The following is a 56070-nucleotide window of genomic DNA, read 5'->3' on the forward strand; positions in this document are numbered from 1 at the left end:
GATCGCATCAGCCCGGCGAGCAGCGGCCCGGTTCATCTCCCGGTCCGCCTCCTTGATCGCGTCATACACCTCGGCCAGGGACGGCTCCACCAGGCCGAGGTGGCGGGCGTTGAGGTAGCTGTCGGGAGGGGTGTCGGGTGGGACGTCAGGAGGGATGTCGGGCGGGATGTCCGGAGGGGTGTCGGGAGGGGTGTCGGGCGGGGCCCCGGAAGGGGTCCCTGGCGGTGGTTTCGCCGTGCTGTCCAGGTAAGATTCTGAGGGTTCTTCAGCTGTCATGGGGGCACTCTACGGACCACCACCGACAGTCCACCGGCATCCGCACGCCCACAAATCACCTGTGGACAACCCGGTCAAACAGAGTTTCTGTGGAGAACTTCCTGGCCTGCATCCGGCGCCCCGGGGCGGGCACCCGCGGGCTGACGCCGCGGGTCGACCGCTACCGGGTCACTTTTTCGAGCTGGGGTGTTCGTCGCCGATGTGGCCCGGCGCCGTGGCGTCCAGAACCCGCTGGACGAACGCGCCGAACTCATCCATGTAGTGCCGGAGGAAGTCCCTCGTGCCCGCGTCGGTGATCTCGCCGTCACCGGTGAAAACCGTCGGATCGAACTTGATGTACGCCTCCGGAGAGTTCAACTGGGGTGCATCGAGAAAGCTCAGGACGCTGCGCATGTTCGACTGCATGACGGCAGTGCCGATGTTGCCCGTGGAGGCGCCGATGATTCCTGTGGGCTTCCGCGCGAAGGAGTTGGTCCCCCAGGGCCGCGAACCCCAGTCGATGGCGTTCTTCAGGGCACCCGGAATCGACCGGTTGTATTCCGGCGACACGATCAGGATGCCGTCGGAGCCTTCGATCGCGGCCTTGAGCGCTCGCCCCTGCGGCGGATAGTCGGCGTCGAAGTCCTGGCTGTAGAGCGGAAGGTCCCGGATGGGGATCTCCGTGAAGTGCAGGTTCTCCGGGGCGAGCCGGATCAGGGCCCGGGAGAGCGTGCGATTGATGGATCCTGAGGACAAGCTTCCGACGAAATAGCCGATCTGGTGAGACGTCATTTCCGTATTCTTTCCGGAGTGCCCGAACGGCCACGTCAAACGACTGTCCCCGGCATCTCCTGTGTGATGAGCCGACTCTCTCGTTCTAGCACACAGTCGGATCACTGATACACGGCACGGATCAGCGGGTCATGCTCCGGGGCGGCACCGCGAAGCTGTCTCCGCCGTATTTCTTGTTGGCGACGCTCATGACGTCCGGCCACATCCGGTGCCGGGCGGTCGCGGCCTGGCCGCTGTCGAAGTAGGTCGTCCGCTGGTCCTTACCGTCGCCGGACACGTTGACGACCCCGACGACGGTGGCGACCTTCGTGCTCGCCCCGCTCATCCAGGTGTCCTTGTTGTCGTCGGTGGTGCCGGTCTTGCCGATCATCGGCACCCGCGGAGTGGTGGCGCGATAGGAGGCCGCCGCCGTGCCGCTCGTCAGGACCCGCTGCATCGCGTAGCTCATCGCCGCTGCGACGTCCGTGCTGACCGACTGCGTGCAGTTCGACGCCGGCGCGGGAATCTCCGCGCCGTCCGGACCGATGATCTTGTCGATCACGATCGGCGTGCAGGTCACGCCGTTGTTGGCGATCCCGGCATACGCGGCCGCCATGGTGAGCGGCGCGATCTCGTTGGTTCCGAGAACGGATGCCGCACCCTGCTCGAGCGCATTTCCGTCGGCGCGATGCACGCCGAAGGCTTCGGCCGTCTTGCGAATGGCGCAGAGGTCGAGTTCCTTGGCCATGCCGATGAAGCCCGTGTTGATGGATTGGATGGTCGACTGCAGCGCGGAGCTGTACGAACCGTCCTCGGACGAGGAGTCGTTCTTCGGGTTGAACGCCGTTCCGTAGTTCTGCGGGCCGTTGCAGCTGTCCTCGAAGGTGCCCCAGTTCGACCGGGGCCGGGAACTCACGGAGTCGGCGAGGGAATGCCCCGCGTTGAGCCACTCGGCGAGGGTGAAGACCTTGTACGTCGACCCGGTCTGGAAGCCGTTGGAGCCGCCCTGGTCGAGGTCGGTGTTGTAGTTGATGCCGCTGTAGTTGGCTCCGGTCGCCTGCACGTCCGGGTCCTGGCTGTAGTCCTTGTTCTGGGTCATGTCGAGCACGCGCCCGGTTCCGACCTGCACACTCGTGATGACCCCGCCGAGGTCCCACCCGGGGAAGGTGTCCGGCACGTTCTCCTTCATCGTGACCTCTGCCGCGTCCTGCAGGTCCAGGTCGAGCGTCGTGTGGACCTGGTAGCCGCCGAGCCGGAAATTGGCCAGCCGGGTCTCCGCGTCCTTCCCGAAGGCGGGATCGGTGCGGAGCGTGTGCACGACGAGGTCGCAGAAGTATGCGCTGCCGCCCGCGGTCTGGCACCCCGTGCTCGGTTCGGTGATGGTCGGTTCGATCGGCGTGTCGATCGCGGCGTCGTGGTCCGCTTGACTGATCTTGCCGTGCTCGAGCATGGCGTCGAGGATGTAGTCGCGCCGGACTTTGTTGTCGGCGTAGCCGTTGGCCGCTCCGTTGGTGGGACTGTCCGGCTTGTCGAGCTGGAATTTGACCGGGTTGTTCACGATCGCGATGAGGCTTGCGGCCTGCGGCAACGTGACATCGGCCGCCGACGTGTTGAAGTAGTAGCTCGCGGCGGCCTCGATGCCGTAGACGGAGCCGCCGAAGCCCGTAATGTTCAGGTACTGGCGCAGGATCTCGTCCTTTGAGTACTTCTTCTCGAGGCCGATCGCGAGGCTCATCTCCTTGAGCTTCCGGTCGGGGCTCGCCTCCGTTGCCGTGTTGTAGCAGTCCGCGCGTTCCGTCTCGCCGGTGAGCGCTTCGCACTTCTGCACGAGCACGTTCTTCACGTACTGCTGGGTGATCGAGGAGCCGCCCCTGGTGGTGCCGGTGAACACGGTCGCGACGATGCCGGTCACGGTGCCCCAGATGTCTACGCCCCCGTGATCGTAGAACCCGGGGTCTTCACCGGATGTCGCGGCGTCCTTCACGAACGGGCTGATCGCGTCGAACGCCACCTCGACCCGGTTCTGGTCGTAGAACGACGCGAGCAGGCGGGACGAGCCGTCGCTCGTGGTCGCGTAGAGGTTGCTCTTCTGCGACAGCCGGCCGATTTCGAGGTCGTCCGGCAGGTTCACGACGATGACGGTCACCACGGTTGCGATCACGGCGACGATGACACCCATCGCGATCAGGACGATGGAACGACGACGCAGTCGACGGCCCTTTTTCCTGCTGGACGGTGAAGTTGTCATGGTACGACTATGGCTTCCGTTTCTGAACGAGTGGTACGAAGAAGGCGGATGCCGGTGGACCCGCGGGTCGACCGGCATCCGCCTTCGAGTGGTTGCTAGGCGTCGACGACGACCGAGGTGATCACCGGGATGCGGCGGTACTTGCGCTGCATCCAGCGGGTGACGCTCTGGGTGAAGAGCTCTTCGAGCTCCGGCCCGTCGACGATCTTGACCTTGTTGGCGGCGCGCAGGGCGTCGTCGATGGACTTCGTCGCGCCCTGGATCCAGGCGTTGTCCTGCACGAAGCCGCGGGCGATGAACTCGACCGGTTCGACGAGCGCTCCGGTGCGGGTGTCGAGGATGCCGAGGATCGTGACGGCCCCGTCGTTGGAGAGCTGCACGCGGTCGGCGAGGGCTTCCTCCGAGGCGACACCGCCGACGGTCATGCCGTCGACGAGGACGATCTCGGCCGGCACGCGGCCGACGATCTTGGCGACGCCGTCGACGAGGTCGACGACAACGCCGTCCTCGACGACGAGCACCTGGGCTTCGGGAACGCCGGTGCGGATGGCCAGGTCGGCGTTCGCCTTGAGGTGGCGCCATTCACCGTGGATCGGCATGACGTTCTTCGGCTTGACGAGGTTGTAGCAGTAGACGAGTTCTCCGGCGCTCGCGTGGCCGGAGACGTGCACCTTGGCGTTGCCCTTGTGCACGACGTTGGCACCCCAGCGGGTGAGGCCGTTGATGACCCGGTAGATCGAGTTCTCGTTGCCGGGGATGAGCGAGCTCGCGAGCAGGACGGTGTCGCCCTCGCCGATCTTGATCGTGTGTTCGCGGTTCGCCATGCGGGAGAGGGCGGCCATCGGCTCGCCCTGCGACCCGGTGCAGATCAGCGTGACCTGGCTGTCCTTCATCCGTTCGAGCGCCTTGACGTCGACGACGAGGCCCTTGGGCACGTGCAGGAAGCCGAGCTTCTCCGCGATGGCCATGTTGCGCACCATCGAGCGGCCGACGAAGGCGACCTTGCGGTTGTGCCTGGCCGACGCGTCGATGACCTGCTGGATGCGGTGCACGTGGCTCGCGAAGCTCGACACGATGATGCGGCGCGGCGCGGTGCGGAACACGGAGTCGATGGCCGGGCGGATGTCTTCCTCGGTCATCGTGAAGCCGGGAACCTCGGCGTTGGTCGAGTCCGTCATGAAGAGGTCGACGCCCTCTTCACCGAGACGGGCGAAGCCGGGGAGGTCGGTGAGGCGGTTGTCGAGCGGGAACTGGTCCATCTTGAAGTCGCCGGTCGCGAGCACGAGGCCGGCCTCGGTGCGGATGGCGACGGCGAGTCCGTCGGGGATCGAGTGGTTGACCGCGAGGAATTCGAGGTCGAACGGGCCGAAGCTGCGACGCTGGCCTTCCTTGACCTGCTGGAGCTTGGGGGTGATCCGGTGTTCTTCGAGCTTGGCGCTCACGAAGGCGAGGGTCAGCTCGCTGCCGACGACGGGGATGTCCGCACGCTCACGCAGGAGGTACGGCACGCCGCCGATGTGGTCCTCGTGGCCGTGGGTCAGGACGACGGCGACGACGTCCTGAATCCGCCCACGGATGTAGGAGAAGTCGGGCAGGATCACGTTGACGCCGGGCTGGGTCTCCTCGGGGAACAGCACCCCGCAGTCGACGATGAGCAGCTTGCCCTTGTGTTCGAAGACGGTCATGTTGCGACCGATCTCGCCGAGGCCGCCGAGGGGGACGATGCGCAGTCCCCGCTTGACGAGGGACGGCGGGCTGTTCAGGTCGAGTTCGTGCTTAGTCAATTAAATAAACTCATTTCTTGGCGAAACCGCGCACAGGGCAGCCGGTCTCATAGCCGGCGCCGGGTCTATCCGGCAGCCGTGGTGACGGGGTAATGCAAATCAGAAGGTGATGCGCGCGTCAGGTCGCGAGGCCGTGAGCCTCATTCGCCTTAGGCGAAGCCGTGGAAAGCCATCCGGGTAGTGGAACGGCAGAGCGTGAAAGCGCAGCTGTGGATGGCCGTTGAATCGCGCTGTCAACGCACAATTCTACCGCATGCGCGCCGCCCGCTCCCCCTGCGCCCCCGAGGCCTGTCCCAGGCCGTCCTCAGCCGTCTCGGAGACTTCACCAATAGCCTGCGATTATGCCCTCATCTTCCCCCCTGTACGATGCCCCGCTCACCCTCATCGACGGCACGGAGACGACCTTCGCCGACTACCGCGGCAAGACCGTTCTCGTGGTCAATGTCGCGTCCAAGTGCGGCTTCACGCCCCAGTACGCCGGCCTCGAGGCCCTCTACGACCGGTTCAAGGACGACGGCCTCGTCGTCCTCGGCCTGCCGTGCAACCAGTTCATGGGCCAGGAGCCCGGGGAGTCCGCCGACATCGAAGCGTTCTGCCAGCTCAACTACGGTGTCACCTTCCCGATGACCGAGAAGGTGGATGTCCGGGGCAAGCACCAGCATCCGCTCTACGCGCAGCTCACCAAGTTCAAGAGCGGCCTGCTGCCCGGCCTGGTCAAGTGGAACTTCGAGAAGTTCCTCGTGAACTCGAAGGGCGAGATCGTGGACCGCTTCGCCTCGACCGTCGAACCCGAGTCAGCAGAGCTCGTCGGCGCGATCGAGAAGACGCTCGCCTCCGCCGCCGCCTGACCCCGGGTTCAGCAGCTCCCGGGTTCAGCAGCTCCCCAGTTCAGTAACTCCCGGGTTCAATAACTCGAGGTGCAGACGCAGAGCTCGTTGCCCTCGACGTCGGCGAGCACCCACCACTCGGGGGCGTGCTCGTCGGTGAGCAGCGTGCCACCGGCCTCGACGATGGCGCGCACCCGCTCCTCGGCATCGTCGACGGGCACGTAGACGTCGAGATGGATACGATTCCGGTCTGTCCTGGCGATGTCCATGTGCTGGAACCAGACCCGGGGACCGTGTCCCTTCGGGTCGACGAGGTCGATGTCGCCGTCAGCAGGCGACTCGACGTACCCGAGGCCGACCCGCCAGAACGGACGGATCACGTCGGCGTCCGTGCAGTCGATGGCGACGTCGTACCGGGCGGGCGTCACCGCCACGCCGTCCGCACCGAGCTCGTTCGCGAGCATCTGGATCTGCAGGGCGAGCCGGAGGTCGCGTTCCGTCACGCCGCCGAGGTCGTGCGAGCGGAGCCTGAACGACACAGTCCCGTAGCCGAGCTCGACGTCGGGGTGGTGCCCCGCGGCATCCGCTGCCTCGGCGACACGGTCGAGGAAGCGCACTGCCGAGGCGAAATCACTCGTGCGGTAACTCGCGTGCAGCGCTCCATCGAGGTGCACGAACGGGCCGCCCGCGAGCACGGGCCCGGTCTGCGCGGGACTCTGGATCGAACCGGTGGCACTCATGCACCTCACTCTGCTCCGGCCCCCGCCGCCGGTCAAGGGAATGAGCGCTGCGAAAGCCGTCGGGAAACTCGGTGGGACGCCGGGAGCCCCTCCCGACGCGTTCTTCACCGATGCACCATCGAGGGGCGAAATACTCATCACTGTGCCCTATTCTGCGCGCCTCTCGCATGCTAATCTCATGCGTTATGCACAGTCTGGACAGGGTCGACCTTCAACTCCTCCGCGCCCTCTGCGTGGAGCCGCGCAGCACCTTCGTCGCTCTCGCCCAGCGGCTGGGCTTGTCCAGGAATACCGTGCAGGCGCGGATGGCGCGCCTCGAGGAGTCCAACGCCTTCCTGGCCTTCGATCGCCGGATCAACCCGATCGCCCTCGGCCACCCGCTGACGGCGTTCATCCAGGTGCACCTCCAGCAGAAGAGACTCAGTCAGATCGTGGCGGAACTCACCCAGATCCCCGAGATCGTGCAGGCGCACGGCATGAGCGGGTCGACGGACCTGCTCGTCCTCGTGGTGTGCACGGATGCCGACGACCTGTTCCGCATCGACGGCACGATCCTCGCCTGCGAGGGCGTCGACCGCACGGAGACCTCGCTCGCCATGGGCGAGCTGATCCCCTACCGGATCACCCCGTTGCTCGACCGGGTCACCCGGGAGCGCGGCCCGTCGAACCGCGCCGCCGGAGAGATCGACGACGAGGCCTGAGCCTCCGGCACCCCGTCACGCCGACCGCGCCGCACCTGCCGCACATTCCGCACTGTCCACAATCTATTTGATAAATTCATCATATAGGTATATAAAGAAGTAATGATGTTTAGTGGTGTTGACCCCCGGTGAGCGTCACCAGACTGACCTCCCTCATCCGTCGCAGCGGGCGGATCGCCGAGCCGGCCCCGCCGGCCCCCGCCCTCTTCCCCGGCGCCGGAATCTTCGGTGGCAGCATCCAGGTGCGGTTCATCAACGCCGGCGGCTGCAACGACTGCGCCCAGGAAGTGTCGAGCGCCTTCGGCCCCGTCTACGACGTCGAACGCTACGGTGTGCGGCTCGTCGCCTCGCCCCGGCATGCGGACGTGCTGTTGATCTGCGGCTCGGTGACCCGGAACATGATCGAGCCCCTCCGGCGCACCGTCGTCGCGACCCCCACCCCCCGCTTCGTCATCGCCGTCGGCGACTGCGCGATCACCGGCGGCGTCTTCGCGGCCGGCTACGGCGTCGCCGGCCCCGTCTCCGACTTCGTACCCGTCGACCTCGCTGTCCCCGGCACTCCGCCGGAACCGGCCGACATCGTCGCGGCCCTCCGCCGGATGACCGGCCGATGAACGCCGTCCAGTCCGGCCTCGTCGTCCAGGCCCTGCTCGCCCTCGCCGCCGTCGCGACGGGGCTGCTCCTCCCCATCGCCTGGCGCTCGCGCGTGACCGGTGCGCTCTGCGCCCTGCTCGGTGTCGCGGGCATCGTCACGGGGGCTGCGGCGCTCGGTGGGACGACCGGCGCCCTGACGATCCCGCTCGCCCTCCCGATCGACCCCCTCGTGCTCTCCCCCGACCGGCTCGGCGGCCTCTTCATGATCGTCGTCTCCGCGGTCGGCGCCCTCGTCTCCCTCTTCGGGATCGGCTCGGCGCGCGGCGCAGAGGCCTCCCGCACCTCCTGGGCGGCCATGGCCGTCTTCCTCTGCGGCATGCAGCTCGTCCCTGCCGCGACCGACGTCGTGTCCTTCCTGCTGCTCTGGGAGATCATGACCCTCGGCTCCACCGTGCTCCTCCTCGCCGACCATGCAACCCGGAGCACCGTCTTCTCCGCCGCCATCTGGTACTCGGCGATGTCCCAGCTGAGCTTCTTCTTCGTGCTCGCCGGCTTCGGCGTGCTCGTCGCGGCCACCGGCGGCACCGGCTTCCAGACGCTCGCCACCGTGCCGGCCGATTCCTGGCCGGCGAATCTCGCATTCGTGCTCCTCCTCCTCGGCTTCGGCGGCAAGGCGGAGCTCGTCCCGCTGCACGTCTGGGTGCCCCGGGTGCTGCCGGAGGCGCCGAGCCACGTCGCCGCGGCGATGAGCGGTGCGATGGTCAAGATCGGCGTCTACGGGGCGCTCCTCGTCTGCGTGCGCCTGCTGCCGTCCGGCCCGCCGTGGTGGGGCGTGCTCATCCTCGTGCTCGGCGGCGTCTCCGCCGTGTACGGAATCCTGCAGGCCTCCGTCGCGAGCGACCTCAAGGTGTTGCTGGCCTACTCGACCACCGAGAACATGGGGCTCGTCTTCCTCGGCCTCGGGGCATCCGTGCTGCTGCGCAGCTACCACGCGACGGCCGCCGCCGACGCCGCGCTCGTCGCGGCCCTGCTGCTCATGGTGAGCCACGCCGCGTTCAAGACCACCCTCTTCCTCGGCGCCGGCGCCGTCCACCACGCCACCGGAGAGCTCAACCTCGATCGGCTCGGCGGCCTGGGCAAGCGGATGCCGTGGACGGCCGGCACGTTCGGCCTCGCCAGCCTCGGCGCGGCGTCGCTCCCGATCACGAGCGGCTTCGTCGCCGAGTGGATGCTGCTGCAATCGCTGATCCACGGCGCCCGGCTCGACGGGGAGGTCGTCTCCGTCGCCGCGTCGATCGCGATGCCGCTCGCCGTCGCCGTGCTCGCCCTCACCGCCGGCCTCGCCCTGCTCACCTTCGTCAAGGCATACGGCATCGCGTTCCTCGCGCGGCCGCGCTCCCGGAAGGCGAGCATCGCCCGCGAGGTGCCCTGGGTGATGCGCGTCCCGCTCGTGCTCGGCGCCCTCGCCGTCGTCGGCCTCGGGCTCGTTCCCGGACCGCTCGCCGCGGGAGTCGCCGCGGCCGTCGGCCCCGGCATCGTTCCCGACGTGCACACCGTCGGCCTCGCCGGCGTGAGCTTCGCGGGCATCGACGCCGTGCTCGACCCGAGCACCCTCGTCATCCTCGCCGGACTCGTGCTCGTGCCGATCCTCGTGATCGTCGCCCTCGGCGCGCGGCGCCACCCCACCCGGGTCGACCCGCTGCCGTGGGCCGGCGGCGGCTCGAGGCTCCGGCCCCGGATGCAGTACACCGCGACCTCCTACGCCGAACCGCTCGTGCGGGTCTTCGACGACGTGCTGCGCCCGTCGCGGGACGTCGAGGTCACCCACGTCGGCGAGTCCCGGTACCTCGTCGAGAAGGTGCACGTCGAACAGACCGTCTCCGACGTGATCGAGACCCGGCTCTACCGCCCGGTCCTGAACGCCGCCCAGCGCTTCGGCCTCGTGGCCCGCCGCGCCCAGGACGGCAGCATCCATCGCTACCTCGGTTATTCGTTCGCCGCCCTGCTCATCGTGCTGATCGCGGTGTCGCTGTGATGCGCGTGGGCACGGCCGTCGAGCTGACCTGGGCGGGCATCGGCGCCCCCATCCTGATGGCCGTGCTGCAACTCGCGCTCTTCGTCTTCCTGGCCCCGCTGCTCATCGGCGTGATCCGCCAGGTGCGCGCCCGGCTCGAAGGCCGCGCGGGCGCCGGGATCTGGCAGCCCTGGCGGGACGTGCGGAAGCTCCTCGCCAAGGAGCCCGTGCACGCCGCCGACTCAAGCTGGATGCTCACGGTCGGCCCGATCGTGCTCCTCGTCTCGAGCCTGCTGCTCTGCGTGCTGCTCCCCCTCGTCGGCACCCTCGCGCTCCCGCTCATCCCGAGCGACCTCTTCGTCATCGTGTCGGTGATGCTGATCGGCGTCGTGGCGCTCGCCCTCGTCGGCCTCGACGGCGGCACCGCGTTCGGCGGGATGGGCTCGAGCAGGCACATGACGGTCGCGGCCCTCGTCGAGCCGACCCTGCTGCTCTCGATCTACGCGCTCTCGATCCCGGCGGGCAGCTCGACACTGTCCCTGATCGTGCAGACCCGGCTGCAGACCCCCGCCGTGATCATCTCCCCGGTGAGCCTGCTCGCGATGGTCGCCCTCGCGATCGCGATCATGGCCGAGACGAGCCGGCTGCCCATCGACAACCCGTCCACCCACCTCGAGCTCACCATGCTGCACGAGGCCATGGTGCTCGAAAGTTCCGGGCGCGACCTGGCCTGGCTCGAGCTCGGGTCCTGGCTCAAGCTCGCCGCCCTGCTCGGCCTACTCGGCAACCTCATCGTGCCGTGGGGCGTGCTCACCGACTTCACCGTGCCCGGCCTGCTCCTCGGCGCCGTCGCCGTCGCGGCCAAGGTGCTCGCCCTGGGCACCGCGCTGAGCGTCGGCGAGGTCTTCCTCGCCAAGGCGCGCCTGTTCAGCGTTCCCGAGCTGCTCGCGGGGTCGTTCGCCCTCGCCCTGCTCGCCGTCACCGCTTCCTACCTGGTCGCTTAGGAGCATCCGTGTTCGAAACCACCTTCCCGCAACTGATCGGCCTCTGCACCGGAACCCTGCTGCTCACGAGCGCGCTGATGGTCTGGCGGCATTCGATGCTCGCCTCGATCCGCCTGCTCGCCGTGCAGGGCTTCGCCCTCGCCGCGCTCGTCGCCGTGATCGGCGTGCAGAAGGGCGAGGTCGAGGTCATCCTCGTCGCCGTGCTCGTCCTGCTCGTCAAGGGCCTCGGGCTGCCATGGGTGCTCGCCCACGAGTCGAAGGCGACGACCCGAACGGATGAGGCCCCGCGGCTCAACCCGACGGCCTCCCTCCTCACGGTCGCCCTGCTCACGATCCTCGCCTACGTGGTCTCGAGCCGGGTGCTCGCCAGGGACACCAGCATCTCCGCCCACGCCGCCCCGATCGGGCTCGCCATGGTGCTGATCGGCTTCCTCCTGCTCGTCACCCGCCGGCAGGCGCGCTCGCAGCTGATCGGCTTCCTCGTGCTCGACAACGGCATCGCGACCGTCGCCTTCCTCACCAGCGGGGGCGTCCCGCTCGTGCTCGAGCTCGGCATCTCCCTCGACGTGCTCCTCGTCGTGATGATCCTGTACGTCTTCGCAGGGCGGATGCACAACAAGTTCGGCAATACGGACATCGACCAGCTGAGAAAGTTGCACGACTGATGTCACAGTCCCTGTCCTTCGCCCTCTGGACCCCGCTCGCCCTCCCGGTGCTGTTCGCGCTCCTGAGCCTCACGGTGCCGTCTCCGCGGGTGCGCAGGCTCGGCCCGATCGCCTCGAGCCTGGCCGTGCTCGGCTCCGGCGTGATCCTCGACGTCGCCGTGCTGAACGACCAGGTGCCGACGTTCGGCGGCCTGCTCCGCGCCGACGCCCTCTCGGCGTACCTGCTCACGGTCGTCGGGGCCATCGGCCTCGTCGCGACCTGGGGCGGACTCGGCGGAAGTGGACATTCCCAGACTCCCGCGCGGTGGGCCGGATCCTACGACGGCCTCATCTCGGTGTTCCTCGCCGCCATGTCGCTCGCCGTCGTCGCGGACAATATCGGCCTGATGTGGGCATCGATCGAGGCGACGACGATCACGACCGCGTTCCTGGTCGGCGCGCACCGCACCGGCAAGTCGCTCGAGGCCTCCTGGAAGTACGTGATCCTCGGCTCCGTCGGCGTCGCGATCGCGCTGCTCGGCATCCTGCTGATCTACGCCGCCTCCCGGGCCACCGGCGAGGCGACGCTGTCCTGGCTCGTGCTCAGCCAGCCCGGCCTGCCGCTCGACCCCGCCCTCGTCCGCGCGGGCGGCGCCCTCGCGGTGCTCGGCTTCGCCACCAAGGCCGGCCTCGCACCCATGCACAGCTGGCTGCCGGACGCCCACAGCCAGGCCCCCGCGCCGGTCTCCGGCCTGATGAGCGGCGTGCTGCTCGCGGTGGCCCTCTACGCGATCCTGCGGGTGCAGGCCATCACCGACGCCGTGATCGGCCCGGACTTCCTCCGGGCGATGCTCAGCGTGGCCGGCCTGCTGTCGCTGTTCGTCGCCGCCGCCCTGCTGATCCGCCAGCGCGACTTCAAGCGGATGCTCGCATACTCGAGCATCGAGCACATGGGCCTGATGGCAATCGGTGCCGCAGTCGGCGCAGCCGCCCTTCCGGCGGTGCTGCTCTACATGCTCGGCCACGGCCTCGTGAAGGCGACCCTGTTCGTCGTCTCCGGCCGGATCCTCGAGGTCGAGGGCACGCCGACGATCGCGAACGTGCGGGCGCTCCTCGTGCGCCGCCCGGGCCTCGCGATCCCGTGGCTCGTCGCGATGGCAGCCCTCGTCGGATTCCCCCCGTTCAGCATCTTCTTCTCCGAGGTCGGCATCATCCTCGCCGGGTGGTCCGCCGGCATGGGCGTCGTCGTCGGCATCGCCCTCGTCCTCCTGCTGGTGATCTTCGCGAGCCTCACCCGGCTCACCGTCGCACTCACCATCGGGTCCCCGCACGACGCGCTCGACCACACGCCGCCGACCCTGCCGGAACACGCGACCGGGGAGGCGACTGCCCGGACCGGGCACCCGACCGCACCGGGCGACGAGTCGGAGGCGGACCGCGCGGCCACGAATCTGTCCCGGCTCGAGGTGGAGGCCGGAATCGACGGCGCCGGCGCACCGGAGCCGTTCCCGATGACCTCCAACATCCGCGTCGCCGCCCCGTTCCCCGACACCGTCGCCGTCCCGGTCGTCGACGTCGTGATCGCGCCGGACCGGTCGACCCACGGCCCGCTGCTCCCCCTCGTGCTCGCCCTCGCCACGTGCGCCGTCGTTCCCTTCATCGCGAATCCGGTCGGCGTGCTGCTCATGCGTGCCGCCGCCGTATTGGGAGGAGCCCACTGATGACGAACCCGACCCCCGCCACCCCGACCCGCCCCGAGGTCCGCGTGCTCGTCCGCGACCGGCTGCGGCAGGAGGCATCCGCCCTGCTCGACAGCGGCAACCGACTCGCGATGATCGCCTGCCACGACGACGGCGACGCCCTGCGCGTCGTCTACTCGTTCGCGGGCGTCTTCCCCCGCCGGCAGGTCGACCTCGTCGTTCCGGTGCCGTACGACGACGCCTGGGTGCCGAGCATCGCCGACCTGTCCTACCCGGCCGGCAACTTCGAGCGCGGGATGCGCGACCTGTACGGCGTGCGCCCGGCCGACCACCCGCAGCCGTACCGGCTCGTGCGGCACGGGCACTGGCCGCGTGGCTGGTACCCGATGCGCCGCGGCGCCCGGGTCACCCCCCGGTTCGAGCCGGACGTCGAATCCTTCCCCTTCGTCGAGGTCGAAGGACCCGGCGTCTACGAGATCGCCGTCGGACCGATCCACGCCGGGATCATCGACCCCGGGCACTTCCGCTTCTCCGTCGTCGGCGAGACGATCGTGCGCATGGAGGCCCGCCAGTGGTACATGCACCGCGGCGTCGAGCGGCTCTTCGAGGGCCGGAAGCCGGCCGACGGTCTCGAGCTCGCCGAACAGGTCACCGGGGACACCGTCGTGGGGCACTCCCTCGCGTACTGCATGGCCGTCGAGGCCGCTGCCGGCATCGAGGTCCGCGAGACCGACCGGATGCTGCGTGCGCTCCTGCTCGAACTCGAGCGGATCTACAACCACGTCTCCGACCTCGGGTCCCTCGCAAACGACGTCGGCTTCGGAATCGTGCACTCGCACACCCAGCGGCTGCGTGAGACGCTGCTGCGCCTGAACAGGACCGTCACCGGCCAGCGCTTCCTGCGCGGCGGCGTGCGGATCGGCGGCGCCCGGGTGCTCGGCCTGCCCGACCCCGAGGTCCTCCGCGGCGTGGCCGCAGACATGCAGGAGATCATCGCGATCACCCTCGGTCACGCGATCGTGCGCGACCGGTTCACCGGCACCGCACCGCTCTCCGGCGCCCAGGCCCGAGCCATCGGCACCCTCGGGTACGTCGCGAGGGCCTCCGGGATCGACGCGGACGCCCGCAGGGACCACCCGTTCGTCGACCTCGGCCCGGCGTTCCACGTCGTCACCGAGACCGGCGGGGACGTACTCGCCCGGTACCGGGTGCGCGCGCGCGAATTCGCGGTCTCGATCGCCGTCGTCCTGGACCTCATCGATCGGCTCGGCGACCACATCGGCAGCGGCACCGCCGTCGACCCGCTCGAGCCGGGGACCGGGCTGGCCTTCGTCGAAGGCTGGCGCGGCACCATCTGCTACCGCGTCGAACTCGGCGACGGCGGCGCGCTCAGCCGCGTGAAGATCGTCGATCCCTCGTTCTTCAACTGGCCGGCACTCCCCGTCGCCCTCGCGGACACGATCGTGCCGGACTTCCCACTCGTCAACAAGAGCTTCAACCAGTCCTACGCCGGCAACGACCTCTGATCCCCGCCCGTGACGCGCGCCCGGACCCGCTGAGGTGAACGGCGTCGCGTGAGGTATCGGGCGGGCGGATGCCGCTAGCGCTCGTCCTGCTCGGGTGGGCGGATGCCGCTAGCGCTCGTCCTGCTCGATCGTGCGGAGGAGCGCGTGGGAGTCTTCGAGTGTCGCGACCAGCATCCGCTTCGCGACGGCGAGCAGTTCGGCGACGCCGTCGTCACGGACCGCATAGAAGATGGTGTTGCCCTCACGGCGGGTGACGACTACCCCGGCCCTGCGGAGCACCCCGAGCTGTTGGGAGAGGTTGGAGAGCTCTGAGCCGAGCACCTCGGCGAGGCCGCCGACCGAGCGTTCGCCGCCGACGAGCTGTTCGAGCACTTGCACGCGCAGCGGATGCCCCAGCGACTTGAACAATTCGGCTTTCAGCTGGGCCATGGGCAATCCGGTCATCGGCACCGTCTGATTATATCGTCAATTGATAATGTTCTCAAATAGGTGCCTCCCCTGTTCCGAATTCAGGAGTTGAGCGGCGCAGCGCCGGTATTTCGGCGACATCGGCCGCTTTTCCGGCGCAACTCCTGAATTCGGAACACGCCGGGCACGGAAAAGGCCCGCCCTGCCGAAGCAGAACGGGCCTTCCGTCTAACCGACGAACCTGGCGAGAGGTTGTCGGCAGAACTCTAAGACTACGCCTCGGTGGACACCGATGCGACCTCGACGACGGATTCGGCGGACGCCGACTCGTCTTCGAGGACCGGGGCGAGCGACAGCTTGCCACGGTCGTCGATCTTGGTGATCTCGACGAGGACCTTCTGGCCGACTCCGAGCACGTCTTCGACGTTCTCGACGCGCTTGCCACCGGCGAGCTTGCGGACCTCGCTGATGTGCAGCAGGCCGTCCTTGCCGGGAAGAAGCGAGACGAAGGCGCCGAACGCGGCGATCTTCACGACGGTGCCGAGGAACTGCTCGCCGACCTCCGGGTTGGTCGGGTTCGCGATCGCGTTGACCTGGGCACGTGCGGCCTCGGCCGAGGGACCATCGACGGCGCCGATGTACACGGTGCCGTCTTCCTCGATCGAGATGTCCGCGCCGGTCTCGTCCTGGATCGCGTTGATCGTCTTGCCCTTCGGGCCGATCAGCTCGCCGATCTTGTCGACGGGGATCTGGACGCTGATCACGCGGGGCGCGGTCGGTGCCATCTCGTCGGGCTTGTCGATGGCGGCGTTCAGCACGGCGAGGATGGTCGTACGAGCATCCTTGGCCTGCGTGAGCGCACCGGCGAGCACCGAGGCGGGGATGCCGTCGAGCTTGGTGTCGAGCTGGATCGCGGTGACGAACTCGCTCGTGCCGGCGACCTTGAAGTCCATGTCGCCGAGGGCGTCTTCGGCACCGAGGATGTCGGTCAGGGCCGCGTAGCGGGTCTTCCCGTCCACGGTGTCGGAGATGAGGCCCATCGCGATGCCCGCGACCGGGGCGCGCAGCGGCACACCGGCGTTGAGCAGGGACAGGGTGGATGCGCAGACGGAACCCATCGAGGTCGAGCCGTTGGAGCTGAGCGCCTCGGAGACCTGACGGATGGCGTACGGGAACTCCTCGCGCGACGGCAGCACGGGGACCAGGGCACGCTCAGCGAGCGCTCCGTGGCCGATCTCGCGACGCTTCGGCGTGCCGACCCGGCCGGTTTCACCGGTGGAGTACGGCGGGAAGTTGTAGTTGTGCATGTAGCGCTTCTTGGTGACCGGGCTCAGGGAGTCGATCGTCTGCTCGAGCTTGAGCATGTTCAGCGTGGTGACGCCCAGGATCTGGGTCTCACCGCGCTGGAAGATCGCCGAACCGTGCACGCGGGGAATGATCGCGACCTCGGCGTCGAGCGGGCGGATGTCCGCAAGCCCACGGCCGTCGATGCGGATGCCCTCGTTGAGCACACGGGAGCGCACGACGAGCTTGGTGACCGACTTGTACGCGGCGGAGACCTGGTTGGCGGCGCTCGCGTCGAGCTCGCCGGCTTCGATCTTCGCGGCGATGGCCGTCTTGACGCTCGCCTTGAGGGCGTCGTCGGCGTTCTGACGGTCGACCTTGTCGGCGATCTGGTAGACATTCTTGAGCTCGTCATAGGCGAGCGCGGCAACGGCGTCGTAGGTGGCCGGCACGTACGGCGGGAACACCGGGTAGTTGCCGGTCGGCTTCGCGGCCGCGGCTGCGACCTTCTGCTGGGCCACGATGAGCTGCTTGATGAAGGGCTTCGAGGCTTCGATACCCTCGGCGATGACCTCTTCGTTCGGCTTGATGGCGCCGCCCTGGATCAAGGTCCAGGCGTTGTCGGTGGCTTCGGCCTCGATCATCATGATCGCGACGTCTTCGCTGCCATCGGCATCCGTCACCACGCGGCCGGCGACGACCATGCTGAACACGGCCTCTTCAACCTGCGAGTGCTTCGGGAACGCGACCCACTGGCCGGAGCCGTTCTGGTCGGGGATGAGGGCGACGCGGACGCCACCGATCGGGCCGGAGAACGGCAGGCCGGCGATCTGGGTCGACATCGACGCGGCGTTGATCGCCAGCACGTCGTAGTACTCGTCCGGCGCGATGGCGAGGACGGTGACGACGACCTGGATCTCGTTGCGGAGTCCGTCGACGAACGACGGGCGCAGCGGCCGGTCGATCAGGCGGCAGGTGAGGATCGCCTCGGTCGACGGGCGACCTTCGCGACGGAAGAAGCTGCCCGGGATGCGGCCGGCAGCGTACATACGCTCCTCGACATCGATGGTCAGCGGGAAGAAGTCGAAGTTTTCCTTGGGCTGCTTGCTCGCGCTCGTGGCGGACAGCAGCATCGTCTCTTCGTCGATGTATGCGGCGGCAGAACCCTGCGCCTGCTGGGCGAGACGGCCGGTCTCGAAGCGGATCGTGCGAGTGCCGTACTTGCCGTTGTCAATAACGGTTTCGGCGAACGTGATTTCTGGACCCTCCATATGGGGGTTCTCTCCTTTTGTGTTTGCTTCTCGCCATTCCGGCGATGAAGACTTGCGCACCCGTATGGCGCGCAAGGCGTGCGGACAATCCATAGATTGGCCTCGCCAAGTCTAACAGAGCACTCCTCTGCTGGATCTGCGCTTAAACGGCGGCGTCGAAGACCGGGCCGTCGACACAGACGAGGGGGCCCTCGACCGCAGGGTCCGTCCGGACCGGCGCCGCGCATCCGTGGCAGTAGCCGAGCCCGCACGCCATGTGCGCCTCGAGGGACGCCTGCACGGGCACGCCCCACTCGGCGCCGAGTTCGGCGGCGAGCCGGGTGAGCACGCCGGCGCCGCAGACGAAGACGACGTCGGGCGGACCGGCGGCGAACTCGCTGCGCAGCAGGGCCCCGAGCGCGGGAAGGTCGGCGGAACCCTCCTCGTCGGTGACCGGAATGAAGCGCGCACCGAGTTCGGCGCATTCTGCGGCGCCGATGAGGCTCCCCCGGGTGCGTCCGCTCGCGACGAGCGTGGCACGGATGCCGCGGGCCTCCGCGTCCTCGACCGAACCCATCACCGCGCACACGCCGACGCCGCGGCCGATCATCAGGGCCCTGCGGGTTCCGGCGGGGAACTCGAAGCCACGGCCGAGCGGCCCGGTCACGAGGAGGCGCTGGCCGGGAGTGACCGCGGCGAGCGCGGTGGTGCCCCGGCCGGCGACACCGTAGATGACCTCGATCGTGCCTCGAAGCGGGTTCCGGCGGTGGATCGCCATCGGGCGCGGCAGCAGGATCCGCTCTCCGCCGTGCGGCGGGACCGTGATCATCAGGAACTGCCCGGCGAGCGCGGTCGCCGCGATCGTGCCGCAGGACAGGGTGAGCCGGCGGTAGCGCTCACGCACGACCTCGTGGCTGACGACGGTCGCCTCGTCCCAGACCGGCTCGGGGCGGGGCCCGGCCTCCGGGGGGCGCACGGACAGCAGGCCGTCGAGCGCGGCGGCATCCGCTGCGGCGAAGGCGGCCTGCCTGGCGAGGGCCGCCCGGGTCTCCGCTGCGGTCGGCGGGGTCTTCATCGGGCTCATTGGGCTCTCCAGAGGTCGATGAGATCGCGGATGCCGGCGACCCGGTCGTCCGTGCAGCGCTGCTGCAGGGTGCGCACGATCTCGACCATTGCGAACGGGCGGGCGAAGCTCGCGGTGCCGACCTGCACGGCGGAGGCGCCGACCGAGAAGTAGTCGAGGGCGTCGTCGGCGGTCTCGATGCCGCCGCAAGCGATCACGGGGATGTCGACGGAGCGCGCGGCGAGCCAGACCAGCCTGAGCACGATCGGCCGGATCGAGGGGCCGGACAGGCCGCCGATGACGTTGCCGATCGCGGGGGCGCGGGTGTACGCCTCGAGCGGCAGCGCGGGGATCGAGTTGGCGACGCAGACGGCGTCCGCGCCGGCGGCCTGGGCGGACTGGGCGCACTCGGCGATCGAGGAGGCGAGCACCGGGAGCTTGACGATGATCGGCTTGTCGGTCTCGAGCCGTACCGCGGCCACGGCGCTCTCGATGGCGTCGGGGTCCGAGCCGATGTCGGTGCCGTCGCGGTCGAGGTTGGGGCAGGAGACGTTGAGTTCGTAGGCGTCGCCGGCCGCGCCGAGGTCGCGCACGACGGGGGCGTACCCGTTCGGGCGGTGCGCGCCGACGCTGATGATCACGGGCGGGCCGAGCGCCCTGTAGTGCGGATGCAGCTCGGCGAGGTAGCCGGCGGCACCGCGGCTCGGGATGCCGACGCTGTTGACCATGCCGGCCCGGATCTCGGTGAGCCGGTGTGCCGGGTTGCCGCCGCGCGGCACACCGAAGACGGTCTTGGTCACGACGGCCCCGAGCTCGTCGACGGGGATGAGCCGGCCGAGGGCGGGTCCGAAACACCCGGAGGCGGGCATGACAGGGTTCAGGAGGCGCAGGCCGCCGATGCTGACGCCGAGGTCGACGGTGGCGCCGGGGGCCGGGCGGGCGGCGAAGAAGGTGCGGCGGGCATCCGTCGTCGGCCGCGGGGTCTCGCTCAACTGGCCTGCCTTCGGGTCGACGGGAGGGAATATCGTCCCGTTCCGCGGTCCAATTATCGCGCGCGGCCCAACTGATGTTCAAATCACCCGCGGCGGCCACCCCGCCGCCACCGACCCTCCCGGTCTAGGCTCGACCCCAACGCCGGTCACCCGGCACGAGGAGAGGATCCAGTCGTGACGAGTTCCACACCCGTGACCGATTCCGCGCAGGACGCGACGGGAGGGGCCCCGTGGTGGACCTCGGCCGTCGTGTACCAGGTCTATCCGCGCAGCTTCGCGGATGCCGACGGTGACGGAATCGGCGACCTCGCCGGTATCCGCGGCAAGCTCGACTATCTGGCAGAGCTCGGGGTGGATGCGCTCTGGCTGTCCCCGGTGTATCCGTCACCCCAGCATGACAACGGCTACGACATCAAAGACTACGAGGACATCGACCCCGTCTTCGGCGACCTCGCCCAGTTCGACCTGCTCCTTGCCGAGGCCCACGAGCGGGGGATCAGGATCGTGATGGACCTCGTGGTCAACCACACGAGCGACGAACACCCGTGGTTCCTCGAGTCGAAGAGCAGCCTGACCAACCCGAAGCGGGACTGGTACTGGTGGCGGAAGCCGAACGCCTCGAACGGCCCGCTGAACGGGCTGCCGAACGCCTGGGGCAGCTTCTTCAGCGGCCCGGCCTGGACCCTCGACGAGACGACCGGCGAGTACTACCTGCACCTGTTCGCGGTGCAGCAGCCCGACCTCAACTGGGAGAACCCCGAGGTTCGGCAGGCCGTCTACGCCATGATGAACCGGTGGCTCGACCGCGGCGTCGACGGCTTCCGGATGGACGTGATCAACTTCATCGCCAAGCGGGTCGATCTCGTCGACGGGCCGTCCCCATCGCTCGACGACTCCTGCCCGATGGGACCGCAGATCCACGACTACCTGCAGGAGATGCACGCGGCCGTGTTCGCCGGACGCCCCGGCGAACACCTCACCGTCGGCGAGATGCCCGGGGTGACCACGACGGATGCCGTGCTGTTCACGGACCCGGCCAGGCACGAGGTCGACATGATCTTCCAGTTCGAGCATGTCTCCCTCGACCAGGGCGCGAACAAGTTCGACGCCCTCCCCCTCAACCTGCCCGCGCTCAAGCAGAACCTCGCACACTGGCAGCGGGACCTCGCGGACACCGGCTGGAACAGCCTCTACCTCAACAACCACGACCAGCCCCGCCTGGTCTCCCGCTTCGGCAACGACGCCGCGTACCGCTACGAATCCGCGACGCTCTGGGCGCTCGTGCTGCACCTGCAGCGCGGCACCCCGTACATCTACCAGGGTGAGGAGATCGGGATGACGAACGTGCGGTTCGACTCGATCGCCGACTACCGCGACATCGAATCGCTCAACCACTACCGGGAGGCCGTCGAGGAGTTCGACCGCTCACCGGCATCCGTTCTCGCGGGGGTACACGCGATGGGGCGCGACAACGCCCGCACCCCGATGCAGTGGGACGCGTCGCCGAACGCGGGCTTCAGCACGGGAACGCCGTGGCTCGCGGTCAACCCGAACCACACCGAGATCAACGTCGCCGCCGACCGTGCGGGCGAGCGGAGCGTGTTCCGGTTCTACCAGGAGCTGATCCAGCTCCGGCACGAGAACCCCGTTGTCGCCCTCGGCGACTTCGGCCTGCTCGAGCCCGACCACGAGCAGCTCTACGCCTTCACCCGCTCGCTGGCCGGTGAGACCCTCCTCGTCGTGGCCAACGCAGCGGATGCCACGCTCGCCGCGCCGCTGCCCGCGGCGGTCGCCGCCGTCCTCACCAACGCCGAGCGAGTCCTCGGCAACTACCCGCCCCAGTCCCCCGTCGCGTCCCTCCGCCCCTGGGAGGCCACCCTCTACCGTCTCCCCTAGGCATCTCCGCCCTGCCCCAGCCCGCGAGAGTACGAATATGGCCCCTTCGGCCGCACGGAGAGGGCCGAATTCGTACTCTCGCGGGAGGGAGTGGCGGAGGAAGGGCTCGTCACTGGAGGGGGTCAGTCGCGGAGGGAGCGCTCCTCGCCGGCGGCCTCGGTGCGGACGGTCTCGTCGAAGACGCGCTTGGCCTCGAGGCCGACCACGGAGTGGCGGCGCCCGTAGGCGAAGTACACGGCAAGGCCGATCAGGAGCCAGACCGCGAACCGCACCCAGGTCAGGGTGGTGAGGTTCAGCATCAGCCAGAAGCACAGCACGGCGGAGAGGATCGGCAGGTACGGGGAGAGCGGCACCTTGAAGGCGCGCTTGAGGTCCGGGCGCTTCTTCCGCAGCACGACCACGGCGATGCTCACGAGCACGAACGCCGAGAGGGTGCCGATGTTGATCATCTCTTCGAGGACGCCCACGTTGGTGAGGCCGGCGATCAGCGCGACCGCCGTTCCCGCGATGATCTGCACCCGCGCCGGAGTGCCTCGCTTCGCCGAGGTGACGCTGAGGCCGCGGGGCAGCAGGCCGTCCCGGCTCATCGCGAAGAGCACCCGGGAGAGCCCGAGCAGCAGCACCATGATCACGGTCGTCAGACCGATCAGGATGCCGACCGAGATGACCTCGGCGGCCCAGCCGGCGCCGACGGCGACGAAGGCCGTTGCGAGGGAGGCGTTCGGGTCCTGCGCGAGAACGGTGTACGGCACCATCCCGGTGAGCACGAGGCTGACGCCGAGGTAGAGCACGGTCACGATCGCGAGCCCGGCGAAGATTCCGCGCGGCAGGGTCTTCTGCGGGTTCTTGACCTCTTCGGCGCTCGTGGCGACGACGTCGAAGCCGATGAAGGCGAAGAAGACCAGGGAGGCGCCCGCGAGCAGGCCGAAGAGGCCGTACTGGGCCGGCTGCGCACCGGTCATGAAGGAGAAGAGGGACTGCATCCAGACGTCGCCGTCTCCGCCGGTCGTGGGAATCGCGGCGGGGATGAACGGCGAGTAGTTCGCCGGGTTGATGAAGAAGGCTCCCGCGACGATGACGAAGAGCACGATCGCGACCTTGAGGATCGTGAAGACGCTCGCGACCCGGGCGGAGAGTTTCGTGCCGAGCACGAGGAGGGTCGTGAAGATCGCGACGATGACGAAGGCGCCCCAGCTCACGTCGAGCCCGAGGATGTTGATGGTCGCCGGGACGTTCCAGTGCAGCAGGTCGAAGACGCTCGAGAGGTAGATGCCCCAGTACTTGGCGATCACGGCGGCGGCGGTAAGCATCTCGAGGATCAGGTCCCAGCCGATGATCCAGGCGAGGAGCTCGCCGAGGGTCGCGTAGGTGAAGGTGTACGCCGAACCGGCGACCGGGACGGCCGACGCGAACTCCGCGTAACACATGATCGCGAGGGCGCAGGTGAGGGCGGCGAGCAGGAACGCGAGCGTCACCGACGGGCCGGCGTAGCTGCCGGCCGCCTTCGCCCCGACCGAGAAGATCCCGGCGCCGACGGCCACGGCGACACCCATGACCATGAGGTCCCAGGTGCCGAGGGTGCGCTTGAGGTTGTGGCCCTTTTCGAGGGAATCGGCCATCGAGGCCTCAATGCTTTTGGTGCGCCAAATGCTCATAACAGGGGGATATCCATTCGTTGGGTGCCCGCCCAGCCTACGGCTCCCCCTGTCCGGGTCTCACGGAACGGTGACGACGACCTTCCCGCGGGCCTGTCCGGCGTGCTGGTAGCGGATGCCGTCCGCCGCCTCCCCGAGGGAGAACGTCCGGTCGATCGCGGGCCGGATCGTGCCGGCCTCGAGCAGTTTTCCGAGGGTCTCGAGGTCGTCTGCGCCCTCTGCGGAGACGACCCCGCGCAGGGTCTGCCTGACGACGGCGGACAGCAGGAGGGCACGGAGCTGGCGGTCGATCCCGCCGAGCACGGCGCCGCCGCCCTCGCCGCCGACGATGACGAGGGTGCCGGTCGGGGTGAGCGCCCGGCGGAGCCGGGACAGGGTGGAGTTTCCGGCGATGTCGAGGATCAGGTCCCAGGTGTTCCGGCCGTCGGCAAAGTCCTCGCGGGTGTAGTCGATCACTTCCGCGGCGCCGAGTGACCGGACGAGGTCGACCTTGCCGGTGCTGCACACCCCGGTCACCGTCGCGCCGAACGCCGTGGCGAGCTGGACGGCGAAGGTGCCGACGCCGCCGCCCGCGCCGATCACGAGGACGCGCTGGCCGGCCTCGAGCTTCCCGGCGTCGCGGAGGGCGTGCAGGGCGGCGCAGGCCGAGACGGGCACGGCGGCGGCCTCCACGAACCCGACGTTCGCGGGCTTCGGGACGAGTCGGTCGGCCGGGACCCGGGTGTACTCGGCGAACGATCCGGTGAGGGACGTGCCGAACACCTCGTCGCCGACCCGGAACTTCGTCACGCTGGCCCCGACGGCGGCGACCGTTCCGGCGACATCCCGTCCGCGCACGCGGAGCCGCGGGGCCCGAAGTCCGAAGCCGAACAGCCGGAGCAGGTAGGGACGCCCGGCCATCAGGTGCCAGACGCCGGCGTCGATCCCGGCGGCCTGGACCCGGACAAGCACGTCGTCGGCTCCGAGCTCCGGCTCGTCGATGTCCTCGAGGTGGAGCACGTCTGCGGAACCGTATCGATTCTGGACGAGGGCCTTCATGATTCTTCTCCTGACGGGGTGCGGGGCGAGATGACGGGTGGGATGACGGGCGGGGTGACGGATGCCGCCGGCTGGGCCGGGTACTGGAACACCGCGTCGAGCGGCACGCCGAAGGCATGGGCGATCAGGAAGGCCAGCTCGAGCGACGGCGAGTAGCGGCCCTGCTCGATGGCGATGATGGTCTGGCGGGTCACTCCGGTGCGGTCCGCGAGGTCGGCCTGGGTCATCTCGCCGTTGGCGAAGCGGAGTCGCCGCATGTCGTTGGTGACCCGGGTCGGCTTCGCGGACGTCGCGGAGGTCGCGGAGGCCGCCGACTTCGCCGGCCTCACCACTGCGGCAGGCCTCTCCGGTAGGCGACGAGCCGCGCGATTCCGCCGAGGACGGCCGAGAGCACGAACGCAAGATACACCGCGTTGGCGATCCAGAAGTACGGCAGTTCCAGCAGGGCCATCAGGAGGGCGGCGACGCCGCCGATCACGACGAACGACTGGCCGACTGTGTCGCCGAACCGGGCGATCTCGCGGTCGCGCTGGTCGGCTCGTCCGGTCTCCCTCGGCGAGGCGATCGAGACCAGGATGTCGAGCACGATCGACGCGACGATGGCGCCGCCGATCGTCCAGAGCAGCGCGGGAACGTACGACACCTCGGCGAGCTGCCCGCCGTCATCCCGGATCAGGATGAGGGCGAGATAGGTCGCGTACGCGGCGATCGCGGTGCCGAGCCTGATCCAGGCGCGTTTTTCCAGGGCGGACATTCGGGCTCCTCGAGGGACGTGACGGTGACTGAAGTAAAGCTGACCTGACTCAATGTAAAGAAAAACATACTTCGTGTCAAGGAATAGCTACATCTTCGGTGCCGGTCCCCGGTTCGCGCCGGCTCAGTCCGTGGCCCCGGAGAGGGACCAGGCCGTGACGGAGACCTTTCCTCCCGCGACGATGTCGAGGGTGATCGGCCAGGAACCCCGATCGAGCCCGGGGTACAGGGCCGAGAACAGCGTGTATGTCGCGGGCACGTCCGCGGTCGCCATGGCATCCCAGCCGAGCCGGGTGACGGCGAATCCACCGGCCGGGACCTCGATGGGCTGGGCACCGTCGTCGGTGGTCATGAAGGAGCCGCCGTGCACGAGCGTGACGTCGATGGCGGACCCGGCCTGGTCCGCGAAGGCGAGATCGGGGTAGCCGTTGAGCGTGCACGGCAGGTCGCTGAAGTTCATGGCCTGGATCGACACGGTGCGGTGTCCGGTCGCGGCATCGGGATCGCCGAGCAGCACCGCCGTGTCCTCCGGCGTGCACCATCCGGCGGGAGCCGCCGCCGCGTCAGGAGCGACGGTCGGCGGCGGCGTGACCGGGACGTCCGGATCGGGGACGGCGCCGAGGGTGTTGCCGTCGGCGAGCGCGTTCTCCGCCGCGGAGACGAGTCGCTCGGCCCGGCTGCCCAATCCCACGACGAGGCCGGAGGCAACCAGGACGACGACGACGGCGACGGTGCTGAGAACGGCGAGCGGATGCCTGCGGAACGGGCCGGTCGCGACGGGCGCCGGGACGGCATCCGTGCCCTGTTCGCGTGCGGCGGCGGGCTCCCGCACCCTGCGCAGCGCGAGCAGGGCCGGCAGCCAGCCCCAGGCGATCCCCCAGTAGCCGCTGAGGAGCATGGCGTCGCCGGCCGGATCGAGCACGAACGCCGCGCGGGACGGCGGGAATGCGGAGATGATGGCGCTGATCACCCACGGGAGGGTGGCGAGGAAGCCGGTCAGCACGGCCACGAACCAGAGGGCGAGGAACCGGGCGACGCGCGATCCGTCTGTCCGGTCCACGATCAGGCGCGCCAGGACCAGGTAGACCACGAACACCACCGCAGCAGAGGCGAGCGGCACAAGAACGATCCACGGCGCGGGCCAGAACCAGACGCTGCGGGGAATGGTCTCCGGCAGGAGGTGCTTCACGAAGGCGGTCGGGACGGGGCCGAACCAGGTCAGGTAACCGAATGCGCCGGCGCAGACGACCCACCACGCGGCGGCGATGAGGGCGGAGATCCAGAAAAATGGGCTGTGGCCGGGCCTTGTCATGCCCCGAGCCTACGTCACGGTGTCAGCGCGACCCGGGTCAGCGGCGGCAGCAGCAGCCACTGACGCCGCCGTTCCCACCGCCGCCGCGCGCTACCGGTCGATGAGCGTGAGCGCCTGGCGGGGGCAGAGCGACACGGCGTCGGTCGCCGCGTCGAGCAGCCGGTCCGGGACCGGAACGTTCGAGCCGTAAACGTAGGAGAGCGGGTAGCCCCACTCGTCGCGAGCGAGGAGCTCCGGCAGGATCTCGGTACAGAGACCCCGGCCGTCGCACTTCGTCCAGTCGATGTGCAGCAGCACGGTGGGGTCGGCGGCACTGCGGGGGTCGGGGGCGCGCAGGTTCATCGGTGGTCCTTTCGGCAGTGCCCGGCGAGGTGAGCGGCGACGTCGTCGGCGAACACCGTGAGCGTGCTGAGTACGAACCGGGCGGTTCCGTCCGGGTGGTTGCAGGAGCCACGGCCGGTGACGATCGCCGCGAGGCGGCGCACCTCGCCGGGAAGACCCGGATCGCGGTCGCCGCGGGCGAGTCGCCCGAGCACGGCGGCCATCGCCGGCAGCCCGTTGACGCAGGGCCCGCACTGGCCGGCGGTCTCGCCGGCGAGATAGGTGGCGACCGCGGCGGCGACCGTGATCGGGCAGCGCCGTTCGCCGAGCCCCATCAGGATGCCCGCACCCGGGTTCGCGCCGAATCCGGCGAGGTCGGCGCGATCGAGGCGGGCCTCGAGGGCGTACGCCGGCAGCCAGGCGCCGTGGTAGCCGCCGACGAGCACGGCCGACAGCGTCCCGGTGTCGACACCGGTGAACCGGAGCACGTCACCGATGCGGGATCCGCCGGCGACCTCGAGCACGGTCGACGGATGCCCGTCGCTGCCGACCGTGACGAGTCGCGTCCCCGGGTCCCCCTTCGTGCCCACCGAGCGGAACCAGGCGGCCCCGAACCGGGCGATCAGGGCGATGTGGGCGAGGGTCTCGACATTGTGCAGCAGGGTGGGGCGGCCACCGAGGCCGGACTCGGTGAGCCGCACGGTGCGGTCCTGCGGAACCGGCTCGCGGCCGGCGAGGGCGTTGACGACGGCGGATGCCTCACCCGAGATGAAAGACTCCGCCGCTTCCCGCAGTTCGATGCCGGCGGCATCCGCTCGCTCGGCGAGGGCGCGGCCGACGGCCTCGAGCACGGAGGCCTGGGCGTAGAGGTAGACGGAGTGGGTGCCGAGGGCGCCGGCCACGGTGAGGAGCCCATCGATGACGAGGTGCGGCGACCGGAGCAGCAGTGTCGCGTCCTTCTGGCTGAGCGGTTCGCCCTCCGCGGCGTTGCCGATCACGACGACGCGGCGGCGGCGGGCGCGCTCGCGGGCGGGCACGGCGGCGAGTTTGCGCCACGCCGGGAAGCCCGCGCCGCCGCGGCCCTCGAGGCCGGAGTCGCGGAGGGCGGCAAGGAGCGCGTCCGAGTCGGTGTGGGCGGGCAGGCGCCCGAACGTCGCCTGGTGGGTGCCGTAGTCGGCGGCGCGGGCGGCGGTGAGCCGCGTGGTCCCTGTCGGAGCCTGGACCGGCGGAAACAGCGTGGTGTCCGGTGCGCGGCTCACGAGGCCTTCCCGATTCGCACGTTCTGGTATTCCACGAAGCCGCGGCTGAGGCGCCAGCCGAGAGCGGAGAGCACGGCGATCGAACAGGTGGCCGCGAAGGCGATGAACCAGGCCTGGCCGGCATCCGTGCCGTTGCCGATGGAGTGCAGCAGTGCGACGGGCCACATCAGGTAGGTCAGCCAGTGCACGGCCTTGAACACCCGCACGCCGATGACGCCGCGAAGGAGGGCCGTGACCACGATCGCGAGCATCAGGTCGACCGCGAGGGTGCCGAGGCCGAGCCAGAAGGGCTTGGCCGCGCCGAGGAACGGCACGACGAAGTCGACGAGCCGGAGCTGGGCGTAGGAGTCGCCGAACAGCGTGACCAGGTGGATGGCGAGGAAGGCGGTCGCGAGCAGTGCCACGTTGCGGTGCACGAGGGCGACCGAGAACCGGGGCAGCGCGAAGAGGGGCCGTCCGGACCGGTTCAGGATGCCGAGCAGGACCGAGACGGTGAAGAGGGCGAGGGAGACGACCCCGGTTCCGCGGCCGAGCGCCCAGAGCGCTTCGTTCACGGCAGGGTCCTTTCGGCGTCGGAGTCGGAGTCGGCGCCGGAATCGGTGCCCGCGCCGGACGCGTCGTCGTCCGGCCAGCCGCCGAGGGCGACGACCACTCCGTCGGCGTCGACGAGACGGGCGGGAACCCCGAGCTCGCGCAGCCAGGCGACGGCCTTGTGGCCGCGCACGATCGACGCAGTGCTGAGCGTGTTGGCGCGGTGGCAGCTCTCCGCCGCGACCGTGACGCTGCGCCAGACCGGCTCGGCGGGCACCCCGGAGCCGGGGTCCAGGATGTGGTGCTGGGGGCGGCCGGCCTTGGTCCAGCGCCGCTTCTGCGTGCTCGAGGTCGCGAGGGCGAGACCCTCCGCGAGGGTCACGCGGGCGCTCGGATCGAGCGGGGCATCCTGGACCAGGACCTGCCACCCGCCTGCGGGCGCGGGACCGGCGGTCGCGATGTCACCGCCGAGGCTCACGAGCACGCCGCAGCCGAGTTCCGTGGCGATGCGGGCGGCGACCCGGTCGGCGGCGGCGGCCTTCGCGGTCGCGCCGAGGTCGATGCTGAGGTGGGCGGGCACGGTCAGCCGGTTGCCGACGAGTCGCACGCTCGCCCAGCCTGGCCGGGGCGACGCGATCGCGCGCACCGGGACGCCGTCGTCGAGGATCAGGCGGATGTCGTGGTCGTAGCCGATCGCGTCGAGGGCGTTGCCCAGGGTCGGGTCCACGTCGCCGTCCGTCGCCGCCGCGGAGGCGAGGGCGAGGCGCATCAGGTCGGCGAGGGTGTCGCTGACGAGCGCCCCGACCGGGAAGAGCGGGGCCTTGACCATGACCTCGGAGTCGTCGCGGAACCGGCTGCAGGCGAGGTCGATGTCGTCGAGCACGGCGTCGGCGATGCGGCGGGCCTCGGGGAGGAGCGCGGGGTCGGTCACGACGAGGCGGGCACTCGTGCTCCAGAGGGTCCAGTCTTCGGTCGCGACGGTCGCGGTGGCCGTCATCAGGACCCGCTCGTCGCGGCGTGGGCCTTGGTACCCTTGCCCGAGGACACACTCGGTGCGGCCGGTGCGGCCGGGGCGGTGGTCGACTGGGTCGTCGTGCTTCCGGACGTCGTGCCCGAGTCGCCCGACGTGGTCGTGCTGGTCGTCGCCGAGGCATCCTGCGTGGCGAGGGAGTCCGCCCAGTCGTGCAGGCCGAGGGCAGAGGCGGCGACGACCGCGAGCAGTCCGATCGTGCCGGTGACGATCTTGCTGAGCCTCTTACCGCGTTCGTGAGCGTTCATCGCAGTGCCACCCTTCATTCGTTGACACTACCGAGAGTGACAGCGGACTCTATGGGTTTCCTATGCGGTCACCCTGAGCGAACAGGGTGTTAGGGAGGGGCACCCTGCGGAGGCTCACAGAACCGCACGCAGGCAGACAAAACGGGCCTCCACCCGAAGGTGACGGCCCGTTTCGTTGAAGTTCAGCTTCAGAAGTTCGCGATATCGACGCGGCTTCCGGTTTCGTGCCTGACTAGCGACGCAGTCCGAGACGCTCGATGAGCGAGCGGTAGCGGGCGATGTCGATGTCGGACAGGTAGCCGAGCAGACGGCGACGCTGACCAACCATGAGAAGCAGGCCACGACGGGAGTGGTGGTCGTGCTTGTGCTCTTTCAGGTGCTCCGTGAGGTCGAGGATGCGCTGCGTGAGCATGGCAATCTGGACTTCGGGGGACCCGGTGTCGCCTGGGTGGGTAGCGTACTTTTCGATGATCGCCTTCTTAGCATTAGCTTCGAGTGCCATAGATGGGATCCCCTTTCTCTCACTGCGCGGTGCCCGTGGGCCGAATGCCTGGGCTCTCTTGTTCCGCGGCCGTTGGACGGCAACCTAGGGAGCTTAGCAGAAATCGGCAGCGCGCTCCACGCTCTGCGGTCGTCACAGCACACTGAAACCGGTCGGCAGCGGCAGCATCCGCTAGAACACGTGGGCGGCGATCTCGGCCGGTGCGGCGAGCAGGCCCTCGATCTCGTCGTCGAGCCGCACGAGGGTGAGCGAGGCCCCCGCCATGTCGAGAGAGGTGCAGTACTCCCCCACGTAGCTGCGCCCCACCGTGATGCCGCGGCGGGTCAGCTCGTCGTGCGCGTGGCCGTAGAGGATGTACAGCTCGCTGATCGGGGTGCCGCCGAGGCCGTTGATCATGAGCGCGACCCGGTCTCCCTCGACGAAGGGCAGGTCGTTGACGACGGCGTCGAGCATCTCGTCGGTCATCTCGTCCGCGGTGGTGAGCTTGGCGCGCCGGCGGCCGGGTTCGCCGTGGATGCCCACGCCCACCTCGATCTCGTCCTCGCCGAGGTCGAAGAGCGGGGACCCCTTCGCGGGCGGGGTGCAGGAGGTGAGGGCGATGCCCATCGTGCGGGTGACGCTGTCGACCTTCTCGCCGATCCGGACGAGCTCGTCGAGGGAGGCGCCGGCCTCGGAGGCCGCGCCGACGGCCTTCATCACGAAGAAGTTGCCCGCGACGCCGCGGCGCCCGACCGTCCAGGTCGAGTCCTGCACGGCGACGTCGTCGTCGATGAACAGGGTCTTGACGGTGATGCCGTCGCTCTCCGCCATCTCCTGGGCCATTTCGAAGGCCATCCGGTCGCCGGTGTAGTTGTTCACGAGCAGCAGCACGCCCTTCGGGGAGGCCATCAGCTTGGTGGTCTCATAGACGTAGTCCATCGGCGGTGCGGCGAACACGTCGCCGGGGCAGGCCGCGTCGAGCATTCCCTTGCCGACCGTCATCACGTGGGCGGGTTCGTGACCGGACCCTGAGCCCTGGATGATCGACACCTTGTTCGGGTTGGGACCGCCGGCGCGCATGATCAGGTTGTATTTCGGCACATAGCGGAGGGTGTCCGGGTTGGCGAGGGCAAGGCCCTTGAGCATGTCCGGCACATACATCTTCGGGTCGTTGACAAACTTCTTCATGTGTCCATCTCCTTTGTGGGTGGTCCGAAACGTGCAGAAAGGCGTACCGACGTTGGTGCGGGTGTTCCTGGGGTTCAGAGGTCGTCGCGCGCGGCCCATTCACGGCTGAGGCGTTCGAGGATCACGGCGACGGCGACGGCACCCGGATCGGGCGACCCGATGCTGCGCTCCCCCGTGTAGCTGGCCCGGCCGCGGCGCGCCTGCAGGAAGCTCGTCGCGTCGGCGCGTTCGCGCGCGACGACGGCGGCGCGGGCGAGCGCGGCCAGGCCGTCACTCCCGGCGCGGAGTTCGGCTTCGAAGGCATCCGTTGCCGGGACGAGGGCGTCGAGGAGCGTCTTGTCGCCGAGGTCCGACTTGCCCCTGGCCTTGATGCCCTCCGCGGCGGCCCGGAGCATGGCGACGACGTCGTCGCCGTCGAGGTCCGCCTTGCCTGCGACGGCGGCCGAGGCGCGCAGGAATGCGGTGCCCCAGAGCGGGCCGGAGGTTCCGCCGATGCGGCCGGAGATGACGAGGGCGGTCTTCTTCAGGAAGTCGGCCGGGGAGCTGCGGTCGAAGTCGGGCCAGTCGGCGAGGACGATCTCGAAGCCCCTGGCGAGGGAGAAGCCGAAGTCGCCGTCCCCGACGACGGCGTCGAGGTCGCCGAACTCGCGTTCGTTGTCAACCGCGGTCTGGGCGATGCTGTGCACCACGAATTCGGTGTCTGCGAGGCTGCTGCGGGTCATGGGTTCTCCGGTTCCGGGCTCGTCAGTCCTGGGCTGGTCGGTCCTGGTGCGGCCAGGATGGCGGTGAGATCGGTCAGTTCCACGGTGCGGCCGACGTCGAGGTGCAGCGGGTCCTTCAGGCTGATCGCGGAGGGGCCGCCGGGGTCGCCGAGCGAGGAGACGACGAGGGAGGCGCCGGTGAAGTCCTCACCCGCTGTGTAGCCGCTCACCGTGATGAGAGTGCGGAGGCCGGCGGCGAGCGCGGCCTGGAGGCCGTTGGCGCTGTCCTCGATGACGAGGGCCTCTGCGGCAGGGACGCCGAGTTCGCGGAGGGCGAGGAGGTAGATATCCGGCGCCGGTTTCTTGTGAGCGACCACGTCTCCGGCGAAGACCCGGAAGTGCGCGGCGAGGTCCGGCCCGACCGCCTCGGTGAGTACGGCGAGGACGGATTGCTCCGCCGATGTGGATGCGACGGCGAGGGTCCAGCCGGCGGCTGCCGCATCGGCAGTGATCCGTTTGATGCCCGGGCGTCCCGGCAGTGCGCCGCGGGCGACGGCGTCGGTGTAGATGGCGGTCTTCCGCCGGTGCCAGCGCGCGACGGCCTCGTCCAGGGCGCCGGGGTCGTCCGGGAGGCCGAGGACGGCGGCGACCGCCGGCGTCAGGGCGCTCCGCATCCGCTCCTTGCCGCCGCCGATCTTGACTTTGACCGCGTAGTCGGAGTCGCTCCACCGCACCGGAACGGCGAATTCGCGGAAGGTCTGGTTGAACGCAGGCAGGTGGCCGTCGCGCTCGGTGTCGGCGAGGACGCCGTCGCAGTCGAAGATGAGTGCCGGCATCCGTCACGCCTTCCCTGCGCTGCCGAATTGCTCGGCGAGTCCGCGGGTCAGCGCGACGATATCCGTTCGGACGTGCCCGAACAACGACGGCGGGTCCCACTTGTCCCGTGCCTCCGCGTCCTTCAGGTAGGCGAGGCTCGACTGCATGAAGGTGATCTTGAGCGCCGTGGAGATGTTCACCTTGGCGCAGCCGAGCGCGATGAGCTCGGAGAACTGGCCGGGGGTCAGGCCGCTCCCGCCGTGCAGGGCGATCGGGATCGGGTGCGCGCTGACGATGTCGCTGACCCTCCGGAAGTCGAGGACGGGTTCACGGGTGTAGACGCCGTGGGCGTTGCCGATCGCGGGTGCGAACACGTCGACGCCGGTCTCCTCGATGAAGCGCAGCGAGATCTCGAGCGACTGCCTGGCGGATGCCGTGTCCGAGCCGATCCCGTCTTCGACCCCGGTGATCGACTCGATCTCGCCCTCGACGTGTGCGCCGAAGGTGCGGGCCTCCGCGACGACTTCGACGGTCTGCCGCTGGTTCTCCGCGACCGGGAGCCGGGAGGCGTCGAAGAGCACGGAGTTCCAGCCGCGCTCGAGGCATTCGGTGATGACCGCCCGCTCGGGGCAATGGTCGAGATGCAGCACCACCGGCACGTCGATGCCCGCCGTCATCGATTCCCACATGCTGAAGAGCACGCGCGACCCGATCGACTTCACGGTCTTGACCGAGGTCTGCACGATCACCGGCGACCGGGCTTCGACGGCGCCCGCGAGGACGGCCTCCATGGTGAGGTCGTTCACGACGTTGATCGCCGGCACGCCGTAGCGCTCGGCGAACGCGCGATCGACGACCGCTTTCAGGGTAGACACCGACATTCCAGGCCTCCTCGCCGGAGTGGGGCCGGTGTCCGGGCCCGGGTGTCACCGGGTCGCCGTCAGCCGGTTGCCGACATCGTAGGCTGCAACCCCGGCCCCGACAATGGGTGACCGGCCCCAACCGATTCGACGGAGTTTTTGAGTTCTTGGCACGTGGGAGCGAGTTCTCAGCGCTTTCCGGGCACAATCTCCGTCGAATTGGTTAGCGGCGGCGGCGGAAGAATCGGCGCGGCGGCGGACTCGGGGCGACGGCGGCTGGATGGTCCCAGACGCGCACGATCGACCACGCGACAGCCACGAGCGGCACGGCGAGCACGGCGCCGGCGATGCCGCCGAGCACGGTTCCCGCGGTGAGGGCGACGAGGATCACGAGTGGGTGCAGCTTGAGTGCGCCGGCCATCACGATCGGGTTCAGCAGGTCGCCTTCGAGCTGGTTGACCACGACGACGATGGCCACGACGATGAGGGCCACGATCGGCCCGTTGAAGACGAGGGCGACGAGCGCGGCCAGGATCCCGGCGATCGTCGCGCCGATCAGCGGGATGAACGCGGTGAGGAAGACGATCGCCGCGAGCGGAAGGGCGAGCGGAACCTGCAGGATGGCGAGGCTCGCACCGATGACGACGCCGTCGAAGAGGGCGATGGTCGCGGTCCCGCGCACGTACTGTCCGAGGACAGCCGGAGCGGTCTGGCCGATGCGGCGGGCTCGCGCGAGGGCGGATCCGCGCAACGGCGTCAGGAAAAAGGCCCAGATCGACGCGGCATCCTTGAGGAAGAAGAACAGGATGACGACGACGAGAGCTGCTCCGGTGAGCACCTCGGCCGCGGCGGACACCCCGGCGAGCGCACCGCTGCCGAACTCGGCACTCGTCACGAAGTCGATCACGGCGTTTCTGGCGGCCTCGAACTGGGTGGCATCGAGCGACAGCGGGCCGTTCGTCAGGTAGCCCTGCAGCTGGTCGAGGCCGTCGGAGGCCGCGGTGACGAGTTCGGACCACTGGTTGCGCACGGCGAACACGATCAGGGTCACGATGCCCCCGAGCACGACGACCCCGCCGAGCAGGGTGAGCCAGGTCGCCAGCATCCCCGGCACTCCCCTCGCGCGCAGCCAGCGCACGAGCGGGCTGAGCGCCGCCGCCAGGATGAGCGCGACCAGGGTGGGAATGACGACGAGCTTGAGCTGCACGAGGGCGAACACCACGCCGATTCCCAGCACGATCACGACGATCAGCTGGGCGCTGCGGATGCTCAGCCACCCCAGTCGGTCGACGAGCAGGGACCTCACGGTACGGTCCCGTGGGGTGCTCTCGCCCGCGGTCCCGCCTGAGGCTGAGGCTGAGGTGCCGACTGAGTTCTGAGTCTTTCGCTCCGGCTTCGCTCGCATGCCTCCCATGCTAAGCACACCCCGCGGCGCGGCCGGCGAAAATGCTGCCGAACCACAGATTCCTCAGGTCTCGTGACCGCCCCGGCCGAACCAATTCGACGGAGATTTTGGGTTTTCGATGCGTGGGAGGCGGGTCTTCCGGCTTTTAACCTAAAATCTCCGTCGAATTCGTCCGGGCGAAACGCTCGAGGACCTCACCGATGCGGCCTCTGCAGCCGCCGCAGCCGGTTCCGGCGCGGGTGGCCGAGCCGATGCAGGCGACGTCGGTGTTGCCGGCCTCCGCGGACGCCGTGATCGCACCGACCGTGACCCCGTTGCACCAGCAGACCGTCCCGTCTGGGGCGAAGGCGTCGCCGCCGCCCGCCGGGTCTACGTCGGGGCCGTCGTAGCGCAGCAGCAGCGAACGGTCGGCGGGCAGTTCGCTGCCGCGCTCGAAGAGGAGGGTGAGTTCGGCGCCGGTGCGCGGCATCCCGACGCAGATGAAGCCGGTGAGGATGCCCCCGCGCGTGACCATCTTCACGTACCGGCCGTGCTCGGGGTCCGCCCATTGCGACACGCCCAGGCGCGGCGGCGCAGGGACCGGTGCGCCCGCGCAGTCCCTGCCGTGGACGGGCTCCGCAGCCCCGTGCCCGTCGTCGGGATGGGCGGGGTCGAAGTCCCAGGGGTCCGCGCTCGTGTCGCCGGCGGTGACGACGTCGATGCCCTCCGCCTTGAGCATGACGACGCCGTGCGCCTGCACAGCGAGTGCCGGCTCGAAATCGGCGGGAGCAGCCACATCGGCGGCAGCGGCAGTCGCAGGAGAAGTGACGGCCCCGGCCCGGGCGTCGTGCTCGATTTCCGCGGTGAAGCGGGCGGCGAGCCAGTCGGCCTGGCGCCAGCCGGGTCCGATCAGGCCGGTGGGGCCTCCGGCGGGTGCAGCCTGGGAGGCACCGGGGGCCGGCCGGGGGGCGACGTGCGCGCAGTCGCCGATCGCGAAGATGGCGGGGTCGGTCCAGCTCCGCAGGGACTCGTCGACGAGGATGCCCGTCGACACGCTCAGGCCGGCGAGGCCGGCGAGCTCGGTGCGGGCGCCGATGCCGCAGCTGAGCACGAGCAGGTCTCCGGGGATCTGCTTGCCGTCGGCGCAGATCAGCGCGTCGAAGCGGTCGTGGCCGTCGGTGTCTGCGGTGAAGAGAATGCTCTCGGCCCTGGCGTGGCTGACCATGGTGACGCCGGCCCGGCGCGCGCTGCGGGCGAGCACCGTTCCGCCGCCGCGATCGAGATTGCGGTTCAGCGGAATGTCGGCGTGGTAGACAACGCAGACATCGCTCCCGGCCTGGGCCGCGGCGAGCGCGAACTCCATGCCGAGCACCCCCGCGCCGAGCACGACGATCCGGCCTCCCGAGCGCACGGTCGCGAGCACGGTCTCCGCGTCGTCGAGGTCACGGAGAGCGGTGACCCCGCGGGGCAGCGGGGCATCCGCGGTGTCGAGCGAGGCCGCATCCGACGGCGGGCACATCAGGGAGCGGCGCACCCGGGTCACCCCGTCGAGGGTCGGGACGTTGGCGCGGGCGCCGGTCGCGAGCACGATCCGGTCGTAGCCGAGGTCGGTGCCGTCGCCGAGGGTCACCGTGCGTCGCACCCGGTTGATCCGGGTGACGATCTCTCCGGTGCGGATGTCGACGCCCGCCGCCCTGGCCGCGTCGGTGTCCGTCAGGTCGAGCGCGCCACGGTCGGAGCGGCCGACGGCATAGTCGGCAATGAGCACCCGGTTGTAGGCGTCCGCGGCCTCCGCGCCGACAACGGTCAGGGTGGCGAGGCCCGCACGCACGACCGGGAGCAGTTCCTCGACGAGGCGGGCCCCGACCGGGCCGTAGCCGACGAGGACGATCCGGGTCGGTGCGGCGGCAGCGGGCACAGCACCGATCGTGCCCGCGCCGGGCACTGCGACGATCGACTCAGGCATGGGCATCCGTTCGGGTCGACCTGGCGGAAACGGCATCCGCAAGATCGGCCCCCGGCGTCCGCGTCAACGCGCGCACCCGCACGGTCGTGCGCTTGAATTCCGGCATGCCGGAGACGGGGTCGGTGACCCCGAGGGTGAGCAGGTTCGCCCGTTGGGCACCGGTGAAGTGGAACGGCAGGAACACGGTGTCCGGGCGGATGTCGCCGGTCACCTCGGCGACACAGCTGACGACTCCCTGGGCATTGCCGACCTCGACCTCGCCACCGTCGACGAGACCCAGGCGGGCGGCGGTCGCCGGGTGCACCTGGAGCCTGGCCTGCGGCTGGGCCTGCTGCAGCTCGGGCACCCGGCGGGTCTGGGCCCCCGACTGGTAGTGCTCGAGAAGCCGGCCGGTGATGAGGGTGACCGTGCCATCCCGCTGGGCGGGCGCATCCGTCACCCTGGCCTGCACGGCGACGATGCGCGCGCGGCCGTTTGCGTGCGCGAAGCCGTCGAGGAAGAGCCGAGGGGTGCCGGTCGACCCGGCCGGGTACGGCCAGTACGCGGCCTCCCCCGTGTCGAGCAGCCCGTAGCTCAGGCCGGAGTAGTCGGCGAGCCCGCCCGCGCTCGCGCGGCAGAGCTCGTCGAACACCTCGGCCGGGTCGGCGCTGAACGTGCCGGCGGAGCCGAGCCGGCGCGCGAGTTGCTGGAAGATCCAGAGTTCGCTGCGCACCCCGTCCGGCGCGCCGATCGCCGTGCGGCGGCGGATGACCCTGCCCTCGAGCGAGGTCATCGTGCCCTCCTCCTCTGCCCACTGGGTGACCGGCAGCACGACGTCGGCGAAGCGCGCGGTCTCGGAGAAGAAGAAGTCGCAGACCACGAGGAAGTCGAGGGCCTCGAGGCCGGCGCGCACCCGGTTGGAGTCCGGGGCGGACACGACGACGTTCGAGCCGTGCACGAGCAGGCAGCGGATGCCGCCAGGCGCGCCGAGCGAGTCGAGCAGCTCGATCGCGGGCACGCCGGCCCCCGGCAGGCTCTCCGGGGACACGCCCCAGACGCCGGCGACGTGGGCACGCGCGGCCGGGTCGGTGATCTTGCGGTACCCGGGGAGCTGGTCGCACTTCTGGCCGTGCTCGCGGCCTCCCTGGCCGTTACCCTGCCCGGTGAGGGTGCCGTAGCCGGAGCGGCGGGTGCCGACGAGGCCGAGTACGAGGGCGAGGTTGATCGCGGCGGTCGCGGTGTCCGTGCCGTCGACGTGCTGCTCGACTCCGCGGCCGGTGAGGATATAGGTGCCCGTCCCGGCCGAGAGGCGGCGGGCGAGGCCGCGGAGCTGCGGCACCGGGACGCCGGTGAGTTGTTGCACCCGTTCCGGCCACCACCGGGAAACGCTGCGGCGGAGGGCTTCGAAGCCGGTCGTGCGCCGGGCCAGGTAATCGGTGTCGATGAGGCCCTCCGCGATCACGATGTGCGTGAGACCGAGCAGGAGCACGAGGTCGCTGCCGGGCGTCGGCTGCACGTGCAGGCCGCCGCCGTCCTCGGTGAGGCGTGCGGTCGCCGAGCGGCGCGGGTCGACGACGATCAGGCCGCCGGCGCGGCGGGCGCCCTCGAGGTGCCCGATGAACGGCGGCATGGTCTGGGCCACGTTGGAGCCGAGGATCAGGATCGTGTCCGCCGAGTCGAGGTCCTCGACCGGGAACGGCAGTCCTCGGTCGAGGCCGAAGGCGCGGTTGCCCGCCGCTGCGGCCGAGGACATGCAGAACCGACCGTTGTAGTCGATCCGGGAGGAGCCGAGCGCGACCCTGGTGAACTTGCCGAGCTGGTAGGCCTTCTCGTTGGTCAGGCCACCGCCGCCGAAGACCCCGACCGAGTCCGCGCCGTGCTGCGCGCGGGTGTCGGCGAGCCGGGCGGCCACGAGGTCGAGCGCCTCGTCCCAGCTCGCCGGTTCGAAGCTCCCGTCCGGCTGCCGGAGCATCGGCGTCAGGATCCGCTCCGGCGACACGAGCAGTTCGGCGGCCGTCCAGCCCTTCTTGCACAGGCCGCCCCGGTTGGTGGGGAATGCCCGGCCGGCCACGGTCACGCGCGGGCGAGCCGCAGCATCCGTGCCCGCGGCGCCCATGCCCGCGGCCTCCGTGCCCGTCAGCGTCATCGCGCACTGCAGCGCACAGTACGGGCAGTGCGTGTCGACGCTCGGGCGGGCGACGGATGCGCGGGGTGCGGTCACGGGGACTCCTCCTGGTGGGTGGGTGCTGGGCGGATGCCGGCTAGATGCGCTGCCCGGCCACGGACGAGCCGCGGCGGAGGTAGCAGAACGCGGTGACGATCATCATCACGACGTAGGCGCCGATGAAGGCGTAGATCGCGGCGGTATAGCTGCCGGTCGCGACCTTGGAATTTCCGAGCACCTGCGGAATGATGAACCCGCCGTATGCGCCGATCGCGGAGATGAGGCCGAGCGCGGCCGCGGTCTTGCGCTGGGTGCTGACGTCACCGGAATTCGTGTGGGCGTCGCTCACGCCGCTGCGGGCGGCGAAGACGCTCGGGATCATCCGGTAGGTCGAGCCGTTCCCGATGCCCGTCGCGACGAAGATGAGCAGGAAGCTCGCGAGGAACAGCCAGAAGTTGCCGAGCGAGAGCACCGCGATCACGAGCAGCGCGCCGAGGGCCATCACGCCGAAGGCCGCGACGGTGACGCGGGCGCCGCCGAAACGGTCGGCGAGCCTGCCGCCGGCCGGGCGGGCGAGGGAGCCGACGAGTGCGCCGAGGAAGGCGAGGGAGATCGACGCGGCCATGATGTGGAAGGTGGAGTACTCCGGGAACTGGTCGGCGATGAGCTTCGGGAAGACGCTCGCGAAGCCGATGAAGGAACCGAAGGTGCCGATGTAGAGCAGCGCGAGGATCCAGAGGTGCGGCTCGCGGAGGGCCGCGAGCGAGCCGGCGAAGTCGGCCCTGGCGCTCGAGAGGTTGTCCATGTACTTCCAGGCGCCCCACATCGCGACGAGGATGAACGGCACCCAGAACCAGCCCGCGAGCGAGAGGTTCAGGGTTCCGGCGGCGCCGATCGTGATCACGATCGGGACGACGAGCTGGGCGACGGCGGCACCGAGGTTTCCGCCGGCAGCGTTGAGCCCGAGGGCCCAGCCCTTCTGCTTCTGCGGGTAGAAGTAGGTGATGTTGGACATCGAGCTCGCGAAGTTGCCGCCGCCGAGGCCGGCAAGGCCCGCGACGACGAGCATCACCGGGAACGGGGTGGCCGGGTTGCCGACGCAGAAGCCGAGGGCGATCGACGGGATCAGCAGCAGCCCGGCCGAGATGATGGTCCAGTTGCGGCCGCCGAAGCGGGCGACCATGAACGTGTACGGGAAGCGCAGCGTCGCGCCGACGAGGCTCGGCATCGAGATGAGCCAGAAGATCTGACCGGTGTCGAAGGTGAAGCCGGCCTTGGGCAGCTGCACGACGACGATGCTCCAGAGTTGCCAGATCACGAAGCCGAGGAATTCGGCGAAGATCGACCACTTGAGGTTGCGGGAGGCGATGGCTTTGCCGCCGTCGTTCCACTGTTCGGTGTCTTCGGCGTTCCAGTTGTCGATCCACCGGCCGGGGCGGTGGACCAGGCTCGGGCCGGTGCGGAGGCCGGTTGTGGGGGTATCGACTGCAGTCATGGTGTTCTCCTCGGGATGGGTGTGCGGGGGGAAGTGCAGGGGAAGGACGGTGGGAAGGTCAGGCGGCTTCGGGCAGGGGCAGGTGCACGTGCACCTCGCCGTCTTCGACCCTGACCGGGTAGGTGCGCAGCGAGTACTCGGCGGAGGTGAAGCATTCGCCGGTCTCGAGGTCGTAGACCTGCTTATGCAGGGGGGAGGCGATGGTGAACCGGTCACCGCGCGATCCGACGATGCCGCGGCTCATCACGAATGACCCGGTTGCGGGGTCGCGGTTGTCGACGGCGTACAGACCGCCGTCCGGAAGCAGCAGGATGGCGAGCTGCTCATCGCCGATCAGGGCGGCTTCGCCCCAGAGCGGCTCGAGTTCATCGAGGGAACAAACGCGGATCCAGGTACCGGGGTGGTTCACGAGTGATCCCGCTTTCTGTGAGGTCTGCCACGCCGGGTGGGCGATTCCCTCACGCTAAATCGGCCACGTTTCGCGGGTCCGCGCCGGGCGCGTCGAATGCGTAAAGAAGTCCTCACCCTTCCCCGGCGGGCCGGTGAGGTCCCGGTCACACCTTGTTACATGGGCGCAACCGAGGGGAAACGCGGCCCTTTTAGGCTGGCAGCACCACCTACGGAAGGCTCCGCCATGGACAACGTCACGTTCGACGCCGCTGGGGCAGCCACCCGGCCTTCCGGCGTCCCCCGACGCATCGTCGTCATCGGCGGCGGCCCCGCCGCGCACCGGTTCGCCGAGGCCATGCAGGCGAGGTCGAAGCCCGGTGAGGACAGCGAGCTCCTCGTCCTCGGCGACGAGCGCCACCTGCCGTACGACCGGGTCGCCCTCTCCCGCCGTCTCGTCGACTCCGAGGACCTCACCCTCGGCGACCGGGCGCTCTGGGAGGCCCCCGGCATCGCTTACCGCGGCGGCAGCCGGGTGGACAGCATCGACCCGGCCGGCCGCACCGTCACCCTCGCCGACGGCGAGACCCTCTCCTACGACGAGCTCGTCTTCGCGACGGGATCGTCCGCCACCGTCCCTCCCATCCCCGGTGCCGAAGCAGGCCACGTCTACCGCACCATCGAGGACGTCGACTTCCTCGTCGCCGAAGTCGCCCGTCTCCGCGAGCGGCTCGGCCGGCCGGCGAACGTCGTGGTCGTCGGCGGCGGACTCCTCGGCCTCGAGGCCGCCGGGGGCCTGCAGCGTCTCGGAGGCTCGGCCACGATCGTGCACTCCGGCCGCTGGCTGATGAGCGCGCAGCTCGACGAGGGGGCCGGGCAGGCGCTCGGCCGGCTGATCCAGGCCCAGGGCATCAGTCTCGCCCTCGGCAACCGTCCCACCGAGGTGCTCACTTCCCCGACCGGCCGTGTGCTCGGCGTCACGCTCACCGACGGCACCCAGCTGCACGCCGACCTCGTCGTCTTCTCGATCGGCATCACCCCGCGCGATGAACTCGCCCGCGCGGTCGGCCTCGACCTCGGCCCGCGCGGCGGCATCGAGATCACGGATGCCTGCGGCACGTCGATCCCCGGCATCTGGGCCATCGGCGAGGTCGCGAGCGTGAACGGCAGCTGTGTCGGTCTCGTCGCCCCCGCGAACGCGATGGCCGAGGTCGTCGCCGATCGGCTGCACGGCGGCGCCGCCGTCTTCCCCGGCGTCGACGACGCCACCAAGCTCAAGCTCTCCGGGGTCGAGGTCGCGAGCTTCGGCGACGCCCTCGGGGCCACAGAGCACTCCCTCGAAGTCGTCTATGCGGACCCGGCCAGGGGTTTGTACCAGAAGATCGTCGTGACGAACGATGCGAAGACCCTCCTCGGCGGCATCTTCGTCGGCGACGCCTCGCCGTACACGGCGCTGCGGCCCCTGCTCGGTCGCGAGCTCGGCGCCGAGCCGAGCGCCTACCTCTCCGCGGCCGGCGCCGAACCGCCGGCAAGCAGTGACCTGCCGGATGACGTGCAACTCTGCTCCTGCAACAACGTGTCGGTCGGCGCCGTGCGCGCCGCCATCCGCGGCGATGAGCACACGGAGGCGTGCACGGAACTCGGCCCGCTCAAGGCGTGCACGCGGGCCGGCACCCAGTGCGGTTCCTGTGTGCCCCTGGTCAAGAAGATCCTCGAAACCGAACTGACGAGGGCGGGCGTCACCGTTTCCCACGCCCTCTGCGAGCACATCGCGCTCAGCCGGAGCGAACTCTTCGAATCCGTCCGCATCCTGCAGCTGACCGACTTCGACGAGATCATGGGCCGGTTCGGCAGTGGACTCGGCTGCGACATCTGCAAGCCCGTGATCGCCTCGATCCTCGCGACGCAGACCTCGGGCTACATCCTCGACGGCGGCCGCGGCGCCCTGCAGGACACCAACGACCGCGCCCTCGCCAACATGCAGAAGGACGGCACGTACTCGGTCGTGCCCCGGATCCCGGGGGGCGAGATCACGCCGGCCAAGCTCAAGGTCATCGCCGAAGTCGCCGCCGACTTCAACCTCTATACGAAGATCACCGGCGGCCAGCGCATCGACCTGTTCGGCGCCCGTCTCGAACAGCTTCCCGACATCTGGAAGATCCTCGTCGAGGCCGGGTTCGAGTCCGGCCAGGCCTATGGAAAGTCCCTCCGCACGGTGAAGAGCTGCGTCGGGTCGACCTGGTGCCGCTTCGGCGTGCAGGACTCCGTCGCGATGGCGATCAACCTCGAACTGCGCTACCGGGGGCTCCGCGCACCGCACAAGTTCAAGCTCGGTGTCTCCGGGTGCGCCCGCGAGTGCGCGGAGGCGCGCAGCAAGGACGTCGGCATCATCGCAACCGACCAGGGCTGGAACCTCTACGTCGGCGGCAACGGCGGCTTCCAGCCCGCCCACGCCCAGCTCCTCGCCCAGGACCTCGACGACGAGACCCTGATCCGCTACATCGACCGCTACCTGATGTACTACATCCGCACCGGCGACCGCCTGCAGCGCACCGCACGCTGGCAGGAAGACCTCGAGGGCGGGCTCGACCACGTGCGCGACGTCGTCTGCAACGACTCTCTCGGCATCGCCGACGAACTCGAGGCCGCGATGCTCGTCCACGTCGGCAACTACGAGGACGAATGGGCCGCCACCCTCAAGGATCCGGAGCGCCTGCGTCGGTTCCGGTCCTTCGTCAACGCCCCCGGCACCGCGGACCCCGCTCTCCTGCAGGTCATCGAACGCGATCAGCCCCGCCCGGCGCGCCCGGCGGAGCGGGAGGCCGTGCTGGTCTCCGGCCTGAGCATCCCGGTCAGACCCCGCGACGCGACCGCGAACTCCGGCGCGACCACCACCACCACCACCAGCGAACGCACCATCGAACTGCGACAGGGAGTGTGAACCATGGACATCAGCCTCGACCTGGCCGGCCGCCGGGTGCTCGTCTTCGGAGGTGCCCTCGCGGCCAGACGGGTACTCGCCCGGTTCCTGGCCGCTGAGGCGATCGTCTACCTGGCCTCTGTTCCCGTCGACGGGCATCCGCCGGAGAGACCGCACCCGCAGGTGCGCCCCGTCGAATACCCGCATTTCCCGCACGGCTGGCGCGACCTCGTCTCCGCGGTCGACCTCGTCGTGCTCGTCGAAGTGTCCGCGGCCACCGAGCGCATCATCGTCGATGCCTGCGCCTCGCAGCGGGTCTGGCTGAGTCGCGAACCAGCGGCATCCGTTGCCCCGCTCGGACGGGTGACGCTCGTCGGCGGTGGCCCCGGCGACGACGGCCTGCTCACGATGGCCGCCGTCCAGGCCCTCCGCGACGCCGACATCGTCTTCTACGACAAGCTCAGCCCGCACGACCGGCTCGACGAGTGGTGCCCCGGCGCCGAGCACGTCGACGTCGGCAAGACACCGGGGCACCACGCCACCCCGCAGGCCGAGATCGAGCGGATGCTCGTCGACAGCGCCCTCGCCGGCCTCACCGTCGTCCGGCTCAAGGGCGGCGACCCGTTCGTGTTCGGGCGCGGCGGCGAGGAAGTGGTCGCGTGCCGCGAGGCCGGGGTTCCGGTCACGGTCATCTCCGGAGTGACGAGCGCGATCTCGGTGCCGGCCGCAGCGGGCATCCCGGTCACCCACCGGGACCTCAGCCGGGTCTTCACCGTGCTCTCCGGCCACGCGCCGCTGAGCGAGAACGAACTCGCGCACCTCGCCGGGCTCGGCGGCACGATCGTGGTCCTGATGGGCATCGGAACGCTGCCACACCTCACCGCCGGGCTCGCCCGCCACGGGATGCGCACCGACATGCCCGTCGCGATCGTCGAGCAGGGCTTCTCCGCACGCCAGCGCACCACGAAGGCCCGGCTCGACACGATCACCCCGCTCGCCGCGAAGCTCGGCGCCCGCTCCCCCGCCGTCCTCGTGATCGGCGAGGTCGTACGATTGTCCGAGCACGACGACGCCGCCAGTGATGAACTGTTGCAGGCCATCGCGAGCAACGCCGAGCACTGACTGAACGCCCGACACCGACCGGGGACATCCGCCCCGCACGCCGGTCCGTGTCGCCACAGCCCACCGACACCACCCGACGAGCCGGAGACACCGTCAACGACACGAGCGCCGAAGCCAGCCAGCCCGGGTTCCGCGCTGACCAGCTCGAGGGATTCCGCATCGCCGTCACGAGCGATCGGCGCTCGGAGGACCTCATCGCCGCGTTCGAGCGCCGGGGAGCCGAGGTCGTCCACGCGCCCGCCATCCGGATCGCGGCGGCCGCCGACGACGCCCGGATCACGAGCGACACCGAGGCGATCATCGCCGGCCGGCCCGACGTCCTCCTCGCGACGACCTCGTACGGCATCCGGCGCTGGTTCGAAGCAGCGGATGCCGCGGGTATCGGCCACGAGCTCACCGAGACCCTCGAGCACTCCAGCATCCTCGTGCGCGGTCCGAAGGCGCGCGGCGCCGTCCGGGCGGCCGGCCTCGACGACGACGGGATGAGCGACGAGGAAACCACCAAGTCCCTCGTCGACTACGTGCTGCGGGACGGCGCGGCCGGCAAGACGATCGCGGTGCAACTGCACGGCTTCACCGACCAGCCCCAGCTCGAACGCCTCGTCGCGGCCGGCGCGACGGTGCTGACCGTCGCGCCCTATCGCTGGCTGCTGCCGGAGGACTCCGCACGCGTGCTCCGCCTCGTCGACCTGATCTGCGCGGGCGGCGTCGATGCCGTCACCTTCACGAGCGCCCCGGCGGTGATGGCGCTGTTCGGGGTCGCCGACTCGATCGGCCGGCTCGACGAATTGCAGGACGCCTTCAGCGAGACCGTCGTCGCCGCGGCCGTCGGCCCGGTCACGGCCGGGCCCCTGATCGCCGCAGGACTCGCACCGATCGTGCCTGAGCGGTTCCGGATGGGCGCACTGATCAAGCTCGTCTGCGACCACCTCGAGCAACAGCGGGTGCTGCGCCTCGACACCCGGTTCGGGCCCGTCGAGCTCCGCGGCCGGCTGTTCTCCGTCGCCGGCGCCCGAACCACCCTGCCGCCGAGCTCACTGACGCTGCTGCGGGTACTGCTCGCTGCGGGGGGCACGGTCACCTCCCGGGCGAGCCTGACCGCGACGCTGCCGGAGATGCAGGACGACCACGCGGTCGACGTCGCGATCAGCAGGCTGCGCCAGGCGCTCCCCGAACCGGGCCTCGTCGCGACGGTGATCAAGCGCGGCTACCGGATCGACGTCTGACCCGCCACCCGCGTTCCGAATTCAGGAGTTGAGCATGTTCCGGGCTTGAATTAGGCCGGAACGGCGCCGAAAGCGGTGCGACTCCTGAATTCGGAACGGGACGGACGGACGTGCGGCTAGGCGCGGGGCGGCATCCGCGCGGCAGCGACGGCCTCGAGCACGTCTTCTGAACCGGCGTAAATGCCGGAGCGGCGCGGCCAATGGCTGATCACGTCGGTGAAGCCGAGTTCCGCGGCCCGGCCGACGGCGTCATCGAACGCTCCGACGCTCTGCAGGGAGTAGCTGCCACCGCTGTCCAGGTTGAGGTACCTGTCGATCGAGGCCGGCTCGCGACCGAGCGCGTGCGCGGCATCGTCGAGGCGCCCGGCCAGGGTGGCGACCGCGGCCCACCAGGCGTCGCCGGTCGCGCCGTCCGGTCCCGTCGTCACCCAGCCTTCTCCGTGGGTCGCAGCGAGGCGAAGCCCCTTCGGCCCGTTCGCCGCGATCACGAAGGGCAGCCGCGGCGCCTGCACGGGCGCGCCGACCATGCGCGCACCGACGGCCGTGAACCAGTCGCCGCTGAAGTCGATCCCGGCCGTGCTGCCCTCCGCTTCCCCGCGCAGCAGCAGGTCGAGCAGGGTGACGAATTCGGTGAACCGCGCGTGCCGTTCCGGCCCGGTGTATGCGCGCTGCCCGAGCACGGTCGCGTCGAAACCGGTGCCGCCCGACCCGACACCGAGCAGGAACCGCCCGCCCGACAGCTCATCGAGTGTCGCGAGTTCCTTGGCGAAGGGCACCGGATGCCGGAAGTTCGGATTCGAGACGAAGGTGCCGAGTCGCAGCTCGCGGGTCACGAGCGCGGCCGCCGTGAGGGTGGGAATCGTGGCGTGCCACGGTTCGTCGGCGAGGCTGCGCCAGGACAGGTGGTCGTAGGTCCAACCGTGGTCGAAGCCGAGCCGTTCGGCTCCCCGCCACTTGCGGGCGGCTTCCGGCCAGGGGTCCTGGGGCAGGATGACGATTCCATAGCGCATGCTGTGAGTTTACGACCGCGCCTCCGCAGCCCCCTGCACTCGCGACCGCCGGCCCGGGCGTCGCGCAGACATGCTTAATGCACGCTCGATCTGAGTCCAGCAGTGCAATATGAAGAGTTCTTTAGGTATATTAATAGCAGATTGATAGACTGTACCCCATAAGGGGGCCTCCCATTTCCAGTCATCAGGCTTTTCGTTCATTCGTTCCCACCGTGCTCCGTCGATGTCTGCTTCTCGCGGCAGCGCTCGTCCTCGCCGCCGTCACCGTGGCGGTCCTTCCCGTTCCCGCAGCCTCGGCCGCTCCGCTCGGCAGCAGCGTCACCCAGTGCAACGGCGTTGCCGGGATCGGCGGCGGCACCGGTGCGGTCGAATGCTCCGTCGTCGTCGAGAACCACCTCAACCTCGCGACCGGCGCGACGAGCTCGACCGTCAGCACGATCGTCTGCGTCCACGCGGCCAACACCCTCGTCGACTGCGGCGCCCCCACCGTCGTCGCGGCCACGACGCTCGTCACGACCGTCTCCCAGTGCAACGGTTCGATCAACGTCGGCGGCGGCAACACCCTGTGCTCCGTCAGCGTGGTCAACACCCTGACCGGATCCACCACGCCGAAGCCCGCGACCGTCAACCAGTGCGTCGGCTCCGGCGTATCGACGACCCTCGACTGTGCGCCCGTGAGCAACACGAGCGGCGCAGCGGTGACACAGTGCAACGGTTCGGGCAACGGCGGCGGCGGCGATGTCTATTGCCGCGTCGACACGGCATCGACGACCACGGCGCAGCTCCCCGTGACGGTCAACCAGTGCAACGCCTCGAGCAACGGCGGCGGTTCGACCGTCCGCTGCACGACCTCCCTGCTCACCCGGGTAGTGGCCGCCACCCCGTCGACCCCCGCTGCCTCCGTTCCGGCCCCGTCCGCTCCCGCCCTGTCCACGACAGGAACGACCCCTGCAGTCTCCGCTGCCACTCCCCCGGTCGACTCCGGCACCCCCTCCACCGGGACGACCTCACCGAACCCCGTGACCATCACGTCAGCCGCTCGGGCCGGCGTGCTGCCGCCCGTCGACTTCTCCCGGCTCGCGCACACCGGAGTCGACGTCGAACCGGTCCTGAACACCGGGATCGCGCTCGTTACCTCCGGGCTGCTCCTCGTCGGGTTCGCGACCCGGCGCCGCACCCGCGCCTGGATTCTCCGCCTGACCGAGACCCGCTGAGTCCCGTCACCCCGGACGATCCATCGCAGGGCCGTGCGTTTGTCGGCGCGCAGTGACACACTCGAGCCATGAGCAGCCGAGAGTACGTGACCCGATGCGCCATCGTTCCGCCGTATCTCCTGGTGCGACTCGCCCGGCTCGACGACCCGCGCTACGCGGGTGCGGCCGAGGCGGCACGGCATTCGCTACTGCGGGACGCGCCGCTGCGCGAGCGACGCAGCGCGGCGCATCCGCCGGCCGCGCGCCCGACGGCCCGCGGTACGAACGCCACTCCCGGTGAGCTCGACCGGGCCGTTTCGGATGCCGGTGGCCTCGAACGCCTGCCCGGCCGCCTGGTGCGGTCGAAGCTCCAGGTCCCCGTCGGCGACGTCACGGTGAACGAGGCCTGGGACGGCCTCGGCCACACCCACGCCCTGTTCTGGACCCGGTTCGGTCACGACTCCATCGACGGCCACGGGATGCCCATGGAGGCGAGCGTGCACTACGGCCGCGACTACGACAACGCCTTCTGGGACGGCGAGCGGATGGTCTTCGGCGACGGCGACGGGCAGGTGTTCACCCGGTTCACCGCGTCCCTGACGGTGATCGGCCACGAGCTCACCCACGGGGTCACCCAGTTCAGCGCCAACCTGGCCTACGAAGGGCAGTCGGGGGCGCTCAACGAATCAGTGTCCGACGTGTTCGGCGCACTCGTCGAGCAGTTCGCCCTCGGGCAGTCCGTCGCCGAGGCGAGTTGGCTGATCGGTGCGGGGCTCTTCACCGACCAGGTCCAGGGCGCTGCGCTGCGCTCGCTCAAGGCCCCGGGAACGGCATACAACGACGACGTGCTCGGCATGGACCCGCAGCCGTCGGACATGGCCGGCTACGTCGACGGAGAAGACGACAACGGCGGCGTGCACCTTAACTCGGGCATCCCGAACCGGGCGTTCTACCTCGTGGCCGCCGAGCTGGGCGGCAACGCCTGGGAGAGCGCCGGCCAGATCTGGTTCGATACCCTCACGAGCGGAACGCTGCGGCCCCGCGTCGACTTCGCCGGGTTCGCGCGCGCGACCGTCACGGCGGCGACCAGGCGGTTCGGCCCCGGCTCCCGTGAGCACGCCGCCGTCGTCGCCGGTTGGAGTGGCGTCGGGCTCGGGAAAGGACTCGGCGGAGTAACATCGCGGGCATGAAGGTCATCGTTTCGCGAAGCGGTGGCATCGCCGGAGTGCGGGTCACCTGGGAGGTCCAGGTCGATGATCAGGCCGACCCGACGGCGTGGGCCGATTTCCTCGCGTCCCTGCCCTGGGACGACGTCGTCGAGAGGGCGCCGGAACCGGACCGCTACGTGTACCGCATCCGGTGCGCCCCGCACGAGGTCGTGCTCACGGAACCGGACCTGTCCGGCCCCTGGCGGCAGCTCGTCGACCGGGTGCGCACCGCACACGACCACGACTGACGCCCCGACGACCGCCACCGCCGCGCTCGGGGTGCGCTCGGGGTGCGCGTCCCCTGGTCGCCGGGCCGTGCGGCGCCACCGGACATTCGGGTCTGCCCTGAGTTCGCCGTGACCGCGCAGGGTGGTGGCGGAGTACCCGGTTGCGTGGGAATATGAACCATGGAAACCAACGACCTGTATCCGGTGCATGTCCTCGACGAAGAGGAATGCTGGGACCTCCTGATCTCCTCGAGCTTCGGTCGCCTCGCCCTCAGCATCGCGGGCGAGCCGGACATCTACCCGGTCAACTTCGTGGCGGCCGACCGGCGCCTGGTCTTCCGCACCGCGGAGGGCACCAAGCTCCTCGAACTCACCGTGAACAACAAGGTCGCCTTCGAGACGGACGGCATCGGACGCGACGAGGCCTGGAGCGTCGTCGCCAGGGGCAGGGCGCGGGTGCTCGAGCACCAGGCCGACATCGATGCCGCAGACCAGCTGCCCCTGCGCCCTCTCGTGCCGACCCTCAAGTACATCTACGTGGAGATCGTCCCGGAGACGGTCAGCGGTCGTCGGTTCACGCTCGGGCCAGAGCCCGAACGGTACTGATGAGCGGTACGGCCGTTCCCGGCACCGTCCTGATCACCGGAACCTCCTCGGGGATCGGGCTGCAGGCCGCGGTTGCGACCGCCCGCTCCGGGCACACGGTCGTCGCGACCATGCGCACCCTCGAGGGAGCGCGCGCCCTGCGCGACGCGAGCGCAACCGCCGGCGTCACCCTCGACATCCGCCGCCTCGACGTGACGGAACCCGGGTCGATCACCGAGGTCATCGCGCACATGCTCGACCGGTACGGCCGGATCGACGCCGTGGTGAACAACGCAGGCGCCGGACACGTCGGCACGATCGAGAACGAGGGCCTCGACGTCGTGCGGGCGGTCATGGAGGTCAACTTCTTCGGTGTCGTAAGCGTCACCCGGGCGGCGCTCCCGCACCTGAGACAGAGCCGCGGCCGGCTGATCACCGTCACGAGCGTGGGCGGCGTCGTCGGCCAGCCCTTCAACGAGGCGTACTGCGCCGCGAAGTTCGCGGTCGAGGGCTTCATGGAGAGTCTCGCCCCCGTCGCAGCGACCGCAGGGGTCGCGGTCACGGTCGTCGAACCCGGCGCGGTCGCGTCGTCCTTCATCGACAACGTCGGCCTCGACCCGCGCGCCAGTCCGCCGAACGATCCATACGCATCCGCCCTCGCGGGGTACCTCGCCAGGGCCGCACAGTCGTTCAGCGCCGCGCAATCGGCGGAGAGCGCCGGGGCCTCCGTCGCGGCACTGCTCGACGGCGAGCGGCCGCCGTTCCGGGTGCAGACCTCCGACGCGGCGCGCGCGTTCGTCGGCGTCAAGCTCGCCGATGCCGACGGCTCCGCCGTGCAGCGGATGACCGCCGGCTGGCTCGACTAGCGGCCTCGACCAGCGGCCTCGACTACCGGCTGAGGCGCAGGAAGCGGAGCACGGCCAGCCCGTAGGCATCCGCCACGTCGGCCGCCTCGACGGCCTCGAGCGTTCCCGCGAGCAGCGCGGTGACCCGGTAGGCGTCGTCGCCGAGCCGTTCGAGGGAGTGGAAGGCCGCTCCGAGCATCTCCCGGAGCTGGTCCTCCCTTGGGAGCCAGAGGGCGTCTTCGAGGGCGAGCGAGTCGAGTGCCCATTCGGTCGTTCCGTTGAACCCGAGAATGGTGCCGGTGTCGAATTCGTGCGGCTCGATGGTCATCTCGCTGACCGTGAACACCTCGACGTCGAAGCCGGCCCGTTCGATCCGGAACGCGTCGCCGGAGGACGGCCGCCAGGCGAGCCCGGCGGCTTCGAGGGCGCGGGCGCAGTCAATTGAGATCATGGGACATTCTCATCCGGACGAACGCAGACCACTAGCGTTGAAGGGAAGAGTTTTCAGGAGGCAGTACCGTGACCCGAACCGTGAACCTGACGGTGCACGTCAAGCCCGGCAGCCGCAAGGGTCCCCTCGTCGCCGTCGACGACCCGGCCGCGCTCGGCACCCCTGCGACGACGAGCGCTCCGGCGGATGCCTCGCTCACGGTCTACCTGCAGCAGCGGGCCGTCGAGGGCGCCGCCAACGACGCCCTCGTCAAGCTGCTCGCGAAGCACTTCGCCGTCTCGAAGAGCGCCGTCACGATCGTGCGCGGACACACCTCGCGGGTTAAACACGTGCGCATCGACCACGAGTCGTGATCGATGCGCACGGGAACCGCCGGTAGCGGTGCGGCCTAGCTGACGCCGCGCAGGTCGATCACGAAGATGAGGGTCTGACCGGAGAGGCGGTGTCCTCCGCCGGCGGGACCGTACGCCAGGTGCGGCGGCACGACGAGCTTGCGACGCCCGCCGACCTTCATGCCGGGGATGCCCTGCTGCCAGCCCGCGATGAGCGAGCGCAACGGGAAGTTGATCGACTGGCCACGGCTCCACGAGGAGTCGAATTCGTCGCCGGTGTCGTATTCGACACCGAGGTAGTGCACGTCGACGGTCGCGCCGGGAGTCGCCTCGGCGCCCTCGCCAACCACGATGTCGGTAATGGAGAGCTCCGTGGGCGCTGGGCCCTCCGGTGCGTCGAGTTCGGGCTTGGTGTTCAGATCAGTCATGCACCCATCCAATCGGATATCCCGGCAGCATGCACGCTGAAAATTACCCCTTGCGCGAACGCCCCTCGAAGGCGCACGATGTCAGCAAGAACTCGTCATCCGGGAGAGTCGTCGGCAGTGCCACACCACCGGATGACGAGTTCACTCGTCAACCGGCAGCCCGTTAACCGGCCGCTCGTCGACCGGCCGCGCGTCGACCGGCCGCGCGCGGCATCCGTCGTCGGGCAGCGGATGCCTGCCCTCAGCCGATGACGACCGCCCGGTGCGCCTGGACGAGGGCGAGAAGTTCGGCCTCGTCGGCGCGGGCGACCCGGTCTGCGGTGCCGTTCAGCATCCGCTGCCTGGCGAAGGCGAGCCGGGTCGCGTCGGCGATGAACCGGCGCATCGCGAGGCGACGTTGCCGCGGCTGCCCGGCGGCCCAGGCGCGCGCCTGCCGCCGCCCGGGACCCGTCGCGAGCATCGAGACCTCGCGGGGCGTGAACCAGCCGGCCGCGGCGTACTCGCCGAGCCGGGCGACGGTGATCCGCTCCTCCTGGCGCCGGAGCAGCACGACGGCGACGATGTAGCCGATGAAGAGCGGGAGCTGTACGAGCACGTAGTAGAAGAGCAGGGCGGAGTCGCTCGTGAGCAGGTAGGCCGCGCCGTTCCAGAGTGCGTGCAGGGCGACCGCGAGCGCAAATCCGGCGAGGACGATCAGCACCCGGCCGAGTGCGCCGCCGGCCCTGCTGCGGCTCGCGATGCCGAACGCGATCCCGGTGCACGCGGTGAAGGTGACGTGGGCGAACGGGGAGAAGACCCCGCGCACGAGGAACGTGAAGCCGAGGCTGTCCGTTCCGCCTTCGAGCATGGCCACCCCGAAGTATTGGATGTTCTCGGAGAACGCGAAGCCGGCCGCGATCGTCGCCGCGTAGACGATGCCGTCGACGGGTCCGTCGAACTGACGCCGGAGCACGAGGAACAGCAGCAGGATCCCGACGCCCTTCGCGCCCTCCTCGACGAGGGGCGCCTGCAGCACGGCGGCGAACGCGTCGGTGCCTGCTCCGGCCTCGGAGCCGGGGCGGGAACTCCCCGCCGCGGCGAGCGCGAGCTGCACGCCGAGGTCGAAGACGAGGGCGGTGACGATGGAGATACCGGCTCCCCAGAGGAAGGCGAACCAGAGCGCCGGACGGGGTTCCGGCTCCCAGCGGTCGATCCAGCGCACCACGAGCAGGATGCCGGTGAGCGGCACAAGGGCGAGCAGCAGGCACAGCCCGAGGGCGGATGCGCCGAGGAACGTGGACAGGTAGACGAAGACGAGCAGCAGGGCCAGGCCCCCGAGCACGAGCCCGATCACCGTCAGGGCGATCAGGCCGCCGGGGGTGCGGCGCACGGGTGCGGTCCACACCGGAGACACCGGTGTCGTGGGAGCGCCGAGAGTCGGGGCGGCGGCACCGGGTGCGGGAGCTGGCTCAAGGGTCATGACCCACAGGATAGCGGCCAGGCCGGTTGCGGCTCCCACCGCGTTCGGGGGTCGCATGCAGCACGCGCGGCTCGTGCAGGGCTCGTACAGGGCTCGTGCGGCGGGGTCGGCGATGTCCGAATTCCGCTACCGTCGCCGGGCCGGGGATGGCAGGCTGGATGCGTGACCCCTCCCGACGCCATCAGACACTCGCCCGGCCGGTCCGGCACGACCGGCCGGTCCAGCATCACCGCCCGGTCCGGCACCGCGGAACGCGGCGACGACCGCCTGGCCGACCCGGTCTTCGCCGAACGGTACCGCGCGATGAGCTCCCGAGACGCGCGCTTCGACGGCCAGTTCATCACGGGCGTGCACACGACCGGGATCTACTGCCGGCCGAGCTGCCCGGCGGCGACCCCCCGGCCGGGCAATGTCACCTTCTACCTGACGAGCGCCGCGGCGCACGAGGCGGGCCTGCGCGCCTGCAAGCGCTGCCTGCCCGATGCGGTGCCCGGCTCCCCCGACTGGAACACGAGGGACGACCTCGCCGCGCGCGCGATGCGGCTGATCGACGACGGCACCGTCGAACGCGACGGCGTGCCCGGCCTCGCCCGCCGCCTCGGTTACACCCCGCGCCACCTCACCCGGGTCCTCGTCGCAGAGCTCGGCGCCGGTCCCCTCGCCCTCGCCCGGGCGCACCGCGCCCAGACCGCGCGCCTGCTCCTGCTCGGCACCGCCCTCCCGATCAGCGAGGTTGCCTTCGCCGCCGGATTCGGCAGCGTGCGCCAGTTCAACGACACGATCGCCGCGGTCTACGAGCGCACTCCCGGCGAGTTGCGCCGCTCGGCGCGCGCGACACGTGCCGGCGGGCCCGCGGGCGACACCAGGGCGGCCGCTCGAGGCGCGACCGACGCAGGACGATCGGCCACCGCGCGCACGGCGCCGGCCGCGCGCGACCGGCGCCCGGAGCCCGCGGGCCCGCGGGTCGCCGCGCCCGCGCCAGGGGCCGGTCTCCCCTCAGCGCTGCGGCCCCCGCTCCTCGTGTCCGACCGGGCGGATGCCGCCGGCCGCGCCCCCGGGGAGCCGGCCGTTCTCGCCGGGCCGGGCACGGGCATCCGCCTGCTGCTGCCCGCGCGAGCGCCGTTCGACGGGGCAGGGGTGCTCGCGTTTCTCGGCACCCGGGCGATCCCGGGGGTCGAGCTCGCCGGCCCGGGCACCTATGCGCGCACACTGCGCCTGCCGCACGGGTCCGCGACGGTCGAGCTGAGCCTCGCCGGCACCGCGGACGCGCCCCAACTGGCCTGTACGGCTCGGCTCGGCAGCCTCGACGACCTCGCCCCGCTCGTGAGCCGGGTGCGCCGGTTGCTCGACCTCGACGCCGACGCACAGGCCATCGACCGGGCGCTCTCCGCGGACCCGCTGCTGGCGGGGGCGGTGCGCGCGGCCCCGGGGATCCGCCTGCCCGGGAGCATGGACCCGGAGGAGACCCTGTTCCGGGCGCTGTTCGGGCAGCAGGTCTCCGTCGCGTCCGCCCGCACGGCACTCACCCGGTTGTGCGCGGAGCTCGGCGAAGCATTGCCGCTCGCCCTGCCGGCGACAGCGACCCCGCCGGCGACAGAGACCCTGCCGGCGCGGGCGCCCGCGTCCGCCTCGGGCGCGGAGCCCGCGCCGGGCCTGGACCGGCTGTTTCCGACGGCGGAACGCATCGCGGCCGACGGGCACCGCGTGCTGCGCGGACCGGCCAGGAGGATCGCTGCGATCCTCGGCGTCGCCGAAGCACTCGCGACCGGCGAGCTCGCGCTGTCGACCGCGGATT

Annotated in this window: 51 protein-coding genes and 1 pseudogene (1 of these 52 only partly in view); 19 read left to right on the forward strand and 33 right to left on the reverse strand. The window is 70.0% G+C overall.

What is annotated here, in order from left to right:
* From MQH31_RS18410 to MQH31_RS18425, 4 genes and pseudogenes are all read right to left on the reverse strand, one after another.
* Positions 1–276: pseudogene (locus tag MQH31_RS18410) on the reverse strand (hypothetical protein); the annotation flags it as partial.
* A 168-nt stretch (positions 277–444) separates the two neighbouring features.
* A complete protein-coding gene (locus tag MQH31_RS18415) occupies positions 445–1047 on the reverse strand; it encodes an NADPH-dependent FMN reductase (RefSeq protein ID WP_134534953.1) in 603 nt (200 codons plus the stop codon).
* A gap of 121 nt (positions 1048–1168) precedes the next feature.
* A complete protein-coding gene (locus MQH31_RS18420; RefSeq protein WP_243013275.1) occupies positions 1169–3274 on the reverse strand; it encodes a transglycosylase domain-containing protein in 2106 nt (701 codons plus the stop codon).
* Between the two features lie 95 nt (positions 3275–3369).
* Positions 3370–4959 carry a ribonuclease J gene (locus MQH31_RS18425; protein ID WP_134535000.1) on the reverse strand — a complete coding sequence of 530 codons (1590 nt, stop codon included), beginning with the start codon at positions 4957–4959 and terminating at the stop codon, positions 3370–3372.
* Positions 4960–5399: 440 nt separating this feature from the next.
* Between MQH31_RS18425 and MQH31_RS18430 the strand changes: the two genes are divergently transcribed.
* On the forward strand, positions 5400–5906 hold the full coding sequence (locus tag MQH31_RS18430; protein ID WP_243013276.1) for a glutathione peroxidase: 507 nt from the start codon (positions 5400–5402) through the stop codon (positions 5904–5906).
* A gap of 56 nt (positions 5907–5962) precedes the next feature.
* Here MQH31_RS18430 and MQH31_RS18435 read toward each other — a convergent pair whose 3' ends face one another.
* Positions 5963–6625, reverse strand: a complete 663-nt coding sequence (locus MQH31_RS18435; RefSeq protein ID WP_243013277.1) for a 4a-hydroxytetrahydrobiopterin dehydratase — start codon at positions 6623–6625, stop codon at positions 5963–5965.
* Between the two features lie 185 nt (positions 6626–6810).
* Between MQH31_RS18435 and MQH31_RS18440 the strand changes: the two genes are divergently transcribed.
* The 7 genes from MQH31_RS18440 (at position 6811) to MQH31_RS18470 (ending at position 14808) form a co-directional block, all read left to right on the forward strand.
* On the forward strand, positions 6811–7326 hold the full coding sequence (locus MQH31_RS18440; protein WP_134534957.1) for an Lrp/AsnC family transcriptional regulator: 516 nt from the start codon (positions 6811–6813) through the stop codon (positions 7324–7326).
* 128 nt (positions 7327–7454) lie between these two features.
* Entirely contained in the window at positions 7455–7940 is a 486-nt protein-coding gene (locus MQH31_RS18445) for an NADH-quinone oxidoreductase subunit B family protein (RefSeq protein ID WP_243013278.1), read from the forward strand.
* Positions 7937–9955, forward strand: coding sequence for a proton-conducting transporter transmembrane domain-containing protein (locus MQH31_RS18450; RefSeq protein ID WP_243013279.1), 2019 nt, complete (start codon positions 7937–7939; stop codon positions 9953–9955). The genes MQH31_RS18445 and MQH31_RS18450 overlap by 4 nt, the downstream gene beginning before the upstream one ends.
* Complete coding sequence (locus MQH31_RS18455; RefSeq protein WP_134534960.1) at positions 9955–10938, forward strand: respiratory chain complex I subunit 1 family protein; 984 nt, start codon at positions 9955–9957, stop codon at positions 10936–10938. The genes MQH31_RS18450 and MQH31_RS18455 overlap by 1 nt, the downstream gene beginning before the upstream one ends.
* Positions 10939–10946: 8 nt before the next feature.
* Positions 10947–11603 carry a hypothetical protein gene (locus tag MQH31_RS18460; protein ID WP_243013280.1) on the forward strand — a complete coding sequence of 219 codons (657 nt, stop codon included), beginning with the start codon at positions 10947–10949 and terminating at the stop codon, positions 11601–11603.
* The gene (locus tag MQH31_RS18465) at positions 11603–13303 is read left to right on the forward strand and encodes a proton-conducting transporter transmembrane domain-containing protein (RefSeq protein ID WP_243013281.1); all 1701 of its coding nucleotides are present in this window, start codon (positions 11603–11605) and stop codon (positions 13301–13303) included. Before MQH31_RS18460 ends, MQH31_RS18465 begins: the two co-directional genes overlap by 1 nt.
* Positions 13303–14808 (forward strand): hydrogenase large subunit, encoded by a 1506-nt coding sequence (locus tag MQH31_RS18470; RefSeq protein WP_243013282.1) that lies wholly within the window; start codon positions 13303–13305, stop codon positions 14806–14808. Before MQH31_RS18465 ends, MQH31_RS18470 begins: the two co-directional genes overlap by 1 nt.
* Before the next feature lie 108 nt (positions 14809–14916).
* Here the strand turns inward: MQH31_RS18470 and MQH31_RS18475 are convergent, their stop codons facing one another.
* The 4 genes from MQH31_RS18475 to MQH31_RS18490 form a co-directional block, all read right to left on the reverse strand.
* Positions 14917–15252, reverse strand: coding sequence for an ArsR/SmtB family transcription factor (locus tag MQH31_RS18475; protein ID WP_134534963.1), 336 nt, complete (start codon positions 15250–15252; stop codon positions 14917–14919).
* A gap of 236 nt (positions 15253–15488) precedes the next feature.
* The gene (locus tag MQH31_RS18480) at positions 15489–17771 is read right to left on the reverse strand and encodes a polyribonucleotide nucleotidyltransferase (protein ID WP_134534964.1); all 2283 of its coding nucleotides are present in this window, start codon (positions 17769–17771) and stop codon (positions 15489–15491) included.
* A gap of 142 nt (positions 17772–17913) precedes the next feature.
* The gene (locus tag MQH31_RS18485; protein ID WP_198415908.1) at positions 17914–18834 is read right to left on the reverse strand and encodes an iron-sulfur cluster-binding protein; all 921 of its coding nucleotides are present in this window, start codon (positions 18832–18834) and stop codon (positions 17914–17916) included.
* Positions 18831–19805, reverse strand: a complete 975-nt coding sequence (locus MQH31_RS18490) for a dihydroorotate dehydrogenase (protein WP_243013283.1) — start codon at positions 19803–19805, stop codon at positions 18831–18833. Before MQH31_RS18490 ends, MQH31_RS18485 begins: the two co-directional genes overlap by 4 nt.
* A 174-nt stretch (positions 19806–19979) precedes the next feature.
* Here MQH31_RS18490 and MQH31_RS18495 point away from each other — a divergent pair, with 174 nt between their 5' ends.
* Positions 19980–21701, forward strand: a complete 1722-nt coding sequence (locus MQH31_RS18495) for a glycoside hydrolase family 13 protein (RefSeq protein WP_243013284.1) — start codon at positions 19980–19982, stop codon at positions 21699–21701.
* A 122-nt stretch (positions 21702–21823) separates the two neighbouring features.
* On the opposite strand, the gene MQH31_RS18500 is transcribed toward MQH31_RS18495, so the two are convergent.
* The 20 genes from MQH31_RS18500 to nirD all read right to left on the reverse strand — a co-directional run bounded on the left by MQH31_RS18500 (position 21824) and on the right by nirD (position 41291).
* Entirely contained in the window at positions 21824–23356 is a 1533-nt protein-coding gene (locus MQH31_RS18500; RefSeq protein ID WP_243013285.1) for an amino acid permease, read from the reverse strand.
* Between the two features lie 60 nt (positions 23357–23416).
* Entirely contained in the window at positions 23417–24394 is a 978-nt protein-coding gene (locus MQH31_RS18505; RefSeq protein ID WP_243013286.1) for an NAD(P)-dependent alcohol dehydrogenase, read from the reverse strand.
* A complete protein-coding gene (locus MQH31_RS18510; RefSeq protein ID WP_243013363.1) occupies positions 24391–24651 on the reverse strand; it encodes a helix-turn-helix transcriptional regulator in 261 nt (86 codons plus the stop codon). Before MQH31_RS18510 ends, MQH31_RS18505 begins: the two co-directional genes overlap by 4 nt.
* Before the next feature lie 68 nt (positions 24652–24719).
* Positions 24720–25148 (reverse strand): hypothetical protein, encoded by a 429-nt coding sequence (locus tag MQH31_RS18515; RefSeq protein ID WP_243013287.1) that lies wholly within the window; start codon positions 25146–25148, stop codon positions 24720–24722.
* 123 nt (positions 25149–25271) lie between these two features.
* Positions 25272–26459, reverse strand: a complete 1188-nt coding sequence (locus MQH31_RS18520; protein WP_243013288.1) for a DUF4232 domain-containing protein — start codon at positions 26457–26459, stop codon at positions 25272–25274.
* Between the two features lie 90 nt (positions 26460–26549).
* Complete coding sequence (locus MQH31_RS18525; protein ID WP_243013289.1) at positions 26550–26801, reverse strand: ferredoxin; 252 nt, start codon at positions 26799–26801, stop codon at positions 26550–26552.
* Positions 26798–28039, reverse strand: a complete 1242-nt coding sequence (locus MQH31_RS18530) for an NADH-ubiquinone oxidoreductase-F iron-sulfur binding region domain-containing protein (protein ID WP_243013290.1) — start codon at positions 28037–28039, stop codon at positions 26798–26800. The genes MQH31_RS18525 and MQH31_RS18530 overlap by 4 nt, the downstream gene beginning before the upstream one ends.
* Positions 28036–28593: a ferric reductase-like transmembrane domain-containing protein gene (locus tag MQH31_RS18535; RefSeq protein ID WP_134534972.1), complete on the reverse strand. Its 558-nt coding sequence runs from the start codon at positions 28591–28593 to the stop codon at positions 28036–28038. The genes MQH31_RS18530 and MQH31_RS18535 overlap by 4 nt, the downstream gene beginning before the upstream one ends.
* Complete coding sequence (locus MQH31_RS18540) at positions 28590–29567, reverse strand: FAD:protein FMN transferase (protein ID WP_243013291.1); 978 nt, start codon at positions 29565–29567, stop codon at positions 28590–28592. Before MQH31_RS18540 ends, MQH31_RS18535 begins: the two co-directional genes overlap by 4 nt.
* Positions 29567–29866 (reverse strand): hypothetical protein, encoded by a 300-nt coding sequence (locus MQH31_RS18545; protein ID WP_243013292.1) that lies wholly within the window; start codon positions 29864–29866, stop codon positions 29567–29569. Before MQH31_RS18545 ends, MQH31_RS18540 begins: the two co-directional genes overlap by 1 nt.
* 214 nt (positions 29867–30080) lie before the next feature.
* The gene (rpsO, locus tag MQH31_RS18550; RefSeq protein ID WP_134449591.1) at positions 30081–30350 is read right to left on the reverse strand and encodes a 30S ribosomal protein S15; all 270 of its coding nucleotides are present in this window, start codon (positions 30348–30350) and stop codon (positions 30081–30083) included.
* A gap of 171 nt (positions 30351–30521) precedes the next feature.
* Complete coding sequence (gene dhaK, locus MQH31_RS18555) at positions 30522–31517, reverse strand: dihydroxyacetone kinase subunit DhaK (protein ID WP_243013293.1); 996 nt, start codon at positions 31515–31517, stop codon at positions 30522–30524.
* Between the two features lie 74 nt (positions 31518–31591).
* Positions 31592–32239, reverse strand: coding sequence for a dihydroxyacetone kinase subunit DhaL (dhaL, locus tag MQH31_RS18560; RefSeq protein WP_243013294.1), 648 nt, complete (start codon positions 32237–32239; stop codon positions 31592–31594).
* Positions 32236–33054 carry an HAD-IA family hydrolase gene (locus MQH31_RS18565; protein WP_243013295.1) on the reverse strand — a complete coding sequence of 273 codons (819 nt, stop codon included), beginning with the start codon at positions 33052–33054 and terminating at the stop codon, positions 32236–32238. The genes dhaL and MQH31_RS18565 overlap by 4 nt, the downstream gene beginning before the upstream one ends.
* 3 nt (positions 33055–33057) lie before the next feature.
* Positions 33058–33915: a class II fructose-bisphosphate aldolase gene (locus MQH31_RS18570; protein ID WP_243013296.1), complete on the reverse strand. Its 858-nt coding sequence runs from the start codon at positions 33913–33915 to the stop codon at positions 33058–33060.
* A gap of 202 nt (positions 33916–34117) precedes the next feature.
* The gene (locus tag MQH31_RS18575) at positions 34118–35200 is read right to left on the reverse strand and encodes an AI-2E family transporter (RefSeq protein ID WP_243013297.1); all 1083 of its coding nucleotides are present in this window, start codon (positions 35198–35200) and stop codon (positions 34118–34120) included.
* 244 nt (positions 35201–35444) lie between these two features.
* Positions 35445–37244: an NAD(P)/FAD-dependent oxidoreductase gene (locus MQH31_RS18580; RefSeq protein WP_243013298.1), complete on the reverse strand. Its 1800-nt coding sequence runs from the start codon at positions 37242–37244 to the stop codon at positions 35445–35447.
* Positions 37237–39369 carry a molybdopterin oxidoreductase family protein gene (locus tag MQH31_RS18585; protein ID WP_243013364.1) on the reverse strand — a complete coding sequence of 711 codons (2133 nt, stop codon included), beginning with the start codon at positions 39367–39369 and terminating at the stop codon, positions 37237–37239. The genes MQH31_RS18580 and MQH31_RS18585 overlap by 8 nt, the downstream gene beginning before the upstream one ends.
* Before the next feature lie 115 nt (positions 39370–39484).
* On the reverse strand, positions 39485–40882 hold the full coding sequence (locus tag MQH31_RS18590) for an MFS transporter (protein ID WP_243013299.1): 1398 nt from the start codon (positions 40880–40882) through the stop codon (positions 39485–39487).
* A 58-nt stretch (positions 40883–40940) separates the two neighbouring features.
* On the reverse strand, positions 40941–41291 hold the full coding sequence (nirD, locus tag MQH31_RS18595; RefSeq protein ID WP_134534982.1) for a nitrite reductase small subunit NirD: 351 nt from the start codon (positions 41289–41291) through the stop codon (positions 40941–40943).
* Positions 41292–41516: 225 nt separating this feature from the next.
* On the opposite strand from nirD, the gene nirB reads away from it, so the two are divergent.
* From nirB to MQH31_RS18610, 3 genes are read left to right on the forward strand one after another with little or no spacing between them, the layout of a single operon-like run.
* Positions 41517–44210, forward strand: a complete 2694-nt coding sequence (gene nirB, locus MQH31_RS18600; protein WP_243013300.1) for a nitrite reductase large subunit NirB — start codon at positions 41517–41519, stop codon at positions 44208–44210.
* A gap of 3 nt (positions 44211–44213) precedes the next feature.
* On the forward strand, positions 44214–45311 hold the full coding sequence (gene cobA, locus MQH31_RS18605; protein ID WP_243013301.1) for a uroporphyrinogen-III C-methyltransferase: 1098 nt from the start codon (positions 44214–44216) through the stop codon (positions 45309–45311).
* Positions 45312–45358: 47 nt separating this feature from the next.
* Positions 45359–46537 carry a uroporphyrinogen-III synthase gene (locus MQH31_RS18610; RefSeq protein WP_243013302.1) on the forward strand — a complete coding sequence of 393 codons (1179 nt, stop codon included), beginning with the start codon at positions 45359–45361 and terminating at the stop codon, positions 46535–46537.
* 116 nt (positions 46538–46653) lie between these two features.
* Here the strand turns inward: MQH31_RS18610 and MQH31_RS18615 are convergent, their stop codons facing one another.
* Positions 46654–47547: an LLM class flavin-dependent oxidoreductase gene (locus MQH31_RS18615; protein WP_243013303.1), complete on the reverse strand. Its 894-nt coding sequence runs from the start codon at positions 47545–47547 to the stop codon at positions 46654–46656.
* A 212-nt stretch (positions 47548–47759) separates the two neighbouring features.
* On the opposite strand from MQH31_RS18615, the gene MQH31_RS18620 reads away from it, so the two are divergent.
* The 5 genes from MQH31_RS18620 (at position 47760) to MQH31_RS18640 (ending at position 51626) form a co-directional block, all read left to right on the forward strand.
* Positions 47760–48761 carry a hypothetical protein gene (locus MQH31_RS18620; RefSeq protein WP_243013304.1) on the forward strand — a complete coding sequence of 334 codons (1002 nt, stop codon included), beginning with the start codon at positions 47760–47762 and terminating at the stop codon, positions 48759–48761.
* Between the two features lie 68 nt (positions 48762–48829).
* Positions 48830–49930: a M4 family metallopeptidase gene (locus MQH31_RS18625; RefSeq protein WP_243013305.1), complete on the forward strand. Its 1101-nt coding sequence runs from the start codon at positions 48830–48832 to the stop codon at positions 49928–49930.
* On the forward strand, positions 49927–50196 hold the full coding sequence (locus MQH31_RS18630) for a protealysin inhibitor emfourin (protein WP_243013306.1): 270 nt from the start codon (positions 49927–49929) through the stop codon (positions 50194–50196). The genes MQH31_RS18625 and MQH31_RS18630 overlap by 4 nt, the downstream gene beginning before the upstream one ends.
* Before the next feature lie 159 nt (positions 50197–50355).
* A complete protein-coding gene (locus MQH31_RS18635) occupies positions 50356–50781 on the forward strand; it encodes a pyridoxamine 5'-phosphate oxidase family protein (RefSeq protein WP_243013307.1) in 426 nt (141 codons plus the stop codon).
* Entirely contained in the window at positions 50781–51626 is an 846-nt protein-coding gene (locus tag MQH31_RS18640) for an SDR family oxidoreductase (RefSeq protein WP_243013308.1), read from the forward strand. The genes MQH31_RS18635 and MQH31_RS18640 overlap by 1 nt, the downstream gene beginning before the upstream one ends.
* Before the next feature lie 22 nt (positions 51627–51648).
* Here MQH31_RS18640 and MQH31_RS18645 read toward each other — a convergent pair whose 3' ends face one another.
* Positions 51649–52056, reverse strand: coding sequence for a hypothetical protein (locus tag MQH31_RS18645; protein ID WP_134534992.1), 408 nt, complete (start codon positions 52054–52056; stop codon positions 51649–51651).
* Positions 52057–52124: 68 nt separating this feature from the next.
* Between MQH31_RS18645 and MQH31_RS18650 the strand changes: the two genes are divergently transcribed.
* Positions 52125–52409, forward strand: coding sequence for a DUF167 domain-containing protein (locus MQH31_RS18650; RefSeq protein ID WP_241976295.1), 285 nt, complete (start codon positions 52125–52127; stop codon positions 52407–52409).
* 35 nt (positions 52410–52444) lie between these two features.
* Here the strand turns inward: MQH31_RS18650 and MQH31_RS18655 are convergent, their stop codons facing one another.
* Both MQH31_RS18655 and MQH31_RS18660 read right to left on the reverse strand, forming a co-directional pair.
* Complete coding sequence (locus tag MQH31_RS18655; RefSeq protein ID WP_134534993.1) at positions 52445–52816, reverse strand: FKBP-type peptidyl-prolyl cis-trans isomerase; 372 nt, start codon at positions 52814–52816, stop codon at positions 52445–52447.
* Positions 52817–53057: 241 nt separating this feature from the next.
* Positions 53058–54275 carry a PrsW family intramembrane metalloprotease gene (locus MQH31_RS18660; RefSeq protein WP_243013309.1) on the reverse strand — a complete coding sequence of 406 codons (1218 nt, stop codon included), beginning with the start codon at positions 54273–54275 and terminating at the stop codon, positions 53058–53060.
* 225 nt (positions 54276–54500) lie between these two features.
* On the opposite strand from MQH31_RS18660, the gene MQH31_RS18665 reads away from it, so the two are divergent.
* Positions 54501–56070, forward strand: the 5' portion of a protein-coding gene (locus MQH31_RS18665) for a DNA-3-methyladenine glycosylase 2 family protein (protein WP_372488188.1). Its footprint extends 263 nt past the window's final position; only the first 1570 of its 1833 coding nucleotides appear in the window; its start codon is at positions 54501–54503; the stop codon falls past the right edge of the window.

Source organism: Cryobacterium zhongshanensis (assembly GCF_022760445.1).
Lineage (GTDB): Bacteria > Actinomycetota > Actinomycetes > Actinomycetales > Microbacteriaceae > Cryobacterium > Cryobacterium algoricola.

What these genes read in the sequence shown, in the direction of transcription:
- MQH31_RS18475 (WP_134534963.1), bottom strand. Translation starts at nt 15,252, where the DNA reads ATGACCGGATTGCCCATGGCCCAGCTGAAAGCCGAATTGTTCAAGTCG.
- MQH31_RS18480 (WP_134534964.1), bottom strand. Translation starts at nt 17,771, where the DNA reads ATGGAGGGTCCAGAAATCACGTTCGCCGAAACCGTTATTGACAACGGC.
- MQH31_RS18435 (WP_243013277.1), bottom strand. Translation starts at nt 6,625, where the DNA reads ATGAGTGCCACCGGTTCGATCCAGAGTCCCGCGCAGACCGGGCCCGTG.
- MQH31_RS18635 (WP_243013307.1), top strand. Translation starts at nt 50,356, where the DNA reads ATGGAAACCAACGACCTGTATCCGGTGCATGTCCTCGACGAAGAGGAA.
- MQH31_RS18450 (WP_243013279.1), top strand. Translation starts at nt 7,937, where the DNA reads ATGAACGCCGTCCAGTCCGGCCTCGTCGTCCAGGCCCTGCTCGCCCTC.
- MQH31_RS18520 (WP_243013288.1), bottom strand. Translation starts at nt 26,459, where the DNA reads ATGACAAGGCCCGGCCACAGCCCATTTTTCTGGATCTCCGCCCTCATC.
- cobA (WP_243013301.1), top strand. Translation starts at nt 44,214, where the DNA reads ATGGACATCAGCCTCGACCTGGCCGGCCGCCGGGTGCTCGTCTTCGGA.
- MQH31_RS18510 (WP_243013363.1), bottom strand. Translation starts at nt 24,651, where the DNA reads ATGCGGCGACTCCGCTTCGCCAACGGCGAGATGACCCAGGCCGACCTC.
- MQH31_RS18485 (WP_198415908.1), bottom strand. Translation starts at nt 18,834, where the DNA reads ATGAGCCCGATGAAGACCCCGCCGACCGCAGCGGAGACCCGGGCGGCC.
- MQH31_RS18590 (WP_243013299.1), bottom strand. Translation starts at nt 40,882, where the DNA reads ATGACTGCAGTCGATACCCCCACAACCGGCCTCCGCACCGGCCCGAGC.
- MQH31_RS18545 (WP_243013292.1), bottom strand. Translation starts at nt 29,866, where the DNA reads ATGAAGGGTGGCACTGCGATGAACGCTCACGAACGCGGTAAGAGGCTC.
- MQH31_RS18540 (WP_243013291.1), bottom strand. Translation starts at nt 29,567, where the DNA reads ATGACGGCCACCGCGACCGTCGCGACCGAAGACTGGACCCTCTGGAGC.
- MQH31_RS18515 (WP_243013287.1), bottom strand. Translation starts at nt 25,148, where the DNA reads ATGTCCGCCCTGGAAAAACGCGCCTGGATCAGGCTCGGCACCGCGATC.
- MQH31_RS18440 (WP_134534957.1), top strand. Translation starts at nt 6,811, where the DNA reads ATGCACAGTCTGGACAGGGTCGACCTTCAACTCCTCCGCGCCCTCTGC.
- MQH31_RS18585 (WP_243013364.1), bottom strand. Translation starts at nt 39,369, where the DNA reads ATGACGCTGACGGGCACGGAGGCCGCGGGCATGGGCGCCGCGGGCACG.
- MQH31_RS18615 (WP_243013303.1), bottom strand. Translation starts at nt 47,547, where the DNA reads ATGCGCTATGGAATCGTCATCCTGCCCCAGGACCCCTGGCCGGAAGCC.
- MQH31_RS18630 (WP_243013306.1), top strand. Translation starts at nt 49,927, where the DNA reads ATGAAGGTCATCGTTTCGCGAAGCGGTGGCATCGCCGGAGTGCGGGTC.
- MQH31_RS18645 (WP_134534992.1), bottom strand. Translation starts at nt 52,056, where the DNA reads ATGATCTCAATTGACTGCGCCCGCGCCCTCGAAGCCGCCGGGCTCGCC.
- MQH31_RS18640 (WP_243013308.1), top strand. Translation starts at nt 50,781, where the DNA reads ATGAGCGGTACGGCCGTTCCCGGCACCGTCCTGATCACCGGAACCTCC.
- MQH31_RS18425 (WP_134535000.1), bottom strand. Translation starts at nt 4,959, where the DNA reads ATGACCGTCTTCGAACACAAGGGCAAGCTGCTCATCGTCGACTGCGGG.
- nirB (WP_243013300.1), top strand. Translation starts at nt 41,517, where the DNA reads ATGGACAACGTCACGTTCGACGCCGCTGGGGCAGCCACCCGGCCTTCC.
- rpsO (WP_134449591.1), bottom strand. Translation starts at nt 30,350, where the DNA reads ATGGCACTCGAAGCTAATGCTAAGAAGGCGATCATCGAAAAGTACGCT.
- MQH31_RS18565 (WP_243013295.1), bottom strand. Translation starts at nt 33,054, where the DNA reads ATGCCGGCACTCATCTTCGACTGCGACGGCGTCCTCGCCGACACCGAG.
- MQH31_RS18470 (WP_243013282.1), top strand. Translation starts at nt 13,303, where the DNA reads ATGACGAACCCGACCCCCGCCACCCCGACCCGCCCCGAGGTCCGCGTG.
- MQH31_RS18455 (WP_134534960.1), top strand. Translation starts at nt 9,955, where the DNA reads ATGCGCGTGGGCACGGCCGTCGAGCTGACCTGGGCGGGCATCGGCGCC.
- dhaL (WP_243013294.1), bottom strand. Translation starts at nt 32,239, where the DNA reads ATGACCCGCAGCAGCCTCGCAGACACCGAATTCGTGGTGCACAGCATC.
- MQH31_RS18465 (WP_243013281.1), top strand. Translation starts at nt 11,603, where the DNA reads ATGTCACAGTCCCTGTCCTTCGCCCTCTGGACCCCGCTCGCCCTCCCG.
- MQH31_RS18430 (WP_243013276.1), top strand. Translation starts at nt 5,400, where the DNA reads ATGCCCTCATCTTCCCCCCTGTACGATGCCCCGCTCACCCTCATCGAC.
- MQH31_RS18660 (WP_243013309.1), bottom strand. Translation starts at nt 54,275, where the DNA reads ATGACCCTTGAGCCAGCTCCCGCACCCGGTGCCGCCGCCCCGACTCTC.
- MQH31_RS18415 (WP_134534953.1), bottom strand. Translation starts at nt 1,047, where the DNA reads ATGACGTCTCACCAGATCGGCTATTTCGTCGGAAGCTTGTCCTCAGGA.
- MQH31_RS18570 (WP_243013296.1), bottom strand. Translation starts at nt 33,915, where the DNA reads ATGTCGGTGTCTACCCTGAAAGCGGTCGTCGATCGCGCGTTCGCCGAG.
- MQH31_RS18655 (WP_134534993.1), bottom strand. Translation starts at nt 52,816, where the DNA reads ATGACTGATCTGAACACCAAGCCCGAACTCGACGCACCGGAGGGCCCA.
- MQH31_RS18525 (WP_243013289.1), bottom strand. Translation starts at nt 26,801, where the DNA reads ATGAACCTGCGCGCCCCCGACCCCCGCAGTGCCGCCGACCCCACCGTG.
- MQH31_RS18505 (WP_243013286.1), bottom strand. Translation starts at nt 24,394, where the DNA reads ATGAAGGCCCTCGTCCAGAATCGATACGGTTCCGCAGACGTGCTCCAC.
- dhaK (WP_243013293.1), bottom strand. Translation starts at nt 31,517, where the DNA reads ATGAAGAAGTTTGTCAACGACCCGAAGATGTATGTGCCGGACATGCTC.
- MQH31_RS18500 (WP_243013285.1), bottom strand. Translation starts at nt 23,356, where the DNA reads ATGAGCATTTGGCGCACCAAAAGCATTGAGGCCTCGATGGCCGATTCC.
- MQH31_RS18420 (WP_243013275.1), bottom strand. Translation starts at nt 3,274, where the DNA reads ATGACAACTTCACCGTCCAGCAGGAAAAAGGGCCGTCGACTGCGTCGT.
- MQH31_RS18625 (WP_243013305.1), top strand. Translation starts at nt 48,830, where the DNA reads ATGAGCAGCCGAGAGTACGTGACCCGATGCGCCATCGTTCCGCCGTAT.
- MQH31_RS18580 (WP_243013298.1), bottom strand. Translation starts at nt 37,244, where the DNA reads ATGCCTGAGTCGATCGTCGCAGTGCCCGGCGCGGGCACGATCGGTGCT.